The sequence below is a fragment of the Acidovorax sp. FG48 genome, from assembly GCF_057809085.1.
Genome location: NZ_JBMDJH010000017.1, coordinates 1 through 55603, shown reverse-complemented (window position 1 = coordinate 55603; position 55603 = coordinate 1). Strand labels below are relative to the sequence as shown.

The 55603-nt window shown below is 65.9% G+C and carries 54 protein-coding genes; 31 read left to right on the top strand and 23 right to left on the bottom strand.

The genetic code is table 11. From position 1 onward, the window contains the following. The first annotated feature begins 27 nt into the window (after positions 1–27). Positions 28–969, top strand: a complete 942-nt coding sequence (locus ACODSU_RS19755; protein WP_488844160.1) for a LysR family transcriptional regulator — start codon at positions 28–30, stop codon at positions 967–969. On the opposite strand, the gene ACODSU_RS19750 is transcribed toward ACODSU_RS19755, so the two are convergent. Together ACODSU_RS19750 and ACODSU_RS19745 are read right to left on the bottom strand one after the other, a co-directional pair. Next, on the bottom strand, positions 962–1489 hold the full coding sequence (locus ACODSU_RS19750) for a tRNA (cytidine(34)-2'-O)-methyltransferase (RefSeq protein ID WP_015015510.1): 528 nt from the start codon (positions 1487–1489) through the stop codon (positions 962–964). The two genes, ACODSU_RS19755 and ACODSU_RS19750, sit on opposite strands and share 8 nt — an antisense overlap. 116 nt (positions 1490–1605) lie before the next feature. Next, positions 1606–2328, bottom strand: coding sequence for a ComF family protein (locus ACODSU_RS19745; protein WP_488844158.1), 723 nt, complete (start codon positions 2326–2328; stop codon positions 1606–1608). Between the two features lie 35 nt (positions 2329–2363). Here ACODSU_RS19745 and ACODSU_RS19740 point away from each other — a divergent pair, with 35 nt between their 5' ends. From ACODSU_RS19740 to ACODSU_RS19705, 8 genes are all read left to right on the top strand, one after another. After that, positions 2364–3266, top strand: a complete 903-nt coding sequence (locus tag ACODSU_RS19740) for a methyltransferase domain-containing protein (RefSeq protein WP_488844156.1) — start codon at positions 2364–2366, stop codon at positions 3264–3266. Between the two features lie 152 nt (positions 3267–3418). Then, complete coding sequence (locus ACODSU_RS19735) at positions 3419–3895, top strand: DUF2244 domain-containing protein (RefSeq protein ID WP_015015507.1); 477 nt, start codon at positions 3419–3421, stop codon at positions 3893–3895. Between the two features lie 59 nt (positions 3896–3954). Then, positions 3955–5124: a cytochrome c oxidase subunit II gene (gene coxB / locus ACODSU_RS19730; protein ID WP_015015506.1), complete on the top strand. Its 1170-nt coding sequence runs from the start codon at positions 3955–3957 to the stop codon at positions 5122–5124. Positions 5125–5154: 30 nt separating this feature from the next. After that, on the top strand, positions 5155–6786 hold the full coding sequence (ctaD, locus tag ACODSU_RS19725) for a cytochrome c oxidase subunit I (protein ID WP_015015505.1): 1632 nt from the start codon (positions 5155–5157) through the stop codon (positions 6784–6786). Between the two features lie 11 nt (positions 6787–6797). Further along, positions 6798–6908, top strand: a complete 111-nt coding sequence (locus tag ACODSU_RS19720) for a cytochrome oxidase small assembly protein (protein ID WP_209819187.1) — start codon at positions 6798–6800, stop codon at positions 6906–6908. 16 nt (positions 6909–6924) lie between these two features. Next, entirely contained in the window at positions 6925–7560 is a 636-nt protein-coding gene (locus tag ACODSU_RS19715) for a cytochrome c oxidase assembly protein (RefSeq protein ID WP_488844153.1), read from the top strand. After that, positions 7557–7784, top strand: coding sequence for a DUF2970 domain-containing protein (locus ACODSU_RS19710; protein WP_488844151.1), 228 nt, complete (start codon positions 7557–7559; stop codon positions 7782–7784). The genes ACODSU_RS19715 and ACODSU_RS19710 overlap by 4 nt, the downstream gene beginning before the upstream one ends. A 63-nt stretch (positions 7785–7847) precedes the next feature. Beyond that, the gene (locus tag ACODSU_RS19705; RefSeq protein WP_015015501.1) at positions 7848–8729 is read left to right on the top strand and encodes a cytochrome c oxidase subunit 3; all 882 of its coding nucleotides are present in this window, start codon (positions 7848–7850) and stop codon (positions 8727–8729) included. A gap of 126 nt (positions 8730–8855) precedes the next feature. On the opposite strand, the gene ACODSU_RS19700 is transcribed toward ACODSU_RS19705, so the two are convergent. Continuing rightward, on the bottom strand, positions 8856–9077 hold the full coding sequence (locus ACODSU_RS19700) for a twin transmembrane helix small protein (RefSeq protein ID WP_015015500.1): 222 nt from the start codon (positions 9075–9077) through the stop codon (positions 8856–8858). A gap of 15 nt (positions 9078–9092) precedes the next feature. Here ACODSU_RS19700 and ACODSU_RS19695 point away from each other — a divergent pair, with 15 nt between their 5' ends. From ACODSU_RS19695 to ACODSU_RS19675, 5 genes are read left to right on the top strand one after another with little or no spacing between them, the layout of a single operon-like run. Further along, a complete protein-coding gene (locus ACODSU_RS19695; protein ID WP_488844149.1) occupies positions 9093–9881 on the top strand; it encodes an SURF1 family protein in 789 nt (262 codons plus the stop codon). Then, the gene (locus ACODSU_RS19690; protein ID WP_488844147.1) at positions 9823–10566 is read left to right on the top strand and encodes an SCO family protein; all 744 of its coding nucleotides are present in this window, start codon (positions 9823–9825) and stop codon (positions 10564–10566) included. The genes ACODSU_RS19695 and ACODSU_RS19690 overlap by 59 nt, the downstream gene beginning before the upstream one ends. Further along, the gene (locus ACODSU_RS19685) at positions 10563–11747 is read left to right on the top strand and encodes a COX15/CtaA family protein (protein ID WP_422847581.1); all 1185 of its coding nucleotides are present in this window, start codon (positions 10563–10565) and stop codon (positions 11745–11747) included. Before ACODSU_RS19690 ends, ACODSU_RS19685 begins: the two co-directional genes overlap by 4 nt. After that, a complete protein-coding gene (gene cyoE / locus ACODSU_RS19680) occupies positions 11744–12646 on the top strand; it encodes a heme o synthase (protein WP_422847580.1) in 903 nt (300 codons plus the stop codon). Before ACODSU_RS19685 ends, cyoE begins: the two co-directional genes overlap by 4 nt. A gap of 8 nt (positions 12647–12654) precedes the next feature. Continuing rightward, the gene (locus tag ACODSU_RS19675; protein WP_488844144.1) at positions 12655–13269 is read left to right on the top strand and encodes an SCO family protein; all 615 of its coding nucleotides are present in this window, start codon (positions 12655–12657) and stop codon (positions 13267–13269) included. 89 nt (positions 13270–13358) lie between these two features. Here ACODSU_RS19675 and ACODSU_RS19670 read toward each other — a convergent pair whose 3' ends face one another. From ACODSU_RS19670 to ftsY, 5 genes are all read right to left on the bottom strand, one after another. Further along, positions 13359–14399 carry a Bug family tripartite tricarboxylate transporter substrate binding protein gene (locus tag ACODSU_RS19670; protein WP_343733492.1) on the bottom strand — a complete coding sequence of 347 codons (1041 nt, stop codon included), beginning with the start codon at positions 14397–14399 and terminating at the stop codon, positions 13359–13361. 115 nt (positions 14400–14514) lie between these two features. Then, a complete protein-coding gene (gene rpoH, locus ACODSU_RS19665) occupies positions 14515–15456 on the bottom strand; it encodes an RNA polymerase sigma factor RpoH (protein WP_043565643.1) in 942 nt (313 codons plus the stop codon). 187 nt (positions 15457–15643) lie between these two features. Next, on the bottom strand, positions 15644–16717 hold the full coding sequence (locus tag ACODSU_RS19660; protein ID WP_488844141.1) for an FG-GAP repeat domain-containing protein: 1074 nt from the start codon (positions 16715–16717) through the stop codon (positions 15644–15646). A 123-nt stretch (positions 16718–16840) separates the two neighbouring features. After that, positions 16841–19489 carry an EAL domain-containing protein gene (locus ACODSU_RS19655; RefSeq protein ID WP_488844139.1) on the bottom strand — a complete coding sequence of 883 codons (2649 nt, stop codon included), beginning with the start codon at positions 19487–19489 and terminating at the stop codon, positions 16841–16843. Positions 19490–19604: 115 nt separating this feature from the next. Continuing rightward, positions 19605–21032: a signal recognition particle-docking protein FtsY gene (ftsY, locus tag ACODSU_RS19650; RefSeq protein WP_488844137.1), complete on the bottom strand. Its 1428-nt coding sequence runs from the start codon at positions 21030–21032 to the stop codon at positions 19605–19607. A 28-nt stretch (positions 21033–21060) separates the two neighbouring features. On the opposite strand from ftsY, the gene ACODSU_RS19645 reads away from it, so the two are divergent. From ACODSU_RS19645 to rsmD, 3 genes are read left to right on the top strand one after another with little or no spacing between them, the layout of a single operon-like run. Beyond that, complete coding sequence (locus ACODSU_RS19645) at positions 21061–22494, top strand: M16 family metallopeptidase (protein WP_488844135.1); 1434 nt, start codon at positions 21061–21063, stop codon at positions 22492–22494. Between the two features lie 22 nt (positions 22495–22516). Further along, positions 22517–23875, top strand: coding sequence for a M16 family metallopeptidase (locus ACODSU_RS19640; protein ID WP_488844133.1), 1359 nt, complete (start codon positions 22517–22519; stop codon positions 23873–23875). Continuing rightward, on the top strand, positions 23872–24564 hold the full coding sequence (rsmD, locus tag ACODSU_RS19635) for a 16S rRNA (guanine(966)-N(2))-methyltransferase RsmD (RefSeq protein ID WP_488844131.1): 693 nt from the start codon (positions 23872–23874) through the stop codon (positions 24562–24564). The genes ACODSU_RS19640 and rsmD overlap by 4 nt, the downstream gene beginning before the upstream one ends. A gap of 112 nt (positions 24565–24676) precedes the next feature. On the opposite strand, the gene ACODSU_RS19630 is transcribed toward rsmD, so the two are convergent. From ACODSU_RS19630 to ACODSU_RS19605, 6 genes are all read right to left on the bottom strand, one after another. Continuing rightward, complete coding sequence (locus ACODSU_RS19630) at positions 24677–25117, bottom strand: hypothetical protein (protein ID WP_488844129.1); 441 nt, start codon at positions 25115–25117, stop codon at positions 24677–24679. Beyond that, a complete protein-coding gene (locus ACODSU_RS19625) occupies positions 25114–25593 on the bottom strand; it encodes a lysozyme inhibitor LprI family protein (protein WP_291443957.1) in 480 nt (159 codons plus the stop codon). The genes ACODSU_RS19630 and ACODSU_RS19625 overlap by 4 nt, the downstream gene beginning before the upstream one ends. A gap of 73 nt (positions 25594–25666) precedes the next feature. Next, positions 25667–25987 carry a hypothetical protein gene (locus ACODSU_RS19620; RefSeq protein WP_488844126.1) on the bottom strand — a complete coding sequence of 107 codons (321 nt, stop codon included), beginning with the start codon at positions 25985–25987 and terminating at the stop codon, positions 25667–25669. 15 nt (positions 25988–26002) lie between these two features. Beyond that, the gene (locus ACODSU_RS19615; RefSeq protein WP_488844124.1) at positions 26003–27733 is read right to left on the bottom strand and encodes a TPM domain-containing protein; all 1731 of its coding nucleotides are present in this window, start codon (positions 27731–27733) and stop codon (positions 26003–26005) included. Between the two features lie 71 nt (positions 27734–27804). Continuing rightward, on the bottom strand, positions 27805–28986 hold the full coding sequence (locus ACODSU_RS19610) for a helix-turn-helix transcriptional regulator (protein WP_488844122.1): 1182 nt from the start codon (positions 28984–28986) through the stop codon (positions 27805–27807). 146 nt (positions 28987–29132) lie between these two features. Further along, complete coding sequence (locus ACODSU_RS19605; protein ID WP_488844120.1) at positions 29133–29933, bottom strand: DUF3667 domain-containing protein; 801 nt, start codon at positions 29931–29933, stop codon at positions 29133–29135. Between the two features lie 218 nt (positions 29934–30151). Here ACODSU_RS19605 and coaD point away from each other — a divergent pair, with 218 nt between their 5' ends. Then, positions 30152–30658, top strand: coding sequence for a pantetheine-phosphate adenylyltransferase (gene coaD, locus ACODSU_RS19600; protein ID WP_015015486.1), 507 nt, complete (start codon positions 30152–30154; stop codon positions 30656–30658). Positions 30659–30770: 112 nt separating this feature from the next. On the opposite strand, the gene ACODSU_RS19595 is transcribed toward coaD, so the two are convergent. After that, entirely contained in the window at positions 30771–31733 is a 963-nt protein-coding gene (locus ACODSU_RS19595; protein WP_488844118.1) for a LysR family transcriptional regulator, read from the bottom strand. 237 nt (positions 31734–31970) lie between these two features. On the opposite strand from ACODSU_RS19595, the gene lysA reads away from it, so the two are divergent. Beyond that, the gene (gene lysA / locus ACODSU_RS19590) at positions 31971–33215 is read left to right on the top strand and encodes a diaminopimelate decarboxylase (RefSeq protein WP_488844116.1); all 1245 of its coding nucleotides are present in this window, start codon (positions 31971–31973) and stop codon (positions 33213–33215) included. A 330-nt stretch (positions 33216–33545) separates the two neighbouring features. Here lysA and ACODSU_RS19585 read toward each other — a convergent pair whose 3' ends face one another. The 4 genes from ACODSU_RS19585 to ACODSU_RS19570 form a co-directional block, all read right to left on the bottom strand. Further along, complete coding sequence (locus tag ACODSU_RS19585; protein WP_488844114.1) at positions 33546–34562, bottom strand: NAD(P)H-dependent glycerol-3-phosphate dehydrogenase; 1017 nt, start codon at positions 34560–34562, stop codon at positions 33546–33548. Positions 34563–34614: 52 nt separating this feature from the next. Further along, on the bottom strand, positions 34615–35073 hold the full coding sequence (secB, locus tag ACODSU_RS19580) for a protein-export chaperone SecB (RefSeq protein WP_295938023.1): 459 nt from the start codon (positions 35071–35073) through the stop codon (positions 34615–34617). 108 nt (positions 35074–35181) lie between these two features. After that, positions 35182–35439, bottom strand: a complete 258-nt coding sequence (grxC, locus tag ACODSU_RS19575) for a glutaredoxin 3 (protein ID WP_015015481.1) — start codon at positions 35437–35439, stop codon at positions 35182–35184. 78 nt (positions 35440–35517) lie between these two features. After that, positions 35518–35925, bottom strand: a complete 408-nt coding sequence (locus ACODSU_RS19570) for a rhodanese-like domain-containing protein (protein ID WP_291443974.1) — start codon at positions 35923–35925, stop codon at positions 35518–35520. Between the two features lie 87 nt (positions 35926–36012). On the opposite strand from ACODSU_RS19570, the gene gpmA reads away from it, so the two are divergent. The 4 genes from gpmA to ACODSU_RS19550 all read left to right on the top strand — a co-directional run bounded on the left by gpmA (position 36013) and on the right by ACODSU_RS19550 (position 39720). Beyond that, the gene (gpmA, locus tag ACODSU_RS19565) at positions 36013–36756 is read left to right on the top strand and encodes a 2,3-diphosphoglycerate-dependent phosphoglycerate mutase (protein WP_422847563.1); all 744 of its coding nucleotides are present in this window, start codon (positions 36013–36015) and stop codon (positions 36754–36756) included. Between the two features lie 122 nt (positions 36757–36878). Further along, complete coding sequence (locus ACODSU_RS19560; protein WP_343733476.1) at positions 36879–38315, top strand: S41 family peptidase; 1437 nt, start codon at positions 36879–36881, stop codon at positions 38313–38315. 105 nt (positions 38316–38420) lie between these two features. Beyond that, positions 38421–39170, top strand: a complete 750-nt coding sequence (locus tag ACODSU_RS19555) for a HesA/MoeB/ThiF family protein (protein ID WP_488844111.1) — start codon at positions 38421–38423, stop codon at positions 39168–39170. Between the two features lie 112 nt (positions 39171–39282). Then, entirely contained in the window at positions 39283–39720 is a 438-nt protein-coding gene (locus tag ACODSU_RS19550) for a response regulator (protein ID WP_043566880.1), read from the top strand. A 131-nt stretch (positions 39721–39851) separates the two neighbouring features. On the opposite strand, the gene ACODSU_RS19545 is transcribed toward ACODSU_RS19550, so the two are convergent. Then, complete coding sequence (locus tag ACODSU_RS19545; RefSeq protein WP_015015475.1) at positions 39852–40484, bottom strand: response regulator; 633 nt, start codon at positions 40482–40484, stop codon at positions 39852–39854. A gap of 122 nt (positions 40485–40606) precedes the next feature. On the opposite strand from ACODSU_RS19545, the gene ACODSU_RS19540 reads away from it, so the two are divergent. The 7 genes from ACODSU_RS19540 (at position 40607) to ACODSU_RS19510 (ending at position 47388) form a co-directional block, all read left to right on the top strand. Then, a complete protein-coding gene (locus ACODSU_RS19540; RefSeq protein ID WP_488844109.1) occupies positions 40607–42013 on the top strand; it encodes a sensor histidine kinase in 1407 nt (468 codons plus the stop codon). A 304-nt stretch (positions 42014–42317) separates the two neighbouring features. Next, a complete protein-coding gene (locus tag ACODSU_RS19535) occupies positions 42318–42482 on the top strand; it encodes a DUF1328 domain-containing protein (protein ID WP_010463174.1) in 165 nt (54 codons plus the stop codon). A gap of 74 nt (positions 42483–42556) precedes the next feature. After that, positions 42557–42949, top strand: a complete 393-nt coding sequence (locus ACODSU_RS19530) for a hypothetical protein (RefSeq protein ID WP_209818427.1) — start codon at positions 42557–42559, stop codon at positions 42947–42949. 166 nt (positions 42950–43115) lie between these two features. After that, complete coding sequence (locus ACODSU_RS19525) at positions 43116–43433, top strand: BON domain-containing protein (protein ID WP_015015472.1); 318 nt, start codon at positions 43116–43118, stop codon at positions 43431–43433. Between the two features lie 185 nt (positions 43434–43618). Continuing rightward, positions 43619–44800, top strand: a complete 1182-nt coding sequence (locus tag ACODSU_RS19520) for a zinc-binding metallopeptidase family protein (RefSeq protein WP_488844107.1) — start codon at positions 43619–43621, stop codon at positions 44798–44800. 93 nt (positions 44801–44893) lie between these two features. Next, positions 44894–46426 carry a circularly permuted type 2 ATP-grasp protein gene (locus tag ACODSU_RS19515; protein ID WP_488844106.1) on the top strand — a complete coding sequence of 511 codons (1533 nt, stop codon included), beginning with the start codon at positions 44894–44896 and terminating at the stop codon, positions 46424–46426. Between the two features lie 2 nt (positions 46427–46428). Beyond that, positions 46429–47388, top strand: a complete 960-nt coding sequence (locus tag ACODSU_RS19510) for an alpha-E domain-containing protein (protein WP_488844104.1) — start codon at positions 46429–46431, stop codon at positions 47386–47388. Here ACODSU_RS19510 and ACODSU_RS19505 read toward each other — a convergent pair. The 3 genes from ACODSU_RS19505 to ACODSU_RS19495 form a co-directional block, all read right to left on the bottom strand. Next, a complete protein-coding gene (locus ACODSU_RS19505; protein WP_488844102.1) occupies positions 47354–48340 on the bottom strand; it encodes a transglutaminase family protein in 987 nt (328 codons plus the stop codon). The two genes, ACODSU_RS19510 and ACODSU_RS19505, sit on opposite strands and share 35 nt — an antisense overlap. 2 nt (positions 48341–48342) lie before the next feature. Continuing rightward, entirely contained in the window at positions 48343–50988 is a 2646-nt protein-coding gene (locus ACODSU_RS19500; protein ID WP_488844100.1) for a circularly permuted type 2 ATP-grasp protein, read from the bottom strand. Positions 50989–51154: 166 nt separating this feature from the next. Further along, a complete protein-coding gene (locus ACODSU_RS19495; protein ID WP_488844098.1) occupies positions 51155–54652 on the bottom strand; it encodes a transglutaminase family protein in 3498 nt (1165 codons plus the stop codon). 161 nt (positions 54653–54813) lie between these two features. On the opposite strand from ACODSU_RS19495, the gene ACODSU_RS19490 reads away from it, so the two are divergent. Continuing rightward, positions 54814–55545, top strand: a complete 732-nt coding sequence (locus tag ACODSU_RS19490) for an alpha/beta fold hydrolase (protein ID WP_488844096.1) — start codon at positions 54814–54816, stop codon at positions 55543–55545. The last annotated feature ends 58 nt before the right edge of the window (positions 55546–55603 follow it).

Below are 55603 nucleotides of genomic sequence, written 5' to 3'. Positions count from 1 at the left end.
GTCGCCACCGGGCAGGAGGTCTGAACCATGGACCGCCTGCAAGCCATGAAAATTTTCGAGCGCGTGGTGGAAGAGGGCGGCTTTGCTGCCGCTGCCCGCGCCATGGACATGTCGCCCCCCGTGGTCACCCGCATGGTGGCCGAGCTGGAGCAGCACCTGGGCACACGCCTGCTGCAGCGCACCACCCGAAAGCTGGCGCTGACCGAAGCGGGCGAGTCGTACCTGCAGCGGGTGCGCGCCATCCTGCACGAGATCGACGATGCCGAGGCCGCTGCCGCTGCCAGCACGCGCGATCTGCGCGGCACCATCCGCATCGTGGCGGCGCCGGTGCTCGCCACCAACTTTCTGGCACCCATGGTGGCGGTGTGGCATGCCTACTACCCCAAGCTCATGCTGGACATCAGCATGGACGCCTATGCCTCCAGCCGAGTGGATGAGTTCGATGTGACCATCATGGTGGCGGGCGAGGACTTTGACGCCAACATCGTCGCGCGCCCCCTGGTGCAGGGGGAGGCGATCGTGGTGGCGTCCCCCGACTACCTGGAGCGCCGGGGCATTCCGCGTGAGCCGCAAGACCTGGTGCACCACGACTACCTGCGCGACTCGAGCGCGCCCGTGCGCCTGCAGTCAGGGCCCGGCCGCAAGCTGCGCCTGCAGTCGCTGCGGGCAGACGTGCCGGACGAAGAAGTGGACGCCCCGGCGGTGTTGCAGTCCGTCAGCACCGAGCTGCTGATGCGTGCCGCTGTGGACGGAGCGGGAGTAGCAGTCACGTCGCGCCTGCTGGCCGAGGAGCACCTGGCCCGCGGCGAACTGGTGCACATCCTGCCCGGCTGGATCTTTTCGCGCTACACGATTTATGCGGCGCTGCCCTCGGGCCGCATGCTGCCCGCGCGCACGCGGGTGTTTCTGGACTTCCTGACCGAACACGTGCCCCGCGCCATGGCGGAAAAATCCGGTCAGCTCAGTTGAGCTGTGCGAACCCGCTGATGATCGTGCCCTCGGGCTCGACCATCACCTGCCCGTCAGGCATGGCAAAGCTGTTCTGCCGCCAGGCCTCGAACACGGTGACCGCTACGGCGTTGGACAAATTGAGGCTGCGCTGACCGGGCACCATGGGCAGGCGCAGGCGCTGCGCTGGTGGGAAGCTCTCGCGCAGCTCGGGGGGCAGCCCCCGCGTTTCCGCGCCAAACACCAGCCAGTCGCCGGGCAGAAAGCAGGTGGAGTGCACGGGTTGCGAGCCGTGGGTGGTCATCGCAAACATCCGGGTCGGGTCCGGCTGGGTGTCCCGCAGAAAGGCCGTCCAGCCTGCATGGACCTGCACGCTGGCATATTCGTGGTAATCCAGCCCTGCACGACGCATCTGGCGGTCTTCCATCGAGAACCCCAGGGGCTCGATCAGGTGCAGCGAGCACCCGGTGTTGGCCGCCAGGCGAATCACGTTGCCGGTGTTGGGCGGGATCTCGGGTTCGACGAGGACGATATGGAACATGACCGCCATTGTCATCGTTGGACCTGTGAGTTGAGCAACCGCTCGTAATCAAAAGTATCCCTTTAGTACCTGTTCGGTGTTCGTTCAGTGCCGGTTTGGTACCTGTCTGGCGCTTTTCAGTCCAGCCCTGTGCGCGCCAGCACAGTGGCCGTGACATGCGCGACACCTGCCTCGCGCAGTGCCAAGGTGGCTGCATGCAGGGTGGCGCCCGTGGTCATCACGTCATCGATCAGTACCACCCGCTGGCCACGCAGGCTGGCTGCGCGGGCGGGGTCTACGGCGAAGGCGCCGCGCAGATTGCGCAGCCGCTGCACCCGGGGCAGGCCGCTTTGGGCCTCGGTGGCATGCAGGCGCAATAACGTGTGGCAGTCCGCCTTGGCGCCAGCCAGTTGCCTTGCCAGAAGGGCCGACTGGTTGAAGCCCCGCTCGCGCAGGCGCTCGGTGGACAGGGGGACTGCCAGTACCCGGTCGGCCGCTTCCAGTGCCGGCTCCATCCAGGGCGTGCTGCGCATCAGGGTGGCCAAGGCCCGGGCCCATCCCGGATCGCCCCTGAACTTGAACTGCGCCAGGGCGTCTGCCCAGGGGTAGGCATAGTCAACAGCAGCAATGCAGGCGTCGAAGCTGGGCGGGTTCTGCAGGCAGGCGCCGCACACGGCAACCCCTGCGGGCACCCGCAGCGCGCAGCGCTGGCAACGCGTGGCAGGCTGGGCAAACCGCATCACACACGCATTGCAGACACGCTGGGACGGCCAGGCATGGCACACGGCGCACTGGCTGGGCACTTTGTCCACCCAGGCGTGGAGACGGCGTGAAATCCCTGGCAAACCCAAAAAGAGCATGAATCAATATACTCGCGCGTCCTTCTGCCCCGCCCATGTCCTCCGAGCGTCCCCCCACCATTGATCCTGTTGCTGCCGCCCGCTGGCATGCTGCGGCCCCGGCCGCGTCCCCCTGGCTGCACGAAGAGGTGGCGCGCCGCATGGAGGACCGGTTGCAGTGGATTCGCCAGGCACCCGCCTCCTGGTGCCATTGGGACCCTGTGCGTGGGGGTCTGCAGGCGCATGCCCTGGTGAGTGCTCGCTACCCGCAGGCGCGTTGCCAGGTGTATGAGACCAGCGCGCATTGCGAACCTGTGGCGAGGCAGGCATTGGCCAAGCCCTGGTGGAACCCCGCCCGCTGGGGTGCCGGGGCCTTGCAAATGGGGCCGCCGGCCGATGCCAGCGTGCAGATGTTGTGGTCCAACATGACGCTGCACATGGCGGCCGACCCGCAAGACCTGATCGGCCGCTGGCACCGCGCGCTGGCGGTGGACGGCTATCTGATGTTCTCGTGTCTCGGACCGGACACCCTCCGTGAGCTGCACGGCGTGTATGCCGCCATGGGGTGGCCGCCCGCGGGCCATGCCTTCACCGACATGCATGACTGGGGAGACATGCTGGTGCACGCCGGTTTTGCAGAGCCGGTGATGGACATGGAGCGCATCACGCTCACTTTTGCCACGCCCGAGCGGCTGGTTCAAGAGCTGCGCGAGCTGGGTGCGAATTTGCATCCTGATCGCTTTCCCTCATTGCGCGGACGGCGCTGGCGCGACAAGCTCTACCAAGTGCTGTCCGAGCGTCTGGCCGATCCGGGCCAAGAAGGTCAGTTGGCACTGACTTTTGAAATCATCTATGGCCATGCCTTCAAGCCTGCACCCCGGGTGCGCGTCAGTTCCAGCAGTGCGGTGTCGCTGCAGGACATGCGCGCCATGTTGCGCAAGGGCGGCACTGAGAACTAACCTGTAACGGCGTGTCAATGACTTGGAACAAGGCACGCTACAATTCTTGGTTATTGAGATTTCGGGCATCTTCCCGCGCAATTTGGCAGGCTGTGCCTGTTGTGCCCAAGGCGCAACGTGTGCTGCAGCCGGCAGTCTTGTGAGCACTCACGGTGACGGGCTTGGTTTTTCGTTTTGCCACGGTGTCGGGTCAGCGCATCGACTGGCGTCTGGTTCGCAATTGTTCGGTCACGCCGACGCAATTGGGCTGGATGTATCTGTCGCTGTGTGTGGTGTCCCTGGGAATCGCGACATTCTTCTGGATGCTCGGCGCCCACCTGGTGATGCCCTTCGCCTGGCTCGAAATCGTGGCAGTAGGAATTGCATTCGCCATGTACGGTCGCCATGCGGCGGATGGCGAGAGGATTTCATTGCAGGGCTCACGCCTTGTGGTGGAGCTGGAGACAGCAGGCAGGCTGGAGCGCGCGGAGTTTGACCGGAGCCGGGTTCGCGTAGAGCCCAAGACGGGAGACCATTCGCTGATCACGCTGTCTGCACAGGGCCGTACGGTGGAGGTGGGGCGCTATGTGCGCCCAGAGCTCCGGCCGGCCTTGGCATCGGAGATCCGCATGGCCTTGCGCGCTGCCTGACCCCACGCAGGCGCGCGAAAGGGATTGGTTAAATTGAGGCTTAGAAGTAAGTGAGAACTATGAAGAGCATTTCCAACAAGCTGGCTTCTCTGCTGCTGATTGCCGGTGCATGGGTGGGCTCCGCAGCCCATGCCGTTCAGGACCTGCCTGGCGGCCCTGCAGTCAACCAGCTGAACCTGGCGCCGCCCGTCACCAAGATCGCAGAAGAGCAGCATTTTCTGCACTGGATGATGCTGATCATCTGCACGGTGATCTTTGTTGCAGTGTTCTCTGTGATGTTCTACTCGATCTGGAAGCATCGCCGCTCCAAGGGCGCGAAGGCTGCCAACTTCCACGAGTCGGTGACGGTTGAAGTGGTGTGGACCATTGTTCCGTTCATCATCGTGATCCTCATGGCCTTGCCTGCGACCAAAGTGCTGGTGGCCCAGAAGGACACCACCAACGCCGACCTCACGATCAAGACCACGGGCTACCAGTGGAAGTGGGGCTATGACTACATCACCGGCGAAGGCGAAGGCCTGGCCTTCATCTCCACACTGGACAGCAGCCACCGTGTGATGTCTGACAGCGGCAACGTCAAGGACGCCCCCGCCAACTACCTGCTCAAGGTGGACAACCCCATGGTGGTGCCGGTCAACAAGAAGATCCGCATCATCACCACAGCCAACGACGTGATCCACGCCTTCATGGTGCCTGCCTTCGGCATCAAGCAGGACGCTATCCCTGGTTTCGTGCGTGACACCTGGTTCCGCGCCGAGAAGATCGGCGACTACTACGGGCAGTGCGCAGAACTGTGCGGCAAGGAACACGCCTACATGCCCATCCACGTGAAGGTGGTGTCCGCCGAGGACTACACCGCCTGGGTGGCCGAACAGAAGAAGAAGGCCGCAGCCAAGCTGGACGACCCCACGAAGGTGTGGGCGCTGGACGACATCCTCAAGCGCGGCGAGAAGGTGTATGCGGCCAACTGCGCTGCCTGCCACCAGGCCAACGGCAAGGGCGCTGGCCCCATCAAGCCACTCGACGGTGCTGCCGTGGTGCTGGATGCCGACCATGCCAAGCAGATCCAGGTCTTGCTTAAGGGCCAGAACAATGGCGCCATGCCTGCATGGGCGCAGCTGAGCGACACCGACATCGCCGCCGTGGTCACCTACACCAAGAACAACTGGTCCAACAAGACCGGCCAGCTGGTGCAGCCTGCTGAAGTTCTGGCCCTGCGTGGCAAGTAATCATCGCCCCATCGTATTGAGGAATTCACCATGAGCGCAGTACTCGACAACCACGGGCACGCTGGCGACCACGCACACGACGGCCACGACCACCATGGCCCCACCGGCTGGCGCCGCTGGGTGTTCGCCACCAACCACAAAGACATCGGTACGCTTTACCTGCTGTTCTCGTTCACCATGCTGATGGTCGGGGGCATCCTGGCCCTGCTGATCCGCGCCGAGCTGTTCCAGCCCGGCCTGCAACTGGTGAACCCTGAGCTGTTCAACCAGCTCACCACCATGCACGGCCTCATCATGGTGTTCGGCGCCATCATGCCGGCCTTCGTGGGTTTTGCGAACTGGATGATCCCGCTGCAGATCGGCGCCTCCGACATGGCCTTCGCGCGCATGAACAACTTCAGCTTCTGGCTGATGATTCCTGCCGCACTGATGCTGGTCAGCTCGTTCTTCATGCCCGGCGGCGCTCCCGCTGCCGGCTGGACGCTGTACGCACCGCTGACGCTGCAAATGGGTCCTTCCATGGATGCCGGCATCTTCGCGATGCACATCCTGGGTGCCTCGTCCATCATGGGCTCGATCAACATCATCGTGACCATCCTGAACATGCGCGCCCCCGGCATGACGCTGATGAAGATGCCCATGTTCGCCTGGACATGGCTCATCACCGCCTACCTGCTGATCGCTGTGATGCCTGTGTTGGCCGGCGCGATCACCATGACGCTGACGGACCGTCACTTCGGCACCAGCTTCTTCAACCCCGCCGGTGGCGGTGACCCGGTGATGTACCAGCACATCTTCTGGTTCTTCGGTCACCCCGAGGTGTACATCATGATCTTGCCGGCTTTCGGCATCATCAGCCAGATCGTGCCTGCGTTCAGCCGCAAGAAGCTGTTCGGCTATGCCTCCATGGTGTACGCCACTTCGTCCATCGCCATCCTGTCGTTCATCGTGTGGGCCCACCACATGTTCACGACCGGCATGCCTGTGACGGGCCAGCTGTTCTTCATGTACGCCACGATGCTGATCTCCGTGCCCACGGCTGTGAAGATCTTCAACTGGATCGCCACCATGTGGCGCGGTTCGATGACGTTTGAAACCCCCATGCTGTTTGCCGTGGGCTTCATCTTCGTGTTCACCATGGGTGGTTTCACCGGCCTGATCCTGGCCATGGCCCCCATCGACATCCAGTTGCAAGATACCTATTACGTGGTTGCCCACTTCCACTACGTGCTGGTGGCCGGTTCGCTGTTCTCCATGTTCGCTGGCGTGTACTACTGGCTGCCCAAGTGGACCGGCGTGATGTACTCCGAAACCCGTGGCCAGATCCACTTCTGGGGCTCGCTGATCACGTTCAACATCACCTTCTTCCCGATGCACTTCCTGGGCTTGGCTGGCATGCCCCGTCGTTATGCCGACTACCCCATGCAGTTCGCTGACTTCAACGCGATTGCCTCGGTGGGCGCGTTTGGTTTCGGTCTGATGCAGGTCTATTTCTTCCTGGCCGTGGTACTGCCAGCCATGCGTGGCAACGGCGCCAAGGCCCCTGCCAAGCCATGGGACGGTGCCGAGGGTCTGGAGTGGGAAGTTCCTTCCCCCGCGCCTTTCCACACGTTTGAGAATCCTCCCAAGCTGGACGCCACTGCAACCCGCGTGATTGGCTGAACACCATGTCCATGACCCCCGAGCAAAAGAAGAACAACCTGCGGCTGGCGCTGATCCTGGCGTCGGTGGCGGCGGTGTTCTTTGTCGGGTTCATGGTCAAGGTGGTGTTGCTGTCCCGCTGAGCCACCGGCCCACCCCATGAGCCTGCACCGCGAAAACGCCAAGATGGTCGGCAAGCTGGTCGTGATTGCGGCCGGCATGTTCGCCTTCGGCTACGTGCTGATCCCCATCTACAAGCACATCTGCGAGATGACGGGCATCAACATCCTGTCGCTGTCGGAGCGGCAGGTGCCCGGCAACGGTGTGGCCGGCAAGGATGTGCGCGTTCCCGCCAACACCCAGGTGGACAAGTCGCGCACCATCACGGTGGAGTTCGACGCGAACTCGCGCGGTCCGTGGGACTTCAAGCCGGCGCAGCGTTCCGTGCAGGTGCACCCTGGTGAGCTGACGACGGTGATGTACGAGTTCCAGAACGTGCAGAACCGCCGCATGGCCGCCCAGGCCATTCCCAGTTACGCGCCCCGGCAGGCCGCTGCGCACTTCAACAAGCTGGAATGCTTTTGCTTCAATCAGTACACCCTGGAGCCCGGGGAAAAGAAAACCTGGCCCGTGGCGTTCGTGATTGATCCGAAACTGTCCAAAGACGTCACCACGATCACGCTGTCGTACACCTTCTTTGAAGTGGGCGGCAAGACACCCGCAGCCCCCGAATCAACGGCCGCTGCCGTGGTGCCGGGTGCCAATGCGGCGGCCTTACAAGGAGCGGGCTCATGAGCGCGCCGCTCGGGCCATCCGCAGGCGTGAAGCCGTCGCAACGCAAAGGCTCATTGCTGCGCACGGTGCGCGCGGTGGCATGGTCGCTGATTGGCTTGCGCAAAGGCAGCGAGTACCAGCAAGATGTCGAAAAACTCAACCCGATCCACATCATCGTGGTGGGATTGATGGCGGTTTTTTTGCTGGTGATGGGCCTGATCGGGCTGGTGAACTGGGTCGTGTGAGTGTGTTGGCTGGTTTGTGCGAACAAATACTGAAAACAAAGATTTTGAGAATCAGGAGCTGAAATGAGTGCATCAACCCACGGCGGAACCCCGTACTACTATGTGCCCGCCGAGTCTCGCCACCCGGTGATGGCCGCGGCCGGTCTGTTCTTTGTGATCCTGGGCGCTGGCCAGTGGATCAATGGTCACGACTGGGGCAAATATTCGCTGGCCGTGGGGCTGGTGTGGTGGCTGTTCACGCTGTACCAGTGGTTTGGCGACGCAGTGCGCGAGAGCGAAGGCGGCCTGTACGGTCACAAGATCGACCTGTCGTACCGCTGGAGCATGAGCTGGTTCATCTTCTCCGAGGTGATGTTCTTTGGAGCGTTCTTCACCGCCCTGTGGTGGGCGCGCTCGCACTCGGTGCCTGCGCTGGGCAGCCTGGACAACGCGCTGCTGTGGCCTGACTTCAAGGCCGTCTGGCCCAGCATGGCTGCCGGTGTCACGGCATCGCCCGCCGGCATCATCGAACCCTTCCAGACCGTAGGCCCCTTCTGGCTGCCCACGATCAACACCGCGCTGCTGTTGACCTCGGGCGTGACGCTGACCATTGCCCACCACGCTCTGCGTGAAAACCAACGTGGCAAGACCATCGGCTTCATGTGGGCCACGGTGCTGCTGGGCTTCGTGTTCCTGCTGGTGCAGGGTTACGAGTACTACCACCTCTACACCGACCTGAACCTCAAGCTCAGCTCGGGTGTGTTTGGTTCCACATTCTTCATGCTCACCGGGTTCCACGGCTTCCACGTGTTCCTGGGCATGCTGATGCTGCTGGTGATCACGCTGCGCCTGCAAAAGGGCCACTTCACGGCTGACAAGCACTTTGGCTTTGAAGGCGCTGCCTGGTACTGGCACTTTGTGGACGTGGTGTGGCTGGGCCTGTACGTGCTGGTCTACTGGATGTAAGCCAGGCCCGGACGCCGTCAAAAAAAGCGCCTCGCGGCGCTTTTTTTGTTCTACCGCTCGGTGGTGCGGCTCAGCAGTAGCCTGTGATGGGCTCAGGCTCTCCGGTTGGCGGATCAAGCCCCTGGGTCAACGGGTGGCGGGCAGCCCGGTGGGCTGGATGTATCCCAACTGCCAAGCGACCAGAATGCACAAGAACAGCACGATGGACAGCCCCACACGCACCGCCAGCGCCTTGGCCATGTGGTTGCCCTTGCTCTTGTCGTCGCGTCCGTTGCGCATCATGAAGAACAAGGCGGATGCCAGGCTGGCCAAAATGGCGATGAACGCCAGCACTACGAGGTATTTCATGGAGCGCATTATCCTGTGACCCCCCTTCGCCGTCCTGCGGACCTGCGTTTTTGGCTCATTACCCTGGCTGCCGTGGTGGGCATGCTGGTCACCGCCTCTTTGGGACGTTGGCAGTTGTCGCGAGCCGCCCAGAAAGAGTCGCTGCAGGCGATGCTGGATGCGCGGGCCAGCCAGCCGGCCATAGACGGGCGTACGCTGACGGACGCGACTAGCGCGACGCCCGAGGCGCAACAAGCCCTCGTACACCGTGCTGTGGTGCTGCAGGGGCGCTGGCTGCCTGAGCACACGGTGTATCTGGACAACCGGCAGATGCAGGGGCGCCCTGGGTTTTTTGTGCTCACGCCACTGCAGCTTTCTGGTGGGGGCGCTGGGGTGGTGCTGGTGCAGCGCGGATGGGCAGCGCGCAATTTCCAGGACCGCACCCAACTGCCTTCCGTGACCACGCCCGCTGATGCCGAGGTGCGCATTCAAGGCCGTGTGGCCTTGTCGCCCTCGCGGCTGTACGAGTTCCAAGGGGGCGATAGTGCACAGGGGTCTTCCCGCATCCGGCAAAATCTGGACTTGGCAGCGTTCCGCACAGAAACCGGTCTGGCGCTCGCCCCCCTCACGGTGTTGCAGACGGGCCCAGTGGGCGACGCAGGCGATGGCCTGCTGCGCGACTGGCCTGTGGTCGGCGCGGGTGTCGAAAAACACTACGGTTACGCATTTCAATGGTTCGGGCTCTGCGGCCTGATAGCACTCCTTTATGTCTGGTTCCAAATCGTCCGACGGTTCATTCGCCCGCGCAGCCAGCCTGCCGCCTGAGGCGCGTGCGGAGCACCCGCTGGGGCTGACCGTACACACCTTGCCCGAGGCGGGGGAGGCGGTCGCCACCGCACAGCGTGCGCGCCATGGGCGCTGGAAGATGCTGGGCGTGCTCCTGATCTGCGCCGCGCCAGTGGTCGCCTCGTACTTCACCTACTACGTGATCCGCCCGGAGGGGCGGCGCGTTTACGGCGAGCTGATCAACCCCCAGCGCACTGTGCCTGCGCTCACCGCCTTCACTCTCGATGGCGGGGCCAAGCGGCTGGAGTCCCTCAAAGGCCAATGGTTGCTGGTGAGCGTGGCCGGAGGCGATTGCGATCCGGCCTGCCAGAAGCACCTGTACCTGCAGCGCCAGCTGCGCGAGAGCTTGGGTAAGGAAAAAGACCGGGTGGACTGGGTCTGGCTGATCAACGACAACGCCCTGCCACCCGCCGCTCTCACGCCCGCCCTGCAGCAAGCCACTGTGTTGCGGGTCGAGCCCAGTGCCGTCAAGGCTTGGCTGGAGCCGGCCCCGGGCCAGCAACTGGCAGACCACCTCTATGTGGTGGACCCGATGGGCAACTGGATGATGCGTTTTCCGGCGGCCATGGACACCAGTGGCGCCGCCAAGGCCAAGCGGGACCTGGAGCGGCTGCTGCGCGCTTCTTCTTCGTGGGACGAGCCGGGGCGGCCGGTCAAGCCATGACCGATACCCAACCGCTGTACGACCTGGCCCCAGTGTTCGAGCTGATGCTGCTCGGCCTGGTGATCGCGCTGGGGCCGCTGGTCTGGGTGTGGGCGCGCAATCGCCGCAGCACGCCCATGCGGCGCTTGCAGGCGCTCACGGTGCTCACGCTGTTCCTCACGTTTGATCTGGTGCTGTTCGGCGCCTTCACACGCTTGACCGATTCGGGCCTGGGTTGTCCCGACTGGCCCGGCTGTTATGGCAGCGCCAGCCCGGTGGGTGCCCGCGCCGAGATTGCGGCCGCCCAGGAGGCCATGCCGACCGGCCCCGTGACGCACGGCAAGGCCTGGATCGAGATGATCCACCGTTACTTGGCCACAGGTGTGGGGGTGCTGATCATTGTGATCACTGTGTCGTCCTGGGTGCAGCAACGGCGTGCCCGGCGTGATGGCGGGCAGCAGGCGCCGCCGCTCAGCCCCTGGTGGCCCACGGTGACCTTGTTGTGGGTGTGCCTGCAGGGTGCGTTCGGCGCACTCACGGTGACTATGAAGCTCTTTCCCGCCATCGTCACCCTGCATCTGATCGGTGGTCTGGTGCTGCTGGCCCTGTTGTGTGTGCAGGCCGTGCGCCATACCCACAGCGCTCAGGGGCGCTCACCGGTGGCCTTGTCCCCCGTGCTGCGCTGGGGGCTGGTACTAACGGCCCTGCTGCTGGCCCTGCAAGTCGTGCTGGGCGGCTGGGTCAGCACCAACTATGCGGTGCTGGCATGCACCACCTTCCCCACCTGCCAGGGCAGCTGGTGGCCCGCCATGGACTTTGCGCAGGGCTTCCAGATCTGGCGCAAGCTGGGCATGTTGCAAGACGGTAGCCACATCAGCTTTGCTGCGCTCACCGCCATTCATTACGTGCACCGCCTGATGGCCTATGTGGTGCTGCTCGCACTGGGCCTGGTGGCCTGGCGCTTCCATCGCAATGGCGTGTTGCCTACGCAGGCCCGGTGGATTGGCGGGCTGGCCTTGCTGCAGCTGGTGACTGGTTTGTCCAACGTGGTGCTGGACTGGCCCCTGGTGGCGGCGGTGCTGCACACCGGTGGCGCCGCTGCCCTGGTGGTGGTGCTGACCTGGGCCCTGGTGTCCAGCCGCGCGGCACCTGCGCCCCAAGAGTTTTCCGCGCCCACGGGCGCATCGAGAGTATCTGCATGAGTGTTGCCCCCTCCGCCGTTGCTGCGCCGCCCTCGCGGTTCCAGCAGTTTTATGCGCTGACCAAGCCCCGCGTGGTGCAGCTCATCGTCTTTTGTGCGCTGATTGGCATGGTGCTGGCCGTGCCCGGCCTGCCCAACGCTGCGCAACTGGCCCACATGGCGCTGGCGTGCCTGGGCGTGTGGCTGGTGGCCGGTGCTGCGGCCGCGTTCAATTGCATCGTCGAGCAGGGTATCGACGCCAAGATGAAGCGCACCGCTTGGCGTCCGACGGCCAAGGGCGAGCTGTCCAATGCGCAGACGCTGCTGTTCTCAGCCGTACTCTGTGCCGTAGGTTCCGCGCTGCTGTACGTCTGGATCAACCCGCTGACCATGTGGCTCACCTTCGCCACCTTTGTGGGCTATGCGGTGGTCTACACCGTGATTCTCAAACCCCTCACGCCCCAGAATATCGTGATCGGCGGCGCCTCCGGGGCCATGCCACCGGTGCTGGGCTGGGCGGCCATGACCAACGATGTGGGGCCCGAGGCGCTTATCCTCTTCCTCATCATCTTTTTGTGGACGCCGCCGCACTTCTGGGCACTAGCCCTGTACCGGGTGGAGGACTACCGCAAGTCCGGCCTGCCCATGCTGCCCGTCACGCACGGCAACGAGTTCACGCGGTTGCAGGTGTTCCTGTACACGCTGATCCTGCTGGCCGGGTGCATGATGCCGTTCATCTATGGCATGAGTTCCTGGATCTATCTGGCTGCCGCCGTGCTCCTCAGCCTCGGTTTTTGCGGGTACGCGTTCGCGCTGTGGCGCAATTATTCGGACGCTCTGGCCCGTAAGACCTTCCGCTTTTCACTCATCCATCTGAGCGTGCTGTTTGCGGCACTGCTGGTGGACCACTACGTGCTGTGATGACCTCCATGCAGAAACGAAATGCTCTTCAATTGATAGCTGCTAGCGCACTGTCTCTCTGCGCTACAGGCCTCCTGGGCGCATGTTCCGAGAAAAAGGCCGAATTCCGGGGTGTGGACGTCACCGGCGCTGAATACGCCCGCGACATTCCCCTGACCGACCACAACGGCCAACCCCGCCACATCAAGGACTTTGCCGGCAAGGTGGTGGTGGTGTTCTTTGGCTACACCCAGTGCCCCGACGTGTGCCCCACCTCGATGCAGGAGCTGGCCGAGGTCAAGCAGATGCTGGGCAAGGACGGTGACCGCCTGCAGGGTATTTTTGTGACGGTGGACCCGGAGCGCGATACGCCCGAGGTGCTCAAGGCCTACATGGCCAACTTCGACCCGAGCTTCCTGGCGCTGTATGGCTCGCCCGAGCAGCTGGCTGCCGTGGCCAAGGACTTCAAGATTTACTACAAAAAGGTCGATGGCAAGACGCCCACCAGCTACACCATGGACCACTCGGCGGGCAGCTACGTGTACGACCCTGCAGGCCGCCTGCGGGTCTACAACCGCTACGGCAGCGGCGCGCAGGCCCTGGCGGCCGATGTGAAGGTGTTGTTGGCCGAGGCCGGGGGCTAAGCCCCAGCCTCTGGGTGACCCGTGGCCTGTGCCAGGCCGCCGTGTCGCGGGCCGCTGTGCGGCCCCGCATGAGCTGGCGCCCTAGGGCCTTATTCGGCCTTGATACCGCGCATCGCAATCACGCCGCCCAGCAGATTGGTGTCGGCCTTGATGCGGTTGGCCAGGCCTTCAGGCGACGAGCCCACCGTCTGCCACCCTTGCTGGAAGAGCTTGCTGCGCACGTCCTCGCTGCGGGCGATTTCGCTGAGCAGCGCGGCCAGCTTGGCCTGGATGGGCTTGGGCATGGTGGAGGGCGCTGCGAAGGCGTTCCAGATCTCCAGGTTGAAGTTGCTGATACCAGCCTCTGCCAGGCTCGGCACATCGGGGGCCAGCGGGCTGCGTCCGGACGAGGTCACGCCGATCGCGCGCAGCTTGCCCGCACGCACCTGGGCCTGGGCCAGCGCCGGGGGCAGCAGCGCCATCTGCAGCTGGCCGCCCAGCATCGCGTTGGCCACCTGCGGATAGCCGGGGTAGGGCACATGCACGGGGTTGATGTTGCTGCGCGCCTTGAGCAGTTCGGTGCCGATGTGGCCCACGGTGCCCACGCCGGGCGTGCCATAGCTCCACTTGTCGCCCCCGTTGCGTGCGGCCACGAAGAAGTCCCGCGCAGTGCCGTTGGCAGCCACGCCGGGCTGGTTGACGGGGGCCGTGAGGATCAGCGGCGAGGTGCCGATCAGGCTCAGTGGTGCCAGGTCCTTGATCGGGTCATACGGAACGGCCGGGTTCAGCAGCTTGGCAATCGTCATGTTGCCGTTGATCATCAGCCCGATGGTGTGATCGTCACGGGCCTTGGCCACAGCGTCGGCGCCGATGTTGCCGCCTGCACCCACCTTGTTGTCCACGATCACGGGCTGGCCCAAGGCCTTGGAAAGGGGCTCCGAGAACGTGCGCGCCGTCAGGTCCGGTGACGAACCGGCTGGAAAGCCCACAATGATCTTCAGCGGCTTGGTCGGCCAGGCCAGTGGCGCGGGCGCCGTAGCGGCAGCCTTGCCGGCGCTTTGCGCCAGCGCCCACGGGGACACGGCAGCCAGCGCGATCAACAGCGAAGCTCGGCGGGAAACACGGCCGGTAAAGGCGGGACGTGAGGGCATGGGGTGCAATCTCCTTGAAGAATATTCGGGGGCCCAAACGACGCGGGGCCCCAGAACTGGGGCCCCGCGAGGCAACTTCTGCAGCCGGTGATATTAACCCCGCTGCCCGGCCCGGTCAGGCGTATTCGGCCAGGGCCTTTTTCATCTTCTTCATGGCGGCCACTTCGATCTGGCGAATGCGCTCGGCGCTTACGCCGTACACGGCGGCCAGGTCGTGCAGCGTCATGCCTCCGCTGCCATCGTCGTTGACCTTGAGCCAGCGCTCTTCCACGATGCGTCGGCTGCGGTCGTCCAGGCTGGCCAGGGCGTTGGCAATGCCGTCGGTGGCCAGCGCGTCGCGCTGGCGCGACTCGATCATGGCCGTGGGTTCGTGCGATGCATCGGCCAGGTAGGCAATGGGGCCAAACGCCTGCTCGCCGTCATCGGCCGGGGCCGGGTCCAGCAGCACATCACCACCCGCCATGCGGGTTTCCATTTCGATGACTTCTTCGCGCTTCACGTTGAGCTGTGCGGCAACGGCGTCGATCTCATGGTCCGACAGGGTGTCACGGTGCGTGGCAACATCAGCGGCCGACGCGTCGGCCTTGAAGCCCTGCTTCATGGAGCGCAAGTTGAAGAACAGCTTGCGCTGTGCCTTGGTGGTGGCCACCTTGACCATGCGCCAGTTCTTCAGGATGTATTCGTGGATCTCGGCCTTGATCCAGTGCATGGCGTAGCTCACCAGGCGCACACCCTGGTCGGGGTCAAAGCGCTTGACAGCCTTCATCAGGCCCACATTGCCTTCCTGGATCAGGTCGCCATGGGGCAGGCCGTACCCCAGGTACTGGCGTGCAATCGAGACCACCAGACGCAGGTGCGACATCACCAGCCGGCCGGCGGCGTCCAGATCGTTGTTGTCCTTGAGTTGGCGTGCGTAGGTCTGCTCTTCTTCGTGCGTGAGCAGGGGCAGTCGGTTGACAGCCGAAATATAGGCGTCCAGGTTGCCCAAGGGGGGCACCAGCGCCCAGGGATTGGCGGGTGCCAGAGACATCGTCGCGGTTCCAGATTGAATGTTCATTCCGGGAATCCTTTCCTCTAAGCCATCATATTAGCACTCTCTCTGATTGAGTGCTAAGCACGGAGTTCCCGTCGGGTTGCTCATTGATACCGTTTGATATTTTCTGAGTCAAATCGGCATCAAGTGTTAGTGGAGAATGCCTTTGAAGCTATCAAAAGCATAGTAATCCACTCTCCATGAGTCGCCTTCAAACGGTCAGGTCCACCTGCTGCACCGTGCCCACGCTGCCGTCTTCTCGCAGATAGGCGCTGGTGGAGCGCACGGCGCCCAGGCTGGCGTTGTCGGCGGTGCGCAGGGCAAAGGGGGTGGCGATGGCGTGGGTGGAGAGTGCGCCCACGCCCACGTCGGCCAGGGTGCGCAGGTTCCCAGCCCCCTCGGTGCCCTCCGCCGAGGGAGTCCACACCTGGAGCTGCTGAAAGACCGGGTCGGCCTCGTCAATCCAGCCGTTGCCGTCGCTGTCATAGGCGGCCAGCTCGGCAAAGCCGTTGCCGGTGCCGGGGCCGAACAGCTCCCGGCCGTTGTCGATGCGGCCGTTGTGGTTCAGGTCCAGGGCGAGGTAGCCCCGGTTGCCTGCGAGCAGGGGCACGTTGTCGGTCTGGCCGTCACTGTCCAGGTCAAACGCGAAGCGCAGGTCCTGCAACTGTGCGGCCGAGCCGTCGAAGTTGATGACCAGCGGGTCGACCACCGCGGCGTCGCCCAGGCGGAGGCTGAATGACGATTCCTGGCGGTAACTTCGCTGCATGTCCAGCTGCAGGCTGAAGCGGATTTCCTGCCCGTCGGCAGTGCGCACCATGCCCTGGGCGGTGAATTGGGTGCTTTCGGTTTCTACGACCACTTCGCGTTGCTCTACCAGCAGGCCCCACCCGGCACGCGGGCGGCCTGCCTCGGCCGCAGGCGTGGTGGCCGGGCGGCTCGTGGGCAAGAAGGGTGGGGACGGTACGGGTTCCGTCTGGCCGGTGTACACCCGCACCTGCACGCCCGTCATGCGGGCAATCAGGTCGCGGATCATGGCCAGCTGGGGTGTCAGTCCGTCGTCCGGGCTGCTGTCTGTAGCGGTGGCCGTGGCCGCGTCGGCTTCCTGGGCAGCGCGGGCCAGGCGTGCTGCGCTGGAAATTTGTACGGCGGGTGCCGCCCGGCTAGGGCCAGGGGCGCTGATGGGGCGGCGGTCGCCCACCCAGGCCTCCATGCGGCTGCTTTGGGTGTGCATGCGGCTGGCCGCATGCTGGGCCTGCATCTGCAGGGCGGACGATTCAATCTTCATGGGACACCTCCACGGTTTCCACACAGAGATATCGACGCCACAACACGGGAACTTGAACGGCGCCAAGCCCGTTTCCATTCGTCGCTGGTGCCCCGTGGCGGGCGCGGTGGCGTCTCAGCCTCCCTATACGCCCTGCCGCACCCGGCTTTCAAAGTCTTTCAGCGTGAGCGGGCGGCCAAACAGGTAGCCCTGAAAGGCCTGGCAGCCGTGCGCCAGCAGAAACTGGTGGTGGGCGGTGGTCTCCACCCCTTCAGCAATTACGGACAGGCCCAGGCTGCCGGCCAGCGCGATGATGGAGCGGGCGATGGCCGCGTCGCTGGCGTCCAGCAGCACGTCGCGCACAAAGCCCTGGTCGATCTTGATCTGGTCGAGCGGCAGGCGCTTGAGGTAGCTGAGCGACGAGTACCCCGTGCCAAAGTCGTCCAGCGAAAACCCCAGGCCATGGGCCTTGAGGGCGCGCATGGTGGCAATCACGCTGTCCACGTTGTCCAGCAGCAGGCTTTCGGTCAGCTCCAGCTTGATCTGTGCGGGGTTGGCGCCGGTCTGCTGCACCAGCGCCAGCACCTGGGCCACAAAGTCGTCCTGCAGGAACTGGCGCGCGCTCACGTTGATGGCCAGGCTGAGTTGCGCAAACAGCGGGTCTTGCTGCCATCGCGCCTGCTGGCGCAGGGCGGTTTCCATGACCCAGTGGCCCAGCGGCTGGATGAGGCCCGATTCTTCAGCCAGCGGGATGAACTCCGACGGCGGCACCATGCCCTGGACCGGATGCTGCCAGCGCACCAGGGCCTCTGCGCCGGTCACGCGCCCCTGGCTGTCCACCTGCGGCTGGTACAGCAGCAGGAACTGCGCGCGCCGCAGGCCGTTGTGCAGCTCGGTTTCCAGCAGGGCGCGGCGGTTCACGGCCTGCTGCATGTCGGGGTCAAAAAAGCGCAGTGTGTTGCGCCCGGCGTCCTTGGCACGGTACATGGCCATGTCGGCCTGCTTGAGCACCTCGTCCACCGAGTCGCGCTGGTGATTGAGCAGGGTCACACCGATGCTGGCGGTGAAGTGGTGTTCGTGCCCCGCCAGCTCGTAGGGCTGGCGCAATTGCGCCAGGATCAGCTCGCCCAGCGTGCGCGCCTGCGCGGCGGCCTCGGGGGCGTCGCTGCTCAGGTTCTGCAGCACCACCACAAACTCGTCACCTCCGAGGCGGGCCACGGTGTCCTGCTCGCGCACACAGCTGCGCAGGCGCTGGGCAACGTCCTTGAGCAGCAGGTCGCCCACCTCATGGCCCCGGGTGTCGTTCAGGGTCTTGAAGTTGTCCAGGTCCACAAACAGCACGGCCGTGGTGAGGCCCGAGCGCGCACCGTTGACCAGCACCTGCTGCAGCCGGTCCACCAGCAGGCGGCGGTTGGGCAACTGGGTGAGCGCGTCGTAGAACGCCAGATAGCGGGCCTCGTCCTCGGCGGCCTTGCGGCCTGAGATGTCGATGTCGATGCAGAACATCTCGGGCGGGTGGCCTGGTACCTGGATGTAGGCATGGCTGGAGAACACGTGCACCGGCGTGCCGTCCTTGCGCTGCAGTTGCAGCTCGCCCGCTGGGATCACCTCGCCGGTGGCGAACATGTGCTGCATGTGCGCCCGCACATCGTTGCGCATGGGCGGGGGGATGATGAGGTCGAGCAGATTGGCACCGATGGCCTCCTCGGCGGTGTAGCCGTACAGCTGTTCGGACGCCTGGTTCCAGTAGCTGGTGGTGCCGTCCTGCAGGTAGCCCTGTACCGAGATGGACGGAATATTGCGCAGCAGCGAGCGAAAACGCAGTTCCGACTCGCGCAGCGCACTTTCTGCCTGCTTGCGCTTGGTGATGTCGCGGGCCAGAAACACCACGGCCGCCTGGCCGCCCACCTGCACGCCCAGGGGCTGGGTGCGCCCCTCAAACTGGCGCAGCCCTGACAGGATCTGCATTTCATATTCCACGCTGTGGGTCTGGCCAGACTGCAGCGTGTCCCGGATGAGCTGCATGAACCGTTCGGCCTGCTCGGCGGGCAGCACGTCGTGCAGCCGCTGGCCCACCAGCACCGGGGCGCTGGCCACTAGGGCGGAGTCGTTGGGGGACAGCACCTCGACATACCGGCCCTGGGCATCCAGCACCAGCAGCACATCTGGGATGGCCTGGGTGATGGCATGCAGGCGCGCGGCCGTGCCCGTCAGCGCCCGCTCGGTGGCCATGCGCTGCTCCACGTCGTGCAGCAACAGGCCCAGCACCACGGTGGCGGGGGTGAAGGTCAGCAGATAGGGCAGGGCCAGCGTCTGGTTGATGCGCTGCACGGCCTCGGGGGGCAGCAGCTGGAACAGCGCGATCACCGCCGTGTGCAGCAGCAGCCCGAACAGTGCCAGAGTAACGGGCTCCACACCCAGCCGCCCCCGGGCGCGGCCCACGCGGTACACCAGCCCCATGGCGGTGCACAGCCCGATCACCATCAGCCCCACCTCGGCCCCGGCGCCCCCCAGCCAAAGGCGGCCGGTGGCCGCCATCAGCGCCGCAATGCCCGCTACCAGCGGGCCGCCAAACAGGCCGGCCATGCTCAGCACCACCGAGCGTGCGTCAAAGATCACGCCTGGCATCAGCACCACCGGGGTGAGCATGCCCACTACGCAGATGCCGCCGAAGATCAGTCCCGAAAAGACCTGGCCCACCCACGGGTGCTGGCGCCAGACGCGGATATTGAACCCGTGCAGAAAGCACAGCGCCAGTAGCAGCGCAACGCCTTTGACCAGCTCAATGAACATGGGCCTCCGTGCTTTCCAAGGGGAAAGCCCATGATGGAGGAAACGTTGCGATCCGTAAACGTGTAAATGGCCCCGGATGGGGCCATTTCTAAGGGGAAGGTTGTGTCGCTGAGGCTCAGCTCAGCAAGGCCTGGGCAAATTCGCGGGCGTTGAAGGTTTCCAGGTCTTCGAGCTTTTCGCCCACACCGATGAAGTACACCGGGATGGGGCGCTCCTGCGCGATGGCGGCCAGCACGCCGCCCTTGGCCGTGCCGTCGAGCTTGGTGACGATCAGGCCGGTGAGCTGCAGCGCGTCGTCAAACGCGCGCACCTGGGCCAGGGCGTTCTGGCCGGTGTTGCCGTCAATCACCAGCAGCACCTCGTGCGGGGCCGTGGCATCGGCCTTGGTGACCACGCGGCGGATCTTCTTCAGCTCTTCCATCAGGTGCAGCTGCGTGGGCAGGCGCCCGGCGGTGTCCACCAGCACCACATCTTTGCCGCGCGCCTTGCCAGCGGTCACGGCATCAAAGCTCACGGCGGCGGGGTCGCCACCTTCCTGGCTCACGATCTCGACCGTGTTGCGGTCGGCCCACACGCCCAGCTGCTCGCGGGCAGCGGCACGGAAGGTGTCGGCGGCGGCCAGCAGCACGGCGGCGCCTTCATCCGCCAGGTGCTTCGTGAGCTTGCCGATGGAGGTGGTCTTGCCCGCGCCGTTCACGCCGGCCACCATGATCACGGTGGGGGTGTGCTCGCCGATCACCAGGGCTTTTTCGAGCGGGCGCAGCAGGTCGGCCAGTGCATCGGCCAGCAGGCCCTTGACTGCCGCAGGGTCGGTGGTCTTGCTGTCCTTCACGCGGCGCTTGAGGTCCGTCAGCAGGTGTGTGGTGGCTTTCACGCCGGTGTCGGCCATCAGCAGGGCCTCTTCCAGCTCCTCATACAGCGCGTCGTCAATCTGCGTGCCGGTAAAGACCGTGGCAATGCTGCTGCCGGTCTTGCGCAGGCCCGCCTTGAGGCGGTCCAGCCAGCCTTTGCGCTCAGGCGCCGGGGCAGTGGGCGCAGCCGAGGTTGCAGATGCTGCCACCGGCGCAGGCGGTGGTGTGGCGGGCGTGGGTGGTGCAACCGGCGCAGGTGCAGCAACGGAAATCGGGGGCGCCACGGGGGGCAATGCAGGGCTTGCAACCACTGGAGCAGCGGCGGGCGCTGTGGCTGCCGGTGCTGCAGGGGGCGTCGGTGCGACGGCCGGTGCCACCAGAGGCATCGCCACGGGCGCTGGCGGGGTCACAGTGAGGGGCGCTGGTGCTGCGGGGGGCGGCGCAGCGGGCTCAGGGGCTTTGTTGCCAAACGGGTTGCGCAGCCAGCCAAAGCCTGCCGGGGCGGGCGCCGCCACGGGAGCCGGTGTAGCGGGCACTGGCGGGTTGAGGGTAGCCACGGGCGGCGTGGAGGGCAGGGGGGGCGCTACGGGCGCAACCACGGTGGGCGCCGGTGCGCCTACCGGCTGGGCCGGGGCGGGCACATCGGTGGGGGCGGGCGAAGGAGCGGGCTTTTTCTTGAAAAAACTGAACATTGGCGGGTTCTTAGAATCACCCCATTCTATGAAACGCGCTTTCACCCTACTGGGCCTGCTGGCCTGCCTCTCGTCCGGGGCTGCCTTTGCGGCCACCACCCCGGTGTCTCAACCCTCCACCACGCCGTCCGCCACGGCCTCTGGCGCGCAGCAGTTCACGCTCAAAAACGGCATGCAGCTCATCGTGCAGCCCGACCGCCGCGCCCCGACGGCGGTGCACATGGTCTGGGTGCGTGTGGGCTCGATGGACGAGGTGGACGGCACCTCGGGCGTGGCCCATGCGCTGGAGCACATGATGTTCAAGGGCACCAAGACCTTGCCGCCGGGCGAGTTCTCGCGCCGCGTGGCGGCGCTGGGCGGGCGGGAGAACGCATTCACCAGCCGCGACTACACCGGCTACTACCAGCAGATCCCGTCCAACCGGCTGGAGGACGTGATGAAGCTCGAATCGGACCGGTTTGCCCACAACCACTGGCCCGACGAGGAGTTCAAGAAAGAGATCGAGGTCGTCAAGGAAGAGCGCCGCCTGCGCACCGAAGACCAGCCCCGCGCCGTACTGGCCGAGCAGCTGTTTGCCGCCACCTTCAACGCGTCGCCCTACCGCCGCCCCATCGTGGGCTGGATGAGCGACCTGGACGCGATGACGCCCGATGACGTGCGCGCCTTCCATCGCCAGTGGTACACCCCGACCAACGCTGCCGTTGTGGTGGCAGGTGATGTGGATGTGGCCCAGGTGCGTGCGCTGGCCGAGAAGTACTACGGCAGCCTGCCCGTGCACGCGCTGCCCGCGCGCAAGCCGCGTACCGAGCCCGAGCAGAAGGGCCTGCGCCGCATCGCCGTCAAAGCCCCGGCCGAGCAGGCCTATGTGGCCCTGGCCTTCCGCGCGCCCAGCCTGGACCGCGTGGACAACCTCACCGACGAAGACCGCGACGCCCTCGCGCTGATGGTGCTGTCGGCCGTGTTCAACGGCTACGACGGTGCCCGGCTGGACCGCGCGCTGACCCAGGGCCCCAACCGCGTGGCCGACAGCGCCAGCAGCTCCGCCATGGTGACGGGGCGCGGTCCCAGCCTGTTCATGCTCAGCGGCGTGCCTGCTGCGGGCAAGACCGCCCAGCAGGTCGAAGACGCGCTGCGCGCCGAGGTGACCCGGGTGGCGAAGGAGGGGGTGAGCGAGGCCGAGCTGAACCGCGTCAAGACGCAATGGATCGCCTCCACCGTGTACGAGCGCGACTCGGTGATGAGCCAGGCGCAAGAGCTGGGCGGCAACTGGGTGCAGGGCTTTCCGTTGGATGCCAACGAGCGCCTGCTGGCCCTGTTGCGCACCGTGACCCCGGCGCAGGTGCAGGCCGTGGCCGCCAAATATTTTGGCGACGACCAGCTCACCGTGGCAACCCTGCTGCCCCAGCCGCTGGACGCTCCCCGCGCCCGCCCCCAGTTGCCTGCGGGCGCTGTCATCCGCTGAACCCGCCCTGCGGAAACTGCCCATGATTACTATCAAAAACATAGCTGTCCGTGCTTTATGCACTAGCGCTATAGCCCTTTTTTCTTCCAATTCGGCCTGGGCGCTGCTGCCCATCCAGCACTGGACGGAGCCCAATGGAGCCAAGGTCTACCTGGTCGAAAGCCCGGTCATCCCCATGGTGGACGTGCAGATCGACTTTGACGCTGGCACGCGCCGCGACCCGGCGGGCCAGTCCGGCCTGGCCAATGCGGTGGCCGCCATGGCGAGCAAGGGCGTGAAGGCCGGGCGCGATGCGAGTGCCGAGCCCGCGCTGGACGAAAACGGCCTGGGCGAGGCCTGGGCCGACCTGGGCGCCAGCTTTGAAGCCAATGCCGACAACGACACACTGCACTACGTGCTGCGCTCGCTGACCGACCCGCCGCTGCTCGAGCGCGCCGCACGGCTGGCGGCCCGCCAGATTGCCGAGCCCATGACGACCGAAGACGTCTGGCAACGCGACCGCGCCCGCTGGAGCGCCAGCCTGAAAGAAGCCAACACGCGCCCCGCCACCGTGGCCAACCACGCGTTTGCCGCTGCGGTGTATGGCAGCCACCCCTACGGCGTGCGCACCACCGAAGAGACGCTGGCGCGCATTGGCGTGGCCGACATGCAGGCCTTTCACGCGCAGTACGTGGCCGCCTGCCGCGCCAAGGTCAGCATTGTGGGCGCCGTATCGCGTGCCCAGGCGCAGACGCTGGTGGCCACGCTGCTGTCGCGCCTGCCTGCCACTGCAGGCTGCGCACCGCTGCCGCCCGTGGGCGAGGTGGCGGCGCTGACGGCACCTGCCGAGAAGACCATTCCGTTTGCCTCGGCCCAGGCCCATGTGCTGATCGGCCAGCCGGGCTTCCAGCGCCGCGACCCGGACTTCCTCGCGCTGCTGGTGGGTAACCACATCCTGGGCGGCGGCGGTTTTGTCTCGCGCCTGACCCACGAGGTGCGCGAAAAGCGCGGCCTGAGCTACAGCGTCTACAGCTACTTTGCGCCCGGCCTGCACGCCGGGGCCTTCACCGTGGGCCTGCAGACGCGCCCCGACCAGGCCGCCCAGGCGGTGCAGGTCTCGCGCGACGTGATCGCCCGCTTCGTGGCCGAAGGTCCCACCGAGGCCGAACTGCGCGCTGCCAAGGACAACCTCATCGGCGGCTTTGCGCTGCGCATCGACAGCAACAAGAAGCTGCTGGGCAACGTGGCCAACATCGCCTGGAACGACCTGCCGCTGGACTACCTGGACCAGTGGGCCAAAAAGGTCGAGGCTCTGACGGTGGCCGACGTACGCACCGCCATGGCCCAAAAGCTGCAGCCCGACCGCATGGTGACCGTGGTGGTGGGAGGCAAGCAGCCATGAGCCGATCCACCCTGCGCGGCAGCGCCATCACCGCCGAAATCCGCAAGGCCCACGCCGCCGCCGCTGCGGCCCCCGTGGACCCCAAGGCCGCCAAGAAAAACGCCAAGGACAAAGCTGCGGCGGCGGCCACCCCCAAGGGCGCGGGCGAAATCCGCATCATCGGCGGGCAATGGAAGCGCACCCGCCTGCCCGTAGCCCAGCGCCCCGGCCTGCGCCCCACACCCGACCGCGTGCGCGAAACCCTGTTCAACTGGCTGGGCCAGGACCTGGCGGGCTGGCGCTGCCTGGACGCGTTTGCGGGCACGGGCGCGCTGGGGCTCGAAGCCGCCTCGCGCGGCGCCGCATCGGTGCTGCTGGTGGAAAACGATGCGGCCCTGGTCGCCCAGCTGCAGGTTCTGCAGGCCAAGCTGCAGGCCAGCGCCGTGCGCCTGCAGCGGGGTGATGGCGTGTCTGCACTGAAGCAGGCCACACCCGCTAGCCTGGACCTGGTGCTGCTGGACCCGCCATTTGATGGCCCGTTTTTCGAGCCCGCCCTGCAGGCCGCTGCCCAGGCCGTGGCGGCTGGGGGCTTCATCTACCTTGAAGCGCCTCGCTTGTGGACGGACGAGGAACTGGCGGCGCACGGCCTGGTGCTGTACCGGCACCTCAAGGCCGGTGCGGTGCATGCGCACCTGCTGCAGCGCGGCTGAGCGCCTGGGCACTGCAGACCCAGGGCGGGTGTTCCCCGCGTTTGCGCTGGCGGCTGGGGCGCTGATTTTTGGGAAAAATCGCCTCAAGCGCTGGTGTTGTATTTGCTGGTTGCTATTGTTTTTGAAGCGGCTGGCTGCTGTCGACGGGGCCAGCCTCCGGTATCACCACCAGCTGCAGCGCGCCACCTTCGAGCGCGTAGCTGAAGGTGTAGTGGCCCGGTGCCAGCGTGGCCTGGCCACCGGGGAAGGACTGGTCGGTGACATGCGTGAGCTGGCGCTGGCCGATCTGGATGCGGGTCTTGCGGTAGTGCGCCAGCGTGGCGGGCAGCACGTGCCAGCGGCTGGTGTCGCCGGGCAGCAGCGGGCCCAGGTCTACATCGGTGCCCTGCTGCGGCAGGCCCTGCCAGACATGGGTGAAGGCCTCCTGGCTCTGGTTGCGCACGCGCAGCCACACCTGGGCGGCGCCCTGCGCGCGGGCCCCGGTGGGGCGCAGCAGTGGCGCCAAGGCGGCTGCGAGCAGGGGCAGGCGCTGCAGCCAGGTGCGGCGCATCATGGTGAATCCTTCAGGCTCTCCAGGTCGTTGGTGAGCGCGCACACGCGGGCGCGCCGGCGCTCCAGTGCCGCACCGCCAATGTTCAGCGCGGCCGAGCTGCCCTGTTCGGCAAAGATGGCGCTGTCCCACTGGCCCTGGGCGGTGTCAAACGCGAGCCAGGCGCGCTGGGCGGCCCGCAGGGTGTCGCGCCGACCGGGGCCAGCGGCCTTGAGTACCTGGGCGTAGATGCGGTTCAGCTCCTTGTCCCACGCGGCGTAGGCTGCGTTCTGGGCGTCGATCAGGTCCACCGTCACACCGCCGCTGCGCTCGGAGGCGGCGCCCAGGGCCTTGTCGATGGGGTGGGCCGTGCGCTGGCCGCAGAAATGTTCGGCGGCTTGGGCGGCCTGCGGGCCAGAGGCCAGCAGCAGGAAGGTGGTCAGCAGCGCAAGTGCGGTGCGATGGAGGTTGCGGAGGCGATGGTGATGGTAGTGGTGCATGTGGGTGTGTCCCTCGGGGTCTGCTGTTGTGCTGGCGTGATCGCTTGGGTCTATCCGTTGCGGCGTTGTCCGCTCATGCCCCCACCCACAGCAGCGCCGCCAGGGTGGACACCAGCGCCAGCACGGTGAAGGTGACCACCGCGCCGCCGCTGGCCGCTGCCACGCTGGCCACGGTGGACCAGCCGCGCGCCTGACCCCAGTGCGCCAGGTGGCGCGCCATCCACAGCGCTACGAGCCAGCCCAGCACCAGCAACACGGCCAGAGTGCCCAGCAGCTTTCCGCCCTGGGCGGAGTTCATGCCGTTGCTGCCCAGCAGTGCCGTGAACATGAAGAACAGCGCGGGCAGCAGATTGGCGGCGCCTGCAATGAGCAGGGTGACGGCGGTGGATGACATGGACGGGACAGCGGCTTATTCGGTGACGGCGTAGCTCAGCACGTCCAGCGACTGCGTGTCCTTGGGGTTCCACGACAGGGCGGCCGCACGCGCAATGACCGTGTAGGTTTTGCCCTGTTCCAGCTTGCCGCCCGGTTGCAGCGCGGCGGTGCGCGGGTCCACGTAGAGCATGGTGGTCAGGCCTTCAGCGCTGCGCAGCAGCACGGGCTGCTTGCCGCTTTGCACCTTGGCGTCGTTGACCCAGGCGGCCTTGTTGCCAGAGGGAGGGTTCAGGCTTTCCACGGTGCCTGACAGGCGCACGATCTTGCGCCACACCTTGCTGTCGTTGGGGTTGGTGACCTTGCCGTTCTCGGCAGCGTCTGCCTTCTGGATGTCGCCCAGCGACTGGTAGGCGATGGTCCAGTCGGCGCGGCTGGTGTCGCGGCGGATGTGGTCGGCCGCGAGCATCAGGTTCTCGGTCCAGTTGCCGCAGGCGTTCTTTTTCTTGCACAGCGCCCATGCGGTGTTCATCCAGCGCTTGAGCTGCTCGGTCTTGTCATGGCTGCCCATCTCCAGCGCCACGCCCGCGCCCAGCACGGCGGCGGCCTGGTTCTGCTCGGGCGCCACCACCAGCACGGCGCCGTTGCCCACGTCGAGCTTGCCCACGCGCAGCTGGCGCATCATGGCGTGCGCGTAGTCCTCGGCGCTCTTGCCGTCCAGGTCCTTCACCAGCAGGGTGACGATCTCCACGCCCGTCTTTTGCGCATGCTCGTACATCTGCTTTTCAAATTGGGCGCGGATGGCCGGGTCCAGGATGCCGAACTCGTCGTAGATGAACTGCGTGCCCTTGGACGGGATTGCGGCCACGTCGACCTTGGGCAGGGTTTCGGCGGCGGCAGCTGCCAGGGCCGGGGCCGGCGCCTTGGCCGCAGGGGTGGCTGGCGTGGGGGTGGGCGCAGCCGTGGGTGCTGGGGCCTTGGCCACTGGGGTAGCGGGCGCCTGCACTGGTGATGGCGCGGCAGGCGCCGCCGCTGCCGTGCGCACCGGCAGCCCGCCGGAGCATTGTGGCCCGCCGCCCTGCAGCTCGCAGGCTTCCTTCCAGCCCGACTCGATGGCAGCCAGGCGCTTTCTGCGGCCGGGGTGGGTTTCGCCGTCCTTCTCGGGGATCAGCGTGGCGATGGCGCGCTGGGCGTCGGCCAGCGGCGCGCCCATCTTGTAGAGCACAAAGCCGCTGAACTTGTCGGACTCCAGCTCGATGGGCGGCTGGCTGCCGCCGGGCACGATGGTGTGGCCCGAGAGGTGGTGCCCGATCTCGTGCGCCATGATGCTCACGGGCGCCCAGTTGTTGGACTTGGTGGCCTCAATCACCTGGCCCATGAAGGCCGGGTTGTAGGCAATCACGCGGCGCGGCACCTGGTCGGGCCCTTGCATGATCACGGCGGCCGCGTTGGGCACCTTGCCTTCCACCACCACAAAGTTGGCGGGCAGGCCGGTGTATTTCATGATCTCGGCCACCACCTGCTTGCCGGTGCCGCCGCCCTTGGACAGGTCGGGCGGCGAAAACGCCAGTGGGCTGCCGTCGTACGAGCAGGCCTGCAGTGTGGCGGCGAGGTCGGCCACCAGCTGCGCCTTGCTGGGCTTGGCCACGGCGGCGTTCTTTTGGGCCATGGCCAGGCCGCCGACCGCCAGGCCGACGAGGGCGCAGCAGGCCAGGGCGACGGGTCGCAGTTGGCGCAGGTGGGGCAGGGAGTGGCGAGACAAGGTCATGAGCAGGGGCCTTTCATGCGACGCTCGGCGCCGCGCTAGGAATAAAAGAGACAAAAACAGAGAGAAAGAAGTCAGGCCACCAGCGCCGCCACGCGCAGCACGCGCTGGGCCAGTTCGGCCTGGCCCCGGGTACCGGTCTTTGCATACAGGCTGGCGAGCTGCGATCGCACGGTAGGCATCTTTACTTGGCGGGTGTCGGCCATTTCGCGCGGTGTCATGCCTTGCAGCAGCAGCGGTAGCAAGGCTGCTTCGGCGGGGGTGAGGCCATAGAGCGCGCTGCACACCGACACGGTGGCGCCTGCATGGGGCGGGGTTTCGGGCACCAGGATGAACTGGGCCAGCGCCTCGCCAGTGGCAGGGGCCGTACCGCCACGCAGGGGGGCGGCAAGGGCCACCAGCGTGGCGGGGGCCCCCGCGTGCTGGGGCTGCAGGCGGGCGGAGACCGGTGTCTGCGTGCTCAGGCTGGAGCCCAACAGTGGGATCAGCGCGGGGTGGATCTGTGCCAGCTGCAGTGGCTGGCGCGCCTGCCAGCCGGTGGCGCCGCGCAGCAGGATGCGGCAGGCGTCTTCAATGCCCAGCCAGGCGCGGGCGTGTTCGTTCAGGTAGCGCAGTTCGCCCCGGCGGTTCACATGCATCACGCCCAGGGGCAGCTGGTCCAGCGTGCGCTCCAGCGCGCTGGTGTGGCGCTGGGCCTGCTGCAGCCGCCGCTGGGCGCGCATGAGGCTGCGCACCCACGGCGTGGCGGCGCGCAGGCGGGCGAATTGTTCGGGTGTGAATTCGCTCTGGCCCAGGTCGTTGTACATCGCCAGCACATGCATGCCCACCTCGGGCGAGGCCTCGACGATGCTGTTGACCATGGCATCGATGCCCAGGGGCCGCAGGTAGTCGGCATAAAACGCACCCCGCCGCAGCGCCGGGGTGCTGACCAGCTGCTGGCTCAGCGAGCCGCCGCGCGCCAGCGCGGCGCCCTGCTGGCGCTCCAGCGCCTCGCTCCAGGCATCGCAGCCCTGGATGAGGTTGGCGTAGCGCGCCAGAAAATCGTCGGGCATGCCCCACTGGTAGGCGGTCAGCGGGTCGTCCGAGCCGGGCAGGGGGCAGAACAGCACCACCTTGTGGCTGCCCAGCGCCTCGCCCAGGCGGCGCAGCAGGCGCTCCACCATGCCGGGCTCGCCCAGGGCCTCCAGGCTTTCGGCCATCAGGGCCTCAAAACCGGGGATTCCCAGGTGCTGCGTGTTCCACTCCTGACCGGCCAAGTCGGCCTCCTTCTCGCTGTATGTGTTGAACTGCGGCGGATCGTAGGTGCGTTGCCGTCAGGGCGGCATCATTCAGGTGAAGGATGTGGTGGCACTCCGACACACAATCGTGAACTGGTTCACATTTTTCAGTGGCCCCGCTGTTTTCAGCCCCCCATCTGCCAGAGCACCAGCTCCACCACGCCCCGGGCATAGAGCTGCGTGGCCTGCCACTTGAGCCCGGCAAACAGCGCCCCGGCCAGCAGCAGCCAGCCCGCGTGGCGGCGCGGGTCCAGCAGAAAGAACTGCCGCAGCGCCAGCATGAACATCAACGTCTGCAGCGCCGTCATGTACCAGGGCGACCACTGCTTGTGCCACTTGAGCAGTTCCGGCGAATGCGCCAGCACCAGGGGCAGCTGGTTCACCATCTGCAGCGCGATGAACACCGCCTGGCAGTACAGCGCCAGCGCCAGCAACTCGGCCGTGTTGTAGCCGCGCCGGCGGAACACCAGCCACATGCTGGCCAAAGCCGCCACCGCCCCCAGCGAAAACGACCACTTCGAGTACCCAGTCACCAGCGCATACATACGCTGCGCGGCCTCGCTGGGCAGCTCGGGCCGCAGGTAGTCGGTGTGACCCAGCACGATGAGCAAAAAACCGATGGACAGGAACAGCAGCGTGAGCGGGTGCGGGTGGTCCTTGCGCTGGCCCAGCACATACTCGCGCGCCATGGTGCCCGGCTGCGGCAGCACCCGCAGCGCATTGCGGATGGTGCTCCACTCAAACCACCGGAACCGCTCCCAGGCCTCCTTGCGCATCATGCGGGTGCCCATGCGCGCCGCTTTCTTCTGCCCACAGTGCGCGCAGAACGGGCCAGTGAGCGCCGCGCCGCAGTTGAGGCAGGCGGTGGTGTCGAACAGCGCGTCGTTGATGGGGGTGCTGGGGGATGCGTTGGGGGAGGAGGTCACAGGCGGGGCCTACCTTGGGGCAGAAAGGGCTGGGCATGGTAGGCCGCGAGCCTGCGCCTGGCATCGTTCAGGTGGACGATGCGGCGGTTGGGCGGATGTGGTGTCCGGGTTCATGTTGCACTGCACTGCATAATGCGCGCACGCGGCCCGGCGGGCCCTGCGGGGAGCGCCCCGGGGGCCGGGGCCAACGTCAATCGCCAGACAGGAGACAACCAGCCATGGCCCAGAACGTGCTCGCCGTGTACCCCGGAACCTTCGACCCCATCACCCTGGGCCATGAAGATGTGGTGCGCAGAGCCACCCAGTTGTTTGAACGTGTGATCGTGGCCGTGGCGGCGGGCCACCACAAGAAGACCCTGTTCTCGCTGGAAGAACGCATCGACATGGTGCGCGAGGCCGTGAAGATGTATCCCCAGGTGCAGGTCGAGCCCTTCTCGGGCCTGCTGCGCGACTTTGTGGTGTCGCGCGGCGGCAAGGCCATGGTGCGCGGCCTGCGCGCCGTGACGGACTTTGACTACGAGTTCCAGCTCGCGGGCATGAACCGCAGCCTGATGCCGCAGGTCGAAACCGTGTTCCTCACCCCCAGCGACAAGTACCAGTTCATCAGCAGCACCTTTGTGCGCGAGATCGCGGTGCTGGGCGGCGAGGTGACCAAGTTCGTATCGCCCTCGGTGGAAGAGCGACTGGCGGTCAAGGTGCGTAGCCTCGCGGCGCCGGGCGGCTGAGGACACTGTCCGAAACGCACCCAGAGCCTCGGTTGTGGCTCTTTTGTGCTGATAGCGCCAGTGCGATATGCCCTGGATGCTATCAAAATCATAGTATCTAGATCCTGTGGCCTCAGTCCATGGCGGGCGGTAGCCTCTCCGCAATGGCGTGTGCCTGCGCGCGCAGGGCGTCCAGCATGGGCACGACCTCGGGCAGGGGTGGGCGGTACAGCGGCAGCAGCGCCGTCACGCTGAAGGGGATGGAAAACGCCAGCCGCCGCAGCACCAGCCGCTCGCTGGCGGCGGCCAGGGCGGTGACTGGGTTGACGATGGCGATGCCCAGGCCCTGCTCCACCATGGCGCACACTGCGGCGGCGCTGTGGGTCTCCACGCGCAGCGTGCGCTCCACGCCGGCCTCGGCAAACCGGGCGTCGATCAGGCGGCGGTAGGGGTCTTCGGCCGAGAGGCTCACAAAAAACTCGCCCGCAAAGTCGGCCAGGTCCAGCACCGGCTGGTGTGCGAGTGCGTGGCCTGCGGGCAGCACGGCCACCTCGTCCAGCGTCAGCAGCAGCTCCGCCCGCGTTCCGGGTGGGGCGGTGGTCTGCTCGCACAGGCCCAGGTCAAACCGCTGGGCGCTCATCCATTCTTCGAGCAGGGGCGATTCCTGCGGTGTGACCGATACGCGCGTTGTGGAGTGTGCCTCGGGGTGCGACTGCATCAGCCGCGCCGCCGCGCCCGGCAGCAGCGCATGGGCCAGCGCGGGCAGGCACAGCACCGACAACTGCACGGCCCCCGACCGGCCCAGCGCCACGGCCCGGTCCACCACACGCTCCAGCCCCTGCCAGGACCGCTGCACCTCATCCCACAGCGCCAGCGCCCGCGCGTTGGGGCGCAGTCGGCCCTGCACGCGTTCAAACAGCGCATAGCCCAGCAGCGATTCGAGCCGTGCCAGCTCGCGGCTCACGGTGGGCTGCGAGCTGTGCAGCAGGTCGGCCGCGCCGGTGGCGCTGCCTGCGGTCATCACGGCGCGGAAGACCTCGATGTGGCGGTGGGTGATGCGGTGGGTGGTACGGTAATTCAGTGGGGGCTCGGTCATGCCAGTCATGCACAGAGCATATCCATATTGAATGGATGGCGTAAATCAAAGCATTCGACTGAATGCATGGATGGCGGCATCATCCGCGCATCGTTCACGCTTAGAGCGGCTAACAAAACTCTTCTGGCGTCTTTGCTGTGTCTTGTCGTACTGCTCGTACTGCCTGCAACACAGCGCCTAGCCAGAACCGCTTCGCTGAGTTTTGTTAGCCGCTCTTAGTACCCTTGGAGCCTCCCCATGTCCAACCCTTTCTCCCCCGCCCAGCTCTGGGCCCTGGCCGACCAGTTTGGTACCCCGCTGTGGGTGTATGACGCGGCGACCATCCGCCAGCGCATTGCGCAGGTGTCCAACTTCGAGACCATCCGTTTTGCGCAAAAGGCTTGCTCCAACATCCACATCCTGAAGCTCATGCGCGAGCAGGGCGTGAAGGTGGATGCCGTGTCGCGCGGCGAGATCCTGCGTGCGCTGGCAGCGGGTTATGTGGCGGGCGGAGAGCCGTCGGAGATCGTCTTCACCGCCGACCTGTTCGATGCCGCCACGCTGGACTGTGTGGTCGAGCACGGCGTGCCCGTCAACGCGGGTTCCATCGACATGCTGCACCAGCTGGGCGCGCGCTCGCCGGGCCACGCGGTGTGGCTGCGCATCAATCCCGGCTTTGGCCACGGCCACAGCAACAAGACCAACACGGGTGGAGAGCACAGCAAGCACGGCATCTGGCACACCGACCTGCCTGCTGCACTGGATGCGATCCAGCAGCACGGCCTGAAGCTGGTGGGCCTGCACATGCACATCGGCTCGGGCGTGGATTACAGCCACCTGCAGGAAGTGTGCGGTGCCATGGTCAACCTGGTGCGCACGGCGCATGCGGCGGGGCACGACCTGCATGCCATCTCGGCCGGTGGTGGCCTGTCCATCCCCTATCGCAGCGGCGACCCGGTGGTGGACACGCAGCATTACCACGGCCTGTGGGACGCCGCGCGCCAGCAGGCCGAGGCCATCGTGGGCCACAAGCTCGGCCTGGAGATCGAGCCCGGCCGCTTCCTGGTGGCCGAATCGGGCGTGCTGCTGGGCCAGGTGCGCGCCACCAAGAACGCGGGCAACAACCACTTTGTGCTGGTTGATACCGGCTTCAACGAACTCATGCGCCCATCCATGTACGGCAGCTACCACGCCATGAGCGTGCTGCGCCGTGATGGTTCCACCGCAGCCGAGCAGCCCACGGTGGTGGCGGGCCCGCTGTGCGAGTCGGGCGACGTGTTCACCCAGGGTGACGGCGGCGTGGTGCTGCCGCGCGACCTGCCCGCCGCGCAGGTGGGTGACTTGCTGGTGATTCACGACACGGGCGCGTACGGCGCCAGCATGTCCTCCAACTACAACACGCGCCCGTTGATTGCCGAAGTACTGGTGGACGGCGGCCAGGCCCGCCTGATCCGCCGCCGCCAGACGGTGGACGAGCTGCTGGCGCTGGAGTTGGGGCTGTAAGCCAGGCCGCAGCGCTGCTCAGGGGCGCCGCGGGCCGAGCCGGCAAGAGGTGCGGGTAGGTGAGGGCCTACGGGTTTGGGGTGCAAAGCCGGACAAGCACCAGCCGGGGTGAGAAATACAGTGAAACCACCTGAACTTCTCACCCATTCAAGGAGATCCCCATGCCTCTCATTGCCTGGCTACTTGGCGTCCCGCTGTCGGTTGTGCTGCTGCTGATGCTGTTTGGGGTGTTTTGAATCCACCCCCGGCGCGCATGGCATCAGCGCCACCAAAACGAAAGGCCCCTGTGGATTCCGCAGGGGCCTTTTGTTTTTGCCGGGCACTATGGGGTCACATCAGCTCGGAGGCAGGCCCGCGCCCCATCAGGGTGACGACCGCATCTGCCGGGGTGAGCTGGCCATCGAGCAGCGCCACCACCGCGCGGGTGATGGGCATGTCCACCCCCAGCTGGGCCGCCCGCTGCGCCACGGTACGGGCGCTGTAAACGCCCTCGGCCACATGGCCCAGCGACTCGACGGCCTGCGGCAGGGTTTTGCCCTCGGCCAGCAGCATGCCCACGCGCCGGTTGCGCGACAGGTCGCCCGTGGCGGTCAGCACCAGGTCCCCCAGGCCCGACAGGCCCATGAAGGTGTCGGGCCGCGCTCCCAGCGCCAGGCCCAGCCGTGTCATCTCGGCCAGGCCGCGCGTGATGAGCGCGGCGCGGGCGTTCAGCCCCAGCGCCAGCCCGTCGCACAGGCCGGTGGCAATGGCCAGCACGTTCTTCACCGCGCCACCCACCTCCACGCCCACGATGTCTTCGTTGGCATACACGCGCACGCTGGGGCTGTGGAAGGCGCTGACCAGCGCATCACGCAACTGCGCATGGGGGCTGGCAGCCACCAGGGCGGTGGGCTGGCCCAGCGCCACTTCTTGCGCAAAGCTGGGGCCGCTGAATACGCCTGCTATTAAATCAGGAGCTATCTGCGCTTGTATCTCGTGCGCCAGCAGCCCAAAAGATGCTGAGGCGCCCCCCGCAGGCACGGCTTCAAAACCCTTGCACAGCCAGGCCACGGGCGCAGCGCATCCGTGCAGGGCCTGCAGCATGCCGCGCAAAGCGGCCATGGGTGTGGCCACGATGACGAGGTCGGCGCCGGTCCATAGCGCAGCAAAGTCGCCATGGGCCAGCGTGAGGGAGGGGGGGAGGGTGATGCCGGGCAGGTAACGCGCGTTGTGCCGCTGCGTCTGCATCTGGGCTGCCTGGGCGGTATCACGCGCCCACAAGGTGACGGCATGGCCTGAAGGGTGCAGGGCGGCACTCATGGCCACCGCCGTCCCCCAGGCTCCAGCGCCCAATACTATGATTTTCATAGCTGTATGCGCTTATTCATCCAGCACTACAGGCAAAAATGCCTGCAAATGCTTACTGCGTGATGATGGGCGAGGCTTGGCCTGCGGCCTGGGCTTGCTGCTGCTCGTACATGGCCTGGAAGTTGATTTCGGCCAGGTGCACGGGCGGGAAGCCAGCGCGGTTGATCAGGTCGGCCACGTTGCCGCGCAGGTAGGGGTACACGATCTGGGGGCAGGCGATGCCCATGATGGGGCCCATCTGGTCCTGGGGCACATTGCGGATTTCGAAGATGCCGGCTTGCTTGGCTTCGACCAGGAACACGGTCTTGTCCTTGATCTTGGTCTGCACGGTGGCCGTGACGGCCACTTCAAAGATGCCTTCGGCCACGGGGGTGGCTTCCACGCCGAGCTGGATGTCCACGCTGGGCTGCTCTTGTTCGAGCAGGATGGCGGGGGAGTTGGGTTGCTCCAGCGACATGTCCTTGAGGTAGACGCGCTGGATCTGGAACACGGGGTTTTCTTGGTCGGCCATGGTGAAGTCTCTTTGCTCTTACGAAATTGCTAGCAAAACAAAACCCGCCGGGGAGCAGCTCCCGCAGCGGGCACATGGGGCTGCATTATGCAGCGCCCGCAGAGGCGGTCAGGCGCCGAGCAGGGGCATCAGCTCGCCACGGCTGTCCAGTGCCACCAGGTCGTCGTGGCCGCCCACGTGGGTGTCGCCGATGTAGATCTGCGGCACCGTGCGGCGGCCGGTGATTTCCATCATGTGGCTGCGCGCGGCGGGGTCGGTGTCGATACGGATCTCCTCGATCTGCTCCACACCCTTGGACTTGAGGATCTGCTTGGCCCGGATGCAATAGGGGCAGACGGCGGTGGTGTACATCTTCACGGGTTGCATGGCGAACCTTCCTCTTTCTTCCTGTGGGACTGAAAAACCAGTCGCAAGACTAGCGCTGACCGAATAACTGGGGGCGGATCAGGCTTTTTCCACAGGCAGGCTGGCTTCGCGCCAGGCCTTCATGCCGCCGGCCAGTGCCTGGGCGTTGTCGTAGCCCAGCTTTTTGGCAATGCCGACAGCGCGGTTGGCGCGGGCACCGCTGGCACAGACCAGCACCACGGGCAGGGCCTTGTTCTTGACCACAGTGGGCAGGCGCTCTTCCAGTTGGGAGACGGGCACGTTCTTGGCGCCGGTGACGTGGCCGGCCGCGAATTCCTCGGCTTCGCACACGTCGATGACCACCGCTTTTTCGCGGTTGATGAGCTGCACGGCGCGTGCGGGTGTCAGCGAGCCGCCACTGGCGTTCTGCAGGACCGGCCACAGCAGCATGCTGCCCGAAGCCAGTGCAACGAGGAACAGATACCAGTTATCAATAATGAATTTCACGAAGCTTCCTTGGGTTGGCGAACCGCGTAATTCTAGAATGCCGGGTTTGGTCTGCTTTTTCTTTAGCCCGTATTTCCTGGGGAAACCATGTACAAGCTCGTTTTGATCCGCCACGGCGAATCCACCTGGAACCTTGAAAACCGCTTCACCGGCTGGACCGATGTGGATCTCACGCCCACCGGCGTCTCCCAGGCCATGTCGGCCGGCAAGCTGCTCAAGGCTGAGGGCTACGAGTTCGACCTGGCTTTCACCAGCGTGCTCAAGCGCGCCATCCACACCCTGTGGTACGCCCTGGACGAGATGGACTGCACCTGGCTGCCCGTGGTCAAGGACTGGCGCCTGAACGAGCGCCACTATGGCGCGCTGCAGGGCCTCAACAAGGCCGACATGGCAAAGAAGTACGGCGACGAACAGGTGCTGGTGTGGCGCCGCAGCTATGACACGCCGCCGCCCGCACTGGAAGCCACCGACCCCCGCAGCGAGCGCGGCGACCGCCGCTACGCCGGTGTGGCTGCCGAGAACGTGCCCTTGACCGAGTGTCTCAAAGACACCGTGGCCCGCGTGCTGCCGTTCTGGAACGAGGCCATGGCGCCCGCCATCCGTTCGGGCAAGCGGGTGGTGGTGGCTGCGCACGGCAACTCCATCCGCGCGCTGGTGAAGTACCTGGACAACATCTCCGAGACCGACATCGTGGGCCTGAACATTCCCAACGGGATTCCACTGGTATACGAACTGGACGCCGACCTCAAGCCCATCCGTCACTACTATTTGGGCGATGCCGAAGCTGCGGCCAAGGCTGCAGCAGCCGTGGCATCGCAGGGCAAAGCGTAAATCGCAGGTAAAGAGCGGGGAAAACCCCGCTTATCCCCGCCAAAGTGAGCGTGCATGCGGAACTGCGGCGGGTTTGGCCCTTCCAAGGTGTATATTGGTTTCGAAGCGGTAAAAGGTGTTGTATGGGCCACAAACTCAAGATTGCAGGATGGGTATCGGTAGGTGTGGTGGCGGGTGCGCTCACCACGGTGTCACTGCAAACGGTGGCGCGCGGCGCCATGACACCGCTACCACTTGAGGAAATCCAGCAACTCTCCGCCGTGTTTGGTCTGGTCAAGACCGATTACGTCGAGCCGGTGGATGACAAGAAGCTCATCACCGACGCCATCTCCGGCATGGTGTCCAGCCTGGACCCTCACTCCCAGTATTTCGACAAGAAGTCTTTCAAGGAATTCCGCGAGGGCACGTCCGGCCGCTTTGTGGGCGTGGGCATCGAGATCACGCAGGAAGACGGACTGATCAAGATCGTGTCGCCCATCGAAGGCTCTCCTGCCTTCCGTGCTGGTCTCAAGACCAACGACCTGATCACCAAGATCGACGAGACCGCCGTCAAGGGCTTGGCGCTCAATGACGCCGTCAAGCGTATGCGCGGCGAGCCCAGCACCAAGGTCACGCTCACCATCTTCCGCAAGGACGAGAACCGCACGTTCCCTGTCACCATCACCCGGGAAGAGATCAAGACCCAGTCCGTCAAGGGCAAGGTGATCGAGCCGGGCTACGCCTGGATCCGCCTGTCTCAATTCCAGGAACGCACGGTGGACGACTTTGTGCGCAAGGTGGAAGAGGTTTACAAGCAGGAGCCCAACCTCAAGGGCCTGGTGCTGGACTTGCGCAACGACCCGGGCGGCCTGCTGGATGCCGCCGTGGCAATCTCTGCGGCCTTCCTGCCCGAGAACGTGACCGTGGTGACCACCAACGGCCAGCTGGCCGACAGCAAGGCCACCTACAAGGCCGCGCCCGACTACTACCAGCGCCGGGGCGGCGGTGATCCGCTCAAGCGCCTGCCAGCGTCCCTCAAGTCGGTGCCTCTGGTGGTGTTGGTCAATGAAGGCTCTGCCTCCGCCAGCGAAATCGTGGCGGGCGCATTGCAGGACCACAAGCGCGCCACCATCATGGGCAGCCAGACTTTTGGCAAGGGCTCGGTGCAGACCGTGCGGCCTTTGGGCCCTGACACCGGCATCAAGCTGACCACTGCCCGTTACTACACCCCCAGCGGCAAGTCGATCCAGGCCAAGGGCATCGTGCCCGACGTGATGATTGACGAGTCGGAAGAGGGCAATATCTTCGCCGCCCTGCGCATGCGCGAGGCGGACCTGGACAAGCACCTGAATAGCGGCCAGGGTGAAGAGAAGAAGGACGAGGCCCGCGAGAAAGCCCGCGAGGAAGCCCGCAAGCGCATGGAAGAAGAGGCCAAGAAGCCTGCGGCCGACCGCAGGGTGCCCGAGTTTGGCTCCGACAAGGACTTCCAGCTGGTGCAGGCCCTCAATCAGCTCAAGGGCCGCCCTGTGCTGGTCAGCAAGACGCTGACAGAGCGCAAGGAAGAAAAGAAAGAGAATTGAGCCTTTCGCGCTCCGACCCCGGGCTGGATTTCGCGAGGAATCCAGCCTTTTTCATGTCTGCCTGTTTCACCGTTGATTTTTTGGCCACTGCCGGCCAGCCTTCCCATGACCGATGACCAGCTCCTGCGCTATTCCCGCCACATCCTGCTCGACGAGGTCGGCATCGAAGGGCAGGAGCGGGTGCTGGCGGCCCATGCGCTCGTCATCGGCGCTGGCGGATTGGGGTCGCCCGCTGCGCTGTATTTGGCATCCGCTGGTGTGGGGCGCATTACCCTCGTTGATGACGATGTGGTGGACCTGACCAACCTGCAGCGCCAGATCGCGCACACCACAGCCCGTGTGGGCACTCCCAAGGTCCAGTCGGCGGCGCAGGCCATGGCCGACATCAACCCGGAGGTGCAGGTCACTGCGCTGCAGGCCCGGGTGGATGCTGCGGCTTTGGACAGCCTGGTGCGCGATGCCACCGTGGTGCTCGACTGCAGCGACAACTACGCGACCCGCCAGGCGGTCAATGCGGCGTGTGTGCGCCATCACAAGCCTTTGGTGGCAGGGGCTGTGATCCAGTTTGACGGGCAGATCACGGTGGTGGACCCGCGCGATGCGCAGTCGCCTTGTTATGCCTGCATCTTCCCGCCCGACGCGGAGTTCGAAGAAGTCCGCTGCTCCACGATGGGGGTGTTTGCACCGCTGGTGGGTGTGGTGGGCGCGATGCAGGCGGCCGAAGCGCTCAAGCTTATCGCGGGGGTGGGGCAGTCGCTGGCGGGTCGGCTGCTCATGCTGGATGGCCGGGCCATGGAGTGGAACACCATGCGGGTGCAGCGCCATGCCGACTGTCCGGTATGTGTTGCGCGGTAGGACTCTTCCTACATGGCCAGCGTGCTGTGGCTGGCAGAATCCGGCGGACAGAAGCCTTAAATTCAAGGCTAGGACAGGGTGATCTGCGCTGTCCGTACAGATGGACCCGCCCGTGAAACTGCGCACCTACATTGTTGAAGACAACGCCACCATCCGAGAGAACCTGATCGGGACTCTGGAGGAGTTGGCGTCTGTGGAAGCAGTGGGCGTGGCAGAAACGGAAGACGAGGGCACGAACTGGTTGTCCACCCACCCCGAGGAATGGGACTTGGCCATCGTCGATCTGTTCTTGCGGCAAGGCAGCGGGCTGGGTGTGTTGGCGGCTTGCCGTACGCGTCGGCCGGGGCAAAAGATGGTCGTGCTCAGCAACTACGCCACGCCCGATGTGCGCATGCGCTGTGCGCAACTGGGCGTGGATGCGGTGTTCGACAAGTCCAACGAGATCGATGCCCTGGTGGACTATTGCGTGCAACACAGCAGCCTGTCGCACACCATGGGCGCAACCAGCAGCGGCGGAGCGCCAGCTGCCTCATCAGGCGCGGCGCAGTGACACCACCCGCCGCCGCGTGCGTAGGTGCATGCGGTGGTCGCGGTGTTTGCTTTTCTTCCCTTTTTTGGAGTGCGGCAGGTGACCTTGCCCGAGCCCTGCGAGGCAGCAGGGCGCAGGCAGGCGAGGCGATGTCAGTCGATCAGGCGATTCTTGAGCGCGTAGTAGGTCAGGTCGCTGTTGGACGACAGGCTCATTTTTTCCATCAGGCGTGTGCGGTAGGTGCTCACCGTCTTCACGCTCAGCGACAGCGACTTGGCAATGTCCCCCGCCGTCTCTCCCTTGGCCAGCTTGAGAAACACCTGGAACTCGCGCTCCGACAGCTGCTCATGCGGCGGCGCGTCGTCCTTGCGGTTGAGTTGCTGCGCAAGCAGCTCGGCAACGGCAGGCGTCAGGTAACGGCGGCCCAGCGCGATGGTGCGGATGGCTTCCACAATTTCCGACGGCTCGCACTCCTTGTTCAGGTAGCCGCTCGCGCCCTGGCGGATCAGGTTGATCGCATAGTGTTCTTCGGGGTACCCGCTCAGAATCAGGATGCCCATGTCAGGCGCCTTGGCGCGCAGCATAGCCAAGGCATCCAGCCCGCTTTGCCCGGGCATCGACAGGTCCATCAGCAGTACATCGATTTCCTTGTTGCGCACCAGGTCGATGGCCTCGCGGCCGTTGGCGGCTTCGCCCTCGACCCGAAGGTCCACATGCTCGGACAGGAACTGCTTGAGCCCGGAACGAACAATCGCATGGTCATCCACAATGCCGATCTTGATCATTGATGCTTCTTTCGAGGCGGCAGCCACAGACTGCCGGTGTGTGTTGAAGTCCAGATGCCCCATCGTGTCATGGCACGGCAGGGGCGTCAAAACGGTAGTCGGTCATTATCCAGAATAAGCGTATGAATCTCCAAGAAAACACCCGGCGTTGGTTACCAAAAGTCCGACAGATGGCCTTGAGCCTGCCCATGGCGCTGCTGGCGGCCATGGTGCTGGTGGGCATCAATGAAACGGGGCACATGCGTTCGCAAGATGCGGTGGAACAACTGGCCCAGGGGCTCACCACACGGTCTGATGTGAACAAGCTGCTGCAGAGCATGCTGGACGCAGAAACTGGTCAGCGCGGCTATCTGCTCACGGGCAACGAAACCTACCTGGAGCCCTACGACAAGGCCGTAGCCACCGTGCAGACCAATCTCGACAGCCTGCGTATGCAGTTCATGGCCTCGCCGGAAGACATGCAGGAGTTTGCGCTGTTGTCGCGGCAGATATCGCGCAAGCTGGCCGAGATGGAACTGAGCCTGCGCCTGCGCCGCCAGGGCAACGAAGACGCGTGGAAGTTCATCCTCAACACCGATGTGGGCAAGGAGCACATGGAGGCGATCCGGCAGCACGCGCAAGAGCTGATTGCCCGCAGCGACCAGCGCCTGCAACAGGGGCGCGAGCAGATCGAGCAGTCGCTGATGCTGTCGCGCATCGGCATTGCCACGGTCACTGCCATTGGCCTGCTGGCGTTCTACATGTACCTGCGCCAGACGCAGGCGGTTCAGACCGTCAACCTGCGCGAGCAAGAGGTGCTGGAGCGTGAGCGCGACCGCCTGGAAGGACTGGTGCGCGACCGCACGGCCACGCTGTCCGAATTGGCCAACCACTTGCAGGAGGTGCGCGAAGAAGAACGGGGCCATCTGGCGCGGGAACTGCACGACGAGCTGGGCGCGCTGCTGACGGCTGCCAAGCTGGATGTGGCGCGCCTCAAATCCAAGATCGATGCCACTGCGCCCGACATTGCCGAGCGCCTCAAGCACCTCACCGAAACACTCAACAGCGGCATTGCGCTCAAGCGTCGCATCATCGAAGACCTGCGACCGTCGTCGCTGTCGAACCTGGGGCTCACCGCCGCACTGGAGATACTGACACGCGAATACGCCGAGCGCGCAGGCATTGAGGTTGAGACCAGTCTGGAGGCCGTTCAACTGCCCGACGCAGCGCAGCTCACGGTGTACCGCATGGTGCAGGAGGCGCTGACCAACATCGGCAAGTACGCCAAGGCCAGCAAGGTGCTGGTGTCGGTGCACGGCTACCCCACGCATGTGTCGGTGCAGGTGCGCGACGATGGTGTGGGTTTCGACCCGGGCACCGTGCGCCCCACTTCGCACGGCTTGGCTGGCATGCGCCACCGGGTCGAGGCTGCGGGCGGGCGTCTCACGCTCACTTCGCGGCCTGGCAATGGCACCTTGTTGTCGGCCGTGCTGCCGCTGCCGCGCACCTCGTCGGAGCCGCGCCGCAACGCCGCTGCGCACGACGCCTGAAGCGCAGACCGGCGGCTTTTCCCTTCCCTCTTCTTTTCCCTCTCGCCGCGGTGCACGGCGAACTGGTGACAGCCATCACGGGCACGGGGCGCTGCGCCTGGGCGGCAGCACCGCCCTGCGCGGCGTAGCCGTCGGCGCATGCCCGTGCGTGCCGTCCTACACCACCCCCACTGCGCCGCCGACACGGGGGCGCGCCGCACACCGGCATTCAGGGCTGCGGGCGATACCTACAGTTGACCCCAGGCGCTGAGGTTTTGGCGCCACCCGATCTGCCGGCAAGCCGGCCACCCATAAGGAGATGGAAATGTTGCACTACGCAGTTGTTTTTCTGGTGATCGCGCTGATTGCAGCCCTCTTCGGTTTTGGCGGTATTGCTGCCGGCGCCGTGGGCATCGCAAAGATTCTGTTCTTTGTGTTCGTGATCATGGCCGTGGTCACCTTCGTGCTGGGTCTGCTCAAAAAGGGGTAAGCCTGGCCTGACGGCCCGGCCTTTGCCCCACCCCCTCGCGCATTCCCCTTTTGCATATCCCAAGGAGTTTTCTGATGAGCCTTCAGACCGCAACCGACAAAGTGACGACCGGCGTTCGCAACCTCACCGATGACGTGCTGCAAAGCGCCCAAGAGGCTGTGCAGACCACCCGTGCTGCCGCAGACCAGTCGCTCGACAAGGCCGAAGCCAGCGTGCGTGCCTTGCGCCGCCAGGCCGACCCCGCCATTGACGACCTGGCCGCCCGTGCCCAGGACCTGGCCGCCCGCAGCATTGACTATTGCGCCGAGACCAGCGCGCGTGCACGCCGCCAGATGCAGCAGGCGGCCGAAGCCACCAGCAAGTACGTGGCCGAGCAGCCCGGCAAGTCGCTGGTGATTGCCGCCGCATCGGGTGCCCTGCTGGCCACCGTGGCGATGTGGATGTCGCGCCGCCGCGATGCATACTGAGCGTTGAAGGTGGGTGGTGCTGGCGTTTGTCCGCCGGTGCGCTGCCAGCGATGATCTTTTTGGCCCCTTTCCCACAGTCCGCCGGTCGCGGAGGGTGCAACAGACCGGTGGATTGAATATGTCCCAGCACCCGCGTTCCCAACCATTCTTGAACAAGGAAAACACCATGAAATACGCACGTGCCCTCGCTTTCGCCGCAGTCGCTGGCATCACCATCGTTACGGCCACGGGCTGCTCGGTGGCTCGCGAACAGCAGACTGTGGGTTCTTATGTGGATGACGCCGGCATCACCGCTGCCGTGAAGGCCAAGATGGCCGAAGACAAGAACGTGTCCGCCACCTCCATCAGCGTGGAAACGCTGAACGGCACGGTGCAGCTGTCGGGCTTTGCCAAGTCGCAGACCGAAAAGAACCAGGCTGAAAACATTGCCCGCAACACCAAGCATGTGCGCGAAGTGCGCAACAGCATCGTTGTGCGTCCCTGACCGTAAGGGGCTTGTGCCTAATGCGTGGGCTTAGTGCCCTGCGCAATGGCGCACCCCCTGAAGCAGGCTCCAGGCATGTCCCGGGGCCTGTTTTTTTTCATGGGGCCACCCCCTGTTGCTGTATGGGGTGGAGCCTGCACTGTTCATTCACCTTGCTCCGGGCCACGGGGTATAAGCTCCACACCATGCGCGTATTCAATTGCGACCATTGCGGTCATCTGGTGTTTTTTGACAGCGTGCAATGTCTGCATTGCGGCAGCGCGCTGGCGTTTTTGCCCGATGCGCTGACCATCGCCGCGCTGACCCCTGCGCCGCAGGACGGTGCCGACCTGTGGCGCCGCCGGGGCAGGCAGGGCGATGCCCATTCCAGCGGGCGCCTGTATCGCATGTGCCGCAACCACACGGACCACCAAGCCTGCAACTTTGCGATACCCGTCCACGATTTCACCGAGCTGTGTGTGTCGTGCCGCCAGACCCGCGTGATGCCCGACCTGTCCGAGCCTGCGAACATGGGGCGTTGGATGCAGATCGAAGCCGCCAAGCGGCGGCTGTTCTACAGCCTGGCCCGCCTGGGGCTGGAGCCTGCGCCCGGCGGCACGAGCCCGGTGTTTGAGTTTTTGGCCGAGGTGCCGGGCGGCCCGCCCGTGCTGACGGGCCACAAGAACGGTACCATCACCCTCAACGTGGCCGAGGCCGATGACGATGAGCGTGCGCGCCGCCGCATCGCGCTGGGTGAGCCCTACCGTACGCTGATTGGCCACCTGCGCCATGAGTCCGGCCACTTCTACTGGGACCAGTTGGTGCGCGATGGTGGGCGGCTGGATGACTTTCGCCAGATGTTTGGTGACGAGCGCCAGGACTATGCAGCGGCCCTGGAGGCGCACTATGCCAAGGGCAATGACGGTAACGACTGGGCCGACCACCATGTGAGCGCCTACGCCGCCGCCCACCCCTGGGAAGACTGGGCCGAAACCTGGGCGCACTACCTGCACATGATCGACCTGCTGGAAACCTCGGCCAGTTATGCCACCGAGGTCACGATCCCTGGCATCTACGGCCCACAGCGCAGCAGCGCCATCGACCCCTTTGCCAGTCCGGCGCCTGACTTTCAGTCCATGGTGCAGCACCTGGTGCCGCTGACGCTGCTGCTCAACAGCCTCACACGCAGCCTGGGGCAGCCCGACGCCTACCCGTTTGCGCTGGCGAGCGCGGTGCTGGCCAAGCTGCGCTTTGTGCACGACATGGTGCGCGAGGCCGCCGCACGGCCGGCCCCTGTGGCCTCTCCGGCCCCCGTTCCGCCAGCCCCACCTGCTGCCCATCAAAATATCAAAAAGAATAGCAAATCAGCCAATAAAGACCGGCGCTAGCAGGCGGTTTGGCTGAAATTTGGCGGCCATGCCATCCGCTGGGCATGAAAACGGCCTGGAACTTGCTTGAGGGCTTGCAGGAGATTGGCTCTCATGCAGAAGTTCGACGAGATGGTTACCCGGCTGCCCCTGGCCGGCCTGGACGGTGCGGCAGGCTGGGCGGGCAGCGATGTTCGGCCCCAATATGCGCGGTTTGCGCAATGGCTGGCGCGCCAGAGCGCCGAGTCCATGCAGGCGCGCCGCGCCGAGGCCGAGGTCATCTTCCGGCGCGTGGGCATTACCTTTGCCGTGTACGGCGCCAAGGACGAGGACGGCGCGGGCACCGAGCGGCTTATCCCCTTTGACCTGATCCCGCGCATCATTCCGCAGCAGGAGTGGGCGCACATGCAGCGCGGCCTGGTGCAGCGGGTCACGGCGCTCAACCGCTTCATTCACGACGTGTACCACGGCCAGGACATCCTGCGCGCCGGCATCGTGCCCGCCGAGCAAATCCTGCGCAACGCCCAGTTCCGGCCCGAGATGGTCGGCGTTCATGTGCCGCTCGATATCTACTCCCACATCAGCGGCATCGACATCGTACGTGCGCCGGATGCGTCGGGCGAGGGCGTGTACTACGTGCTGGAAGACAACCTGCGCGTGCCCAGCGGCGTGAGCTACATGCTCGAAGACCGCAAGATGATGATGCGGCTGTTCCCCGAACTGTTCGCACAGCACCAGGTGTCACCGGTGGCGCACTATCCGGACCTGCTGCTGGACACACTGCGCGCCAGCGCCCCGGCAGGCGCAGCGGACCCGACCGTGGTGGTGCTGACGCCCGGCATGTACAACAGCGCCTACTTCGAGCACGCCTTCCTCGCGCAGCAGATGGGCGTGGAACTGGTCGAGGGGCAGGACCTCGTGGTCAAGGACCAGTTTGTGTACATGCGTACCACGCGCGGCCTGCAGCGGGTGGATGTGATCTACCGCCGCGTGGATGACGATTTTCTCGACCCCGATGTCTTCCGCCCCACCTCCACCCTGGGCTGTGCGGGGCTCATGGCCGCCTACCGGGCAGGCAATGTCGCCATCTGCAACGCCGTGGGCACGGGCGTGGCCGACGACAAATCCATCTACCCCTATGTGCCGGACATGATCCGCTTCTACCTGGGGGAGGAGCCCATCCTGCAGAACGTCCCCACCTGGATGTGCCGCAAGCCGAATGACCTGCGGTACGTGCTGGATCACCTGCACGAACTGGTGGTGAAGGAAGTCCATGGCGCGGGCGGCTACGGCATGCTGATTGGCCCTGCAGCCACCCGGGCCGAGATCGACGCTTTCCGCGCCGCAGTCATCGCCAAGCCCGACGGCTACATCGCCCAGCCCACGCTCAGCCTCTCCAGCTGCCCCACCTATGTGGACAACGGCATTGCACCCCGCCACATCGACCTGCGGCCCTTTGTGCTCAGCGGCCAGAAGGTGCAGATGGTGGCGGGCGGCCTCACGCGCGTGGCGCTCAAGGAGGGGTCGCTGGTGGTCAATTCATCACAGGGCGGGGGCACCAAGGACACCTGGGTGCTGGGCGACCAGCCTGCGGCAGCGCAGGCCTCGTCCCTGCCCATGCAAACACAACGCCAAGGCAGGGAATGACCATGCTGAGCCGCACCGCCGATCATTTGTTCTGGATGGCCCGTTACACCGAAAGGGCAGAGAACACCGCACGCATGCTCGACGTCAACTACCAGAGTGCGTTGCTACCCCAATCGACCGAGGTAGCCACCCTCGGCTGGCAGGGCTTGCTGTCCATCAGCGAGCTGCTGCCCGCCTACACCGCCCAGCAAGGCGAGGTGACGCCCGCCAAGGTGCTCGACTTCATGGTCAAGGACCCGTCCAACCCGTCGTCCATCGTGGCCTGCCTGCAGGCTGCACGCGAGAACACGCGGGCCGTGCGCGGTGCGCTCAACACCGAGGCCTGGGAGATCCAGAACCAGACCTGGCTCGAAGTGAACCGCCTGATCGCCAGCGGTGCTCTGGAGCAGGACCCGGCGCGATTCTTCGAATGGGTGAAGTTCCGCTCGCACCTCTCGCGGGGTGTGACGGTGGGCACCATGCTGCAGGACGAGGCGCTGCACTTCATGCGCCTGGGCACCTTTCTGGAGCGGGCCGACAACACGGCGCGGCTGCTGGATGTGAAGTTTCACGCGGTGCAGAGCGACTTCATGGGCGCGGCCACGGCGCAGGACCAAGACTACGACTTCTACCACTGGAGCGCCATCCTGCTCAGCGTGTCGGGCTTCGAGACCTACCGCAAGGTGTACCGCGACGTGATCACGCCCGAACGTGTGGCCGAGCTGCTGATCCTGCGTGCTGACATGCCCCGCTCACTGCACGCTTGCATGAAAGAGGTGCTGGGCAACCTCGACATGCTGGGCAGCGGCCAGTCGGCCGAGACCCAGCGGCACGCGGGGCGGCTGCTGGCGCACCTCAAGTTCGCGCGCATCGATGAGATCCTGACCCATGGCCTGCACGCCTACCTCACCCAGTTCCTGGAGCGGGTGAACGACCTGGGGGCGCGGATCAGCCGGGACTTCCTGGTGCCTGCGGCGGTGTGAGGGGTGCGTCTGACGCAGTCAGTGCAGCGGCCGCAGCAGTAGCGGCCGTGGCTTCGGGCACCGGCTCCACCGTCACCCCCACCTGCAGCACATGGTGGTCGCCGCCGTGGATCACGCCGCGCAGCGGCGACACATCCGAAAAATCGCGGCCGATGGCCAGGGTCACATAGTCCTCGCCCGCCGCGCGGTCGTTGGTGGGGTCCAGGTCAAACCAGGTGTTGTTGTCTGATGCGCCATCACTTTCGTCGGCTGCCGGTGACCACACCGACACCCAGGCGTGCGAGGCATCGGCCCCCGCCAGCCGGGGCTGTCCGGGCGGGGGCTCGGTCAGCAGGTAGCCGCTCACATAGCGGGCTGCCAGGCCCAGGCTGCGCAGGCAGCCAATCATCACGTGGGCAAAGTCCTGGCACACGCCCCGGCGCAGCCGCAGCGATTCGAGCGCGGGCGTGCCTGCGTCGGTGGCATTGGCGGTGTAGGCAAAGTCGGCATGGATGCGCGACATCAGGTGGCTGGCGGCCTGCATCAGCGGTCGGCCGGGCGCAAAGCTCTCGGTGGCATAGGCCACAAAGTCGGCGTGCCGGGGGATATAGGGCGAGGCAAAGCTGAACTCGGTGGCCGCGTGGTAGGGCTGGCCGCGCCGGTAGCTCAGCCGCTCGCGCACGGCCTCCCAGGGCTCGCCGGGCGGTGCTGTGGGTACGGGCAGGGTCTCCAGCAGGCTTTCGGCGCGCACCCGCAGTTGCTCGTGGGTGAAGGGCAGGCTGAAGAATGTGCGGGTGTTGCCAAACACGTCCTGCACCATGTTGCACTGGGTTGGGGCGGGGTCCACCTGCAGGCTGTGGGTCAGCACGCGCTGCACCATGCCGGTGCGCGGGCGCAAATGGGCCATGTGCTGGGCGTTCTGCACCGTGGGGGTGTAGTGGTACACCGTTTCGTGGATGACGCGCAGCTTCATGGTCAAGCTCCTACGCTGTGCCGCAACGCATCGATGGAGTGGGTGAAGTAGCGCGTGGCTAGCACATCCGACAGTCCCAACACGCCCCGCACACAGCGGCCCAGATACTCCTCCAGCGCGGCATGGCGGCCCTCGGCATCCAGCGCGCACAGGGCCGCCAGCGACAGGTCGGATGCCTCAGGGATACCCGTGGCGGCGGATTCGCCGGGCGTGCCCGCAGCCGCTTCGATCTTGGCGATGCGCCCGCGCAGCGTCTGCGCCACCCAGGCCAGCGAGCGGGGGTTGTCGCGGTCGATCACCAGCAGGTCCAGCAGGGCGGGCATGTCGCGCCGCTGCTGGTACTGCGCGTGGAAGGTGATGGTGCTGTCAAACAGCGCCACCATGGCCTCGAAGCCGCCCTCATCGTGCACGGCGCCGGTCTGCAGGCCACTTTCCAGCGCCGAGGCCAGAAAGCCCAGGCGCTCCAGATGGCGGCCAATGGAGAGCAGGCGCCAGCCGTCGTCGCGGGTCATGCGGTCGGTCTGCTGGCCGGTCATGGCGGCGGTGTGGCCGCTCAGCACTTCCAACTGGCGCAGCGCATCCAGCGGCGAATAGTCGCCGTCGTCTTCGGCCCCGGTGCGGGGCGCAAAAAACTCCGCCTCGGCCCGCACGATGAGGTTCCAGTGCTCTTGCGACAGGCGGTCGCGCACGGCCGATGCGGCGCCCAGAATGCCGCGCAGGTTGAAGCCCACGCTGGTCACCTGAGCGGGCTGCGTCAGCCCGGCGATCAGCGAGCGCTCGAACACGCGCCGCGCCTGCCCCGCCGCCGGCACCGTGGGCAGCACCAGCCCCTGGCTCACGCCCATGGCGCTCAGCCAAGCCAGCAGCGGTTGCGAGGTCTGGTCCTCGCCGTTCAGGCATTGCAGCGTGATGCGCGCCAGGCGCGTGACGTTCTCGGTGCGCTCGGTGTAGCGGCCCAGCCAGAACAGGTTTTCTGCCGCGCGGCTGGTCACCTGGCGGCTGCGGTGCACCACGGCGGGCGCGGCCTGGTTGTGGGCCAGCAGCGTGGTGGTGTCCACGGGGCCATCGGTTTGCACCCACACATCGGCGCTGCTGCCGCCGCGCTGCATGGATGTGATGCCGCTGTCGCCTTGGGCCAGGCGGGCCAGCCCGCCCGGCAACACGCGCCAGGAGCCCGGGCCATCACACACTGCAAACACGCGCAGCATCACCGAGCGGGGGGCGATGGGGCTGCTATTCGGCGCGGCATCCTCCGTGTCCTTCGTGCGCCAGGTGGGCATTTGCGACAGCGGCAGGTGGGCCTGCACGGTGTATTCATCGCCCTGCGCTTCGATGCGCGCAGACCACTGCATCAGGTCTTGCGCCGACAGCGCGCCGCCCAACACAGGCACGCGCTGCGCCATGGGCCAGGTGGGGCGGATCACGCTGTGCGCGAGCTGCGGCAGCACCGCCTGCATGGCCGAGCGTTCGCCACACCACCAGGTGGGCAGCGACGGCAGGGCCAGCTCTTCGCCCAGCAGGTGGCGCGACAGCGCGGGCATAAAGCCCAGCAGCGCCGACGATTCGAGGAACGCCGAGCCCGGCGCATTGGCCACCAGCACGTTGCCCGCGCGGATGGCCTGTAGCAAGCCGGGCACGCCCAGGCGCGAGTCGCTGCGCAGCTCCAGCGGGTCTAGAAACTCGTCGTCCAGGCGCTTCAGGATGCCGTGCACCGGCTGCAGGCCGTGCAGGGTCTTGAGGTGCAGGCGCGCGTCGCGCACCGTGAGGTCGTTGCCCTCCACCAGCGTGAGGCCCAGGTAGCGCGCCAGGTAGGCGTGTTCAAAGTAGGTCTCGTTGTACGGGCCGGGCGTGAGCAGCACGATGCGCGCATCGGCCCCCGCAGGGCTCATCTGCCGCAGCCCGTCGAGCAACGCGCGGTAGGTGGCGGCCAGGCGCTGCACATGCATCTGGCTGAACGCCTCGGGAAACAGCCGCGAGATGAGCAGCCGGTTTTCCAGCAAATACCCCAGGCCCGAGGGCGCCTGCGTGCGCTGCGTGACCACCCACCAGTCGCCCTGCGCGTCGCGCGCCATGTCGAACGCCGCGATGTGCAAATGGGTGCCGCCCACGGGCTGCACGCCGTGCATGGCGCGCAGATAGCCCGGGTGGCCCTGCACCAGCGCGCTGGGCAGCAGGCCCGTGCGCAGCAGCTCTTGCGGGCCGTACACGTCGGCCATCACGCGGTCGAGCAGGCGCGCGCGCTGCAACACGCCGCGCTCGATGTGCGCCCAGTCGCCCTGCGAGAGGATCAGCGGGAACAGGTCCACCGACCAGGGCCGCTGCGGGCCGTCGGCGTCGGCATAGACGTTGTAGGTGATGCCGTTGTCGCGCACCTGCCGCTGCAGGCTCTGCATGCGCCGGTCCAGATCCTGAAAACCTTCTGGACCTAATTGATCAAAAAATTGGGCCCAGGCGCTAGTGATATTTGGGTTGGTTGCTATTGATTTAGGAGCTGATGCTGCGGTGGCCGTGCTGGAGTCGTCCGGCACACGGGCACCCCGCAACTCGTCAAAATGCCCGGCCGCCGCAGCAGGCGCCAGCGCAGCCGCCCATTGGGCCGCGCTGTCGGAAGGGTCGGGAGGGGGAAGGCTGTCGTTGAGATGGTTCACTGCGCTCGATTTTCGGGCATTTGGTCTCCGGCACTCTGCGGGTTACCCGCACCCGTCGAAACCGGCGCGACCGATGCCAGGGACGCCGAGCAAGGGCCGTCCCGCAGCGAGGGCGTCGTCCCCCTTCAAGGGGAAGGCGCCGCAGGCGACTCAGGGGGTGGCTTTCCTACGGCCGCATCTTGCGCCGCAGATCCAGCGTGAACGGAAACTCCCGGCTGCCCGGCAGCTCAATCGTCGCAGGCGGCACCGCCAGCCGCCCCGGCGTGTGGCCCATGCGCGAGAAGCGCGCCAGGCGGCGGCTTTCGGCCTCGTAGGCGTTGACCGGGAAGGTGTCGTAGTTGCGCCCACCCGGGTGCGCCACGTGGTACTGGCAGCCGCCCAGCGAGCGGTTCATCCAGGTGTCCACGATGTCGAACGTGAGCGGTGCATGCGCGCCAATGGTCGGGTGCAGGGCAGAGGGCGGGTTCCAGGCCTTGTAGCGCACACCGGCCACAAACTCGCCGGTGGTGCCGGTGCTTTGCAGCGGCAGCGGCTGGCCGTTGACGGTGACCACATGGCGGCTTTCGTTCATGCCCGTCACGCGCACCTCGATGCGCTCCAGCGACGAGTCCACATAGCGCACCGTGCCACCGGCAGAGCCTTCTTCGCCCATGACATGCCAGGGCTCCAGCGCGTTGCGCAGGGTCAGCTCCACGCCCATCGATTTCACCGTGCCGACCATGGGGAAGCGGAACTCGAACTGCGGCGCAAACCAGGCGGGGTCAAACGCGTAGCCTGCGGCGTTCATCTCGGCCACCACATCGTGCATGTCCTGCTGGATGAAGGTGGGCAGCATCCAGCGGTCGTGCAGCTCGGTGCCCCAACGGGCGGCGGGGGCGCGGTAGGGCGCTTTCCAGAAGCGGGCGATCAGGGCGCGCAGCAGCAACTGCTGCACCACGCTCATGTGGGCATGGGGCGGCATCTCAAAGGCGCGCAGCTCCAAGAGGCCCAGGCGGCCGGTGCTGCTGTCGGGCGAGAACATCTTGTCGATGCTGAACTCGCTGCGGTGCGTGTTGCCCGTCACGTCCACCAGGATGTTGCGCAGCGTGCGGTCCACCAGCCAGGGCGGCATGTCCTGGCCATAGATCGCGCGGTTGGCCTCGATCTCGCGCAGGGCGATTTCCAGTTCGTAGAGCTGGTCGTTGCGGGCCTCGTCCACACGCGGCGACTGGCTGGTGGGGCCAATGAACAGGCCGCTGAACAGGTAGCTCAGGCTCGGGTGGTTGTGCCAGTACAGCAGCAGGCTGGCCAGCAGCTCGGGCTTGCGCAAGAACGGCGAGTCGGCCGGGGTGGCGCCGCCCATCACGAAGTGGTTGCCGCCGCCGGTGCCGGTGTGGCGGCCATCGGTCATGAACTTCTCGGCCGACAGGCGGGTCTCCCACGCGGCCTGGTACAGAAACTCGGTGTGCTGCACCAGCTCCTTCCAGTGGCTGGCGGGGTGGATGTTCACCTCGATCACGCCGGGGTCGGGCGTCACGGCCAGCACCTTCAGGCGTGCGTCGCGGGGCGGCGGGTAGCCTTCCAGCACGATCTTCATGCCCAGTTCTTCGGCCGTGGCCTCGATGGCCGCCAGCAGGTCCAGGTAGTCCTCCAGGCGCGCCAGCGGGGGCATGAAGACGTACAAAACGCCGTACTTTTCGCCCACCTTCTCGGCCTTGGGGCCGCTCGCGCGGCGCGGGTCGCGCACTTCCACGCACAGGGCGGTGCGCGACAGGCCTGCGGCCGACTGGAACTTGCCTGGAGGCTGCGTACCCGCATGCGGATCGGGCTGCCCGGCCTGGCGTGCGTTGTCACTACCCGCATTGCCCTGCGTTACGCGCCGGGCCTCGCCCGGGGCGGTGGCGCCCGCCAGGTAGGGCAGATCGCGGTCGCCGGTGACCGGGCCCGCTGGAACGGAATACCGCGCCCGCAGCGTGGTCGCAGCGGGCAGCGGGCCCTGCGATGCCGTCGGGTCTTGCGGGATCAGGTGCTCGGTGTCCGATGCCTTCACCCAGGGCAGGGCGTCCAGCGGCAGGCGGTAGCCCATGGGCGAATCGCCGGGGATGAGCAGCATGCGGTCGTCGCGGAAGAACCAGGGCCCGGTGCTCCACACGCTGCCCGCCAGCGTGCCCGCACCCACACCCGCCTGCAGCGGCAGCACATAGCCCACCACGCTGTCGAGCTTTTGCTCGAACACGCGGCGCAGGCGCGCGCGCTCCAGCTCATCGTCCAGGCGCGCGTCGAACGGGTCCACGTTGATGGGCAGGCGCCGCTCGCGCCACAGGTAGTAGAAGGTGTCTTCGTAGCCCGGCTGTATGTAGCGGTCGGTGATGCCCAGCTTGCGCGTGAGGTGGTGCACAAAGCGCTCGGCGTCGGCGCTGGTGTAGTGCGAGGGATCACGCTCGTCGGCAAACAACGCAGGGTTCTGCCACGCGGGCTGGCCGTCGGCGCGCCAGCAGATCGACAGCGCCCAGCGCGGCAACTGCTCGCCGGGGTACCACTTGCCCTGGCCAAAGTGCAAAAAACCGCCCTGGCCGTATTCGGCGCGCAGCTTGTGCGTGAGTTCGGTGGCAAAGCCGCGCTTGGTGGGGCCCAGGGCATCGGTGTTCCACTCGGGCGCATCGCGGTCGCCCACGGCCACAAAGGTGGGCTCGCCACCCATGGTCAGGCGCACATCGCCCGCCACCAGGTCAGCGTCTACCTGCTCGCCCAGCGCCAGCACGGCCTGCCACTGGTCCTCGGTGTAGGGCTTGGTCACGCGGGGCGATTCGTAAATACGCGTCACGCGCATCTCGTGGCTGAAGTCCACCTCGGCCTTGTCCACGCCGCCTTCAATCGGCGCGGCCCCCGAGGGCTGGGGCGTGCAGGCCAGCGGAATGTGGCCCTCGCCTGCCATCAAGCCGCTGGTGGCATCCAGGCCAATCCAGCCTGCACCTGGCAGGTAGACCTCGCACCATGCGTGCAGGTCGGTGAAGTCGTGGTCGGTGCCGCTGGGGCCGTCCAGCGCCTTCACGTCCGGCGTGAGCTGGATCAGGTAGCCCGACACAAACCGTGCCGCCAGCCCCAGGTGGCGCAGCAGCTGCACCAGCAGCCAGCCCGAGTCGCGGCACGAGCCGCTGGCTTTTTGCAGCGTCTCCTCGGGCGTCTGCACGCCGGGCTCCAGGCGAATCAGGTAGCGAATGTCCTGCGACACCTGCTGGTTCAGCTTGACCAGAAAGTCCACTGTGCGCCGTTTGCTGCGGTCGATCTTGTCCAAGTATGCCTGCACCAGCGGCGTCATCGGCTCGGTGGCCAGGTAGGGCGCCAGCTCCTGCTGCACATCGCTGCTGTACTTGAAGGGGATGTGCTCGGCCTCGGGCTCCAGGAAGAAGTCGAAGGGGTTGTACACCGCCATCTCCACCACCAGGTCCACCGTGACCTTGAACTCGCGCGTCTTCTCGGGGAAGACGAGTCGCGCCTGGTAGTTGGCAAACGGATCCTGCTGCCAGTTGATGAAGTGCTGCGCGGGCTCGACCTTGAGCGAGTACGAAATCACATTGCTGCGGCAATGGGGCGCAGGCCGCAATCGGATGGTCTGCGGCCCGAGGCCGACCAGCCGGTCGTATTGGTAATGCGTGACGTGGTGGAGCGCGGCGTGGATGGGCATATGCAGGCCATGCTAGCAAGTCCCGAGCCATCGCGGGCAACTATTCCGGGGGCGGTGACAAGCGGCCATCGGCTGTTCACAATGTGCGGTCCGTGCCCCGCTGCTGGGGCTGTCTGCATGCTTCTCATCGCGCACCAACTTGGTGATGCCTCTTTTCATCCATGTCCCACTCCCCCCAACTTCTGCTCCTGCCCGGTCTGGCCGCCGATGAACGCATGTGGCGCGGCGTGCTGCCGCTGCTGCCCGCCGCGCTGCGCCCCGAGGTCGCCACCGCCCACCAGGATGTGAACCTGCATCGCATCGAGGACTTTGCCGCACGGCTGCTGGCACAGCACGCGGGGCCGCTGGTGCTGGCCGGTGCGTCGATGGGCGGCATGATCGCCATGGAGGCCGCGCGCCAGGCGCCGCAGCGGGTTGCGGGGCTGGCCTTGCTGGGCACCACCGCGCGACCCGAGACACCCGACATGCGCGCCCTGCGCGAAGGTGCCATCGAACTGTTTGAACAGGGCCGGGTGCGCGAGGTCATCGAGCCCAACGTGGCCCTGGCCTTCCACCCCGTGAACGCCGCCAAGGCGGAGCTGGTGCAGGCCTATCTGGACTTTGTGCTGGACGCGGGCCCCGACCACCTGGTGCGCCAGAACCGTGCCGTGATCCACCGCCCCGATGCGCGGGAGCACCTGCCGCAGGTGAGTTGCCCGGTGCTGGTGGTGTGTGGCGCAGCCGACCAGCTCACGCCGCCCGAATGTTCTGCAGAGATTGCGGCGCTGGTGCCCGGCGCCGAGCACCACCTGCTGCCGGGCAGCGGCCACATGCTGACCATGGAGCAGCCCGAGGTGGTGACCCGCTTGCTGGTGCAGTGGCTGGCCCGCAACGGGTGGATTGACGTGATTTGAAGCGGGCGGTTTAAACAACGAAGTGCACGTTGCCAAAAGGTAGGCCCAGACAAGTAAG

Coding starts and splice junctions, on each gene's coding strand:
- ACODSU_RS19755 (WP_488844160.1), top strand. CDS start 28: ATGGACCGCCTGCAAGCCATGAAAATTTTCGAGCGCGTGGTGGAAGAG.
- ACODSU_RS19750 (WP_015015510.1), bottom strand. CDS start 1,489: ATGTTCCATATCGTCCTCGTCGAACCCGAGATCCCGCCCAACACCGGC.
- ACODSU_RS19745 (WP_488844158.1), bottom strand. CDS start 2,328: ATGCTCTTTTTGGGTTTGCCAGGGATTTCACGCCGTCTCCACGCCTGG.
- ACODSU_RS19740 (WP_488844156.1), top strand. CDS start 2,364: ATGTCCTCCGAGCGTCCCCCCACCATTGATCCTGTTGCTGCCGCCCGC.
- coxB (WP_015015506.1), top strand. CDS start 3,955: ATGAAGAGCATTTCCAACAAGCTGGCTTCTCTGCTGCTGATTGCCGGT.
- ctaD (WP_015015505.1), top strand. CDS start 5,155: ATGAGCGCAGTACTCGACAACCACGGGCACGCTGGCGACCACGCACAC.
- ACODSU_RS19720 (WP_209819187.1), top strand. CDS start 6,798: ATGACCCCCGAGCAAAAGAAGAACAACCTGCGGCTGGCGCTGATCCTG.
- ACODSU_RS19715 (WP_488844153.1), top strand. CDS start 6,925: ATGAGCCTGCACCGCGAAAACGCCAAGATGGTCGGCAAGCTGGTCGTG.
- ACODSU_RS19710 (WP_488844151.1), top strand. CDS start 7,557: ATGAGCGCGCCGCTCGGGCCATCCGCAGGCGTGAAGCCGTCGCAACGC.
- ACODSU_RS19705 (WP_015015501.1), top strand. CDS start 7,848: ATGAGTGCATCAACCCACGGCGGAACCCCGTACTACTATGTGCCCGCC.
- ACODSU_RS19700 (WP_015015500.1), bottom strand. CDS start 9,077: ATGAAATACCTCGTAGTGCTGGCGTTCATCGCCATTTTGGCCAGCCTG.
- ACODSU_RS19690 (WP_488844147.1), top strand. CDS start 9,823: ATGTCTGGTTCCAAATCGTCCGACGGTTCATTCGCCCGCGCAGCCAGC.
- ACODSU_RS19685 (WP_422847581.1), top strand. CDS start 10,563: ATGACCGATACCCAACCGCTGTACGACCTGGCCCCAGTGTTCGAGCTG.
- cyoE (WP_422847580.1), top strand. CDS start 11,744: ATGAGTGTTGCCCCCTCCGCCGTTGCTGCGCCGCCCTCGCGGTTCCAG.
- ACODSU_RS19675 (WP_488844144.1), top strand. CDS start 12,655: ATGCAGAAACGAAATGCTCTTCAATTGATAGCTGCTAGCGCACTGTCT.
- ACODSU_RS19670 (WP_343733492.1), bottom strand. CDS start 14,399: ATGCCCTCACGTCCCGCCTTTACCGGCCGTGTTTCCCGCCGAGCTTCG.
- rpoH (WP_043565643.1), bottom strand. CDS start 15,456: ATGAACATTCAATCTGGAACCGCGACGATGTCTCTGGCACCCGCCAAT.
- ACODSU_RS19660 (WP_488844141.1), bottom strand. CDS start 16,717: ATGAAGATTGAATCGTCCGCCCTGCAGATGCAGGCCCAGCATGCGGCC.
- ACODSU_RS19655 (WP_488844139.1), bottom strand. CDS start 19,489: ATGTTCATTGAGCTGGTCAAAGGCGTTGCGCTGCTACTGGCGCTGTGC.
- ftsY (WP_488844137.1), bottom strand. CDS start 21,032: ATGTTCAGTTTTTTCAAGAAAAAGCCCGCTCCTTCGCCCGCCCCCACC.
- ACODSU_RS19645 (WP_488844135.1), top strand. CDS start 21,061: ATGAAACGCGCTTTCACCCTACTGGGCCTGCTGGCCTGCCTCTCGTCC.
- ACODSU_RS19640 (WP_488844133.1), top strand. CDS start 22,517: ATGATTACTATCAAAAACATAGCTGTCCGTGCTTTATGCACTAGCGCT.
- rsmD (WP_488844131.1), top strand. CDS start 23,872: ATGAGCCGATCCACCCTGCGCGGCAGCGCCATCACCGCCGAAATCCGC.
- ACODSU_RS19630 (WP_488844129.1), bottom strand. CDS start 25,117: ATGATGCGCCGCACCTGGCTGCAGCGCCTGCCCCTGCTCGCAGCCGCC.
- ACODSU_RS19625 (WP_291443957.1), bottom strand. CDS start 25,593: ATGCACCACTACCATCACCATCGCCTCCGCAACCTCCATCGCACCGCA.
- ACODSU_RS19620 (WP_488844126.1), bottom strand. CDS start 25,987: ATGTCATCCACCGCCGTCACCCTGCTCATTGCAGGCGCCGCCAATCTG.
- ACODSU_RS19615 (WP_488844124.1), bottom strand. CDS start 27,733: ATGACCTTGTCTCGCCACTCCCTGCCCCACCTGCGCCAACTGCGACCC.
- coaD (WP_015015486.1), top strand. CDS start 30,152: ATGGCCCAGAACGTGCTCGCCGTGTACCCCGGAACCTTCGACCCCATC.
- ACODSU_RS19595 (WP_488844118.1), bottom strand. CDS start 31,733: ATGACCGAGCCCCCACTGAATTACCGTACCACCCACCGCATCACCCAC.
- lysA (WP_488844116.1), top strand. CDS start 31,971: ATGTCCAACCCTTTCTCCCCCGCCCAGCTCTGGGCCCTGGCCGACCAG.
- ACODSU_RS19585 (WP_488844114.1), bottom strand. CDS start 34,562: ATGAAAATCATAGTATTGGGCGCTGGAGCCTGGGGGACGGCGGTGGCC.
- secB (WP_295938023.1), bottom strand. CDS start 35,073: ATGGCCGACCAAGAAAACCCCGTGTTCCAGATCCAGCGCGTCTACCTC.
- grxC (WP_015015481.1), bottom strand. CDS start 35,439: ATGCAACCCGTGAAGATGTACACCACCGCCGTCTGCCCCTATTGCATC.
- gpmA (WP_422847563.1), top strand. CDS start 36,013: ATGTACAAGCTCGTTTTGATCCGCCACGGCGAATCCACCTGGAACCTT.
- ACODSU_RS19560 (WP_343733476.1), top strand. CDS start 36,879: ATGGGCCACAAACTCAAGATTGCAGGATGGGTATCGGTAGGTGTGGTG.
- ACODSU_RS19555 (WP_488844111.1), top strand. CDS start 38,421: ATGACCGATGACCAGCTCCTGCGCTATTCCCGCCACATCCTGCTCGAC.
- ACODSU_RS19545 (WP_015015475.1), bottom strand. CDS start 40,484: ATGATCAAGATCGGCATTGTGGATGACCATGCGATTGTTCGTTCCGGG.
- ACODSU_RS19540 (WP_488844109.1), top strand. CDS start 40,607: ATGAATCTCCAAGAAAACACCCGGCGTTGGTTACCAAAAGTCCGACAG.
- ACODSU_RS19535 (WP_010463174.1), top strand. CDS start 42,318: ATGTTGCACTACGCAGTTGTTTTTCTGGTGATCGCGCTGATTGCAGCC.
- ACODSU_RS19530 (WP_209818427.1), top strand. CDS start 42,557: ATGAGCCTTCAGACCGCAACCGACAAAGTGACGACCGGCGTTCGCAAC.
- ACODSU_RS19525 (WP_015015472.1), top strand. CDS start 43,116: ATGAAATACGCACGTGCCCTCGCTTTCGCCGCAGTCGCTGGCATCACC.
- ACODSU_RS19520 (WP_488844107.1), top strand. CDS start 43,619: ATGCGCGTATTCAATTGCGACCATTGCGGTCATCTGGTGTTTTTTGAC.
- ACODSU_RS19515 (WP_488844106.1), top strand. CDS start 44,894: ATGCAGAAGTTCGACGAGATGGTTACCCGGCTGCCCCTGGCCGGCCTG.
- ACODSU_RS19510 (WP_488844104.1), top strand. CDS start 46,429: ATGCTGAGCCGCACCGCCGATCATTTGTTCTGGATGGCCCGTTACACC.
- ACODSU_RS19505 (WP_488844102.1), bottom strand. CDS start 48,340: ATGAAGCTGCGCGTCATCCACGAAACGGTGTACCACTACACCCCCACG.
- ACODSU_RS19495 (WP_488844098.1), bottom strand. CDS start 54,652: ATGCCCATCCACGCCGCGCTCCACCACGTCACGCATTACCAATACGAC.
- ACODSU_RS19490 (WP_488844096.1), top strand. CDS start 54,814: ATGTCCCACTCCCCCCAACTTCTGCTCCTGCCCGGTCTGGCCGCCGAT.